Here is a 54988-nt window from a genome sequence, read left to right on the forward strand (position 1 = left end):
ATTCTGGGATGCAATCAATGATCCAATCGTCGGGGGACTTACAGATAAAACAAAATCGAGATGGGGACGGTACCGTCCATGGCTGTTAGTAGCGGCACCAATCACAGCGATTCTTCTTGTTATGACATTCTGGGCAAGACCCGACTGGCCGCAGAATGGAAAGATCATTTATATGGTAATTACATATTGTCTGCTGGTTTTGGGGTATACCTGTGTGAATATTCCATATGGAACCTTGTGTGGTGCTATGACACAGGATATTGATGAACGTGCAAAAATAAATACATCCCGTTCGGTTGCAGCGATGATTGCAATTGGTGTGATAAATATTATCACAGTTCCACTGCTCAGCAAATTCGGCAGTCATAGTGCAAAGACAGGATATCTGACGGTTGCGGTCATATATGGATGTATTTTTACAGCCTGTCATTTCTTCTGCTTTGCGAAGACGAAAGAGGCAGTGCTTACTCCGGAAAAAGAAAAAATTTCTGTAAAGATACAATTGAAAGCAGTCATGCAGAACAGACCATATCTTCTTGCATTGGCAGGACAGATATTATTTGGATTTACACTGTATGGTAGAAACGCAGATATTCTGTATTACTTTACATATGTGGAAGGGAATGCCTCCTACTACACAACTTATTCGATGTGTATCATTATTCCTTCTATCATCGGGGCAGCCTGTTTTCAACCATTATTCCGCAAGTTAAATAACAAAGGAAGAACAGCATCTCTCTTTGCTTTATTTACAGGAATTTTCATGTTGACTATGTTTTTCTTCAATGCCAAAGAATCACCGGCTATTTTTTATGCATTATCTGGTCTCACACAGTTTTTTTTCTCTGGATTTAATACCGCAATCTATGCAATTATTCCAGACTGTGTGGAATATGGGGAGTGGAAAACCGGACTTAGAAATGATGGTTTTCAGTATGCATTTATTTCACTTGGAAATAAAGTCGGAATGGCAGTTGGAACAGCACTTTTAGCAGGATTACTTGGAAAATATGGTTATATTGCAAATCAGAAACAAAATGCAATTGTACTTTCAATTATGAAACATGCATTTACGACGATTCCAGGTGCACTGTGGATTGTGACTGCGGTTGTATTATTTTTCTACCGGTTAAATAAAAAACGTTATAACGAGATTGTGGAAGAACTGAAAAATGGAAGAAAAAGTTGATATCGTGGCATTGGGAGAATTGCTGATTGATTTTACGGAAGCAGGACACAGTCAGGATGGGAGAAAATTGTTCGAACAGAATCCCGGCGGTGCTCCGGCAAATCTTCTAACCGTTGCAAGCCACTTTGGGTATCGCACATCTTTTTCAATCAGATCTAAGATATTTCCTATTGTTTGAAATAGCTTTTTGTAATAATCTACTTCCATTCCATGCATTAAACATATGGGCTAATTTTCTCTGGTTGGATGGCTTGGAATAGTAAGCGGATATTTTAGGACTGATTTTAGTCTGACCAGTCATCCAGCGGCAAACCAGACCATTATCCATAGAAAAATCCTGATTTGCCGGATCATCCATAAAATCTTCAAATAATTCGTATAAAAAATCAGGCTGACTCATTTGATTACTTTCGCTGATATGGTTTTTTAAACAAGTGCTAATAGAAGAAAAATCGCATTGATTCAATAGAAATTCCCCTTTCGTAGTTAAGATTGAGTATATCTATCATAACACGAACATATATTCGATTCAAGAAAATGCGGATATTTTTAAAGTGATTGTGTCAATTTACAATCAATTTCTATTCAATGTGGTTTTCCAGCAGGTTCTGTAAAATAAGCTCAGATCAAAACAATGACGGGAGGAGCTTATGCAACAGAATATTGAATTTGAGCGGTGCATTGATTTTCTGGTACGGATGATCGATAAATACGGTAATGAAGTCCTCCGGGACACTTCAAGGGATATTTCAAGGTATGCCGTTTGCCGTTATTACATTGACGGAAAAAAGACGCAGAGGTATAATAAAAAGGAGTTTACGGTCTTTTCACTATTAAAGTGGAGAGAGCGCATGAAATATAAAAGGATGAGGAAAAAATGAAAACCAAATACGAATTCAGAGACATTCTTCCAGAGGAGTTAGATCAGGTGATTCAGATCGAGCAGATCTGTTTTCCGCCAAATGAGGCCTGCTCTGCCAAGAGTATGAGAGAACGAGTGGCAAATGCAACCGAGACATTTATGGTTGCAGTGGATAAAGAAACAGGTAAAGTTGCCGGCTTTCTCAATGGGGTGGCAACAGACGAAGCAGTCTTTCGTGATGAATTTTTTACGGATAGTACTCTTCACAACCCGGAAGGAAAGAACGTTATGCTCCTTGGGCTTGATGTTCTTCCGGAGTATCGCCACCAGGGGCTTGCCCGTGAAATCATGACACAATATGTGGAAAGAGAACAAAAAAGAGGACGCGAATGCCTGTACCTGACCTGTCTGGATAACAAAGTAGAGATGTACAAAAAAATGGACTACACCGACAACGGAATTTCCGGTTCCGCTTGGGGCGGGGAAGAATGGCATGATATGAGCAGGAAAATCAGATGATCCGGCTTCAGGATATTGCGGATATGGCGGGAGTGAGCAGGACTACCGTATCAAATGTAATAAATGGCAATACGAAAAGAGTTTCCCAGAAAACCATTGATAAAATAACGGCAATCCTGAAAGAACAGAATTATGTTCCGCATATGGGTTCCGTTATGCTGTCCGGACATGGTTCCAGGATCATAGGCGTGGTACTTGGTTTTGCCCAGGCTCATGGAATGTACTCCCTGCAGGACTCCTTTGTAGGAGAACTGGTAGGAACCATTCAGATGGAAGCTGAAATGAAAGGATACTATGTCATGCTGATCGGAGGGGAGAATATCCAGAACGTGGTGGATATTGCTTCCAGATGGAATGTAGAAGGACTGATCATTCTGGGATATAATGATGAAAAATATCGGAAATTGTCCAGAAAGCTGAATAAGAAAATGGTTCTCATAGATGCCTATCCCGCAGGAGAATATTTTTTCCAGAATGTGGGAGTGGATGATTATTCAGGCGGCTATCAGATTGGAAGTTACCTCTGTTCCTGCGGTTTTGACAAAGCTTTGTTTCTTGCAGAAACAGATATTGACAGTGATTACAGCCGTTGGATGGGCTTTAAGCAGGCTATGGAAAAAGAAGGAAAATTCTGTAGCCGCACTCGTCTGATCGTGATCCCGGGGGAAAGAAACCGCCGTATCCAGAAATATAAAGAACTTCTTCCGCGTTTTCTGCAGGTAAAAGCAGTGGCATTTTCCTCAGATTATGCAGCAATTGAGGCCATGAACTTTTTGTCAGATCATGGAATTAAGGTTCCGGAACAGGTATCTGTTACCGGCTTCGACGACAGTATCTATGCCAGAATGGTCCGTCCAAGACTTACAACAGTTCATCAGGATGTAGGTCAGAAGGCACATTTGGCGTTCAGCCGCCTGCTTCGGATGGTTGCCGGGGAGCAGTTAAAAGAGTTTAATATAAAAAGTCCGGTGTACCTTGTAAAAAGAGATTCTGTGAAAATATGAACAGATCGTTCAAAAGAATTTGAAGAGAAGACAGTCAGGCTATAGAGCCTGTTTGAAAAATCATTCCCGCAATCTGCACGCCCCACTTTGCGGGAGATTTCACCCGAATTCGGTTGCCGTAGCCCGCTACGGTGCCCTCATCCGGGCGAAATCTCCCACAAATTGTGACGCACATCTTGCAGAAAGCCTTTTTCAAACACGCTCTGGAGCCTGACTGTTTTTTTCGTAACAGAAGCTTACGTTTGGATTCCCTGTTACATAAAGAAAACAATTTGCATGAAATCCCTGCTATCAGGGGAAATTATAAGACAGGGGGGACAATCTAAGAACTCATGAATCTTCATGATATAAAACTATACAATATGCACAAAATACAAAATAAAAGTTTGTCTACAATTTAAGTTTCTCGAGAAACCTGTTGATTTTGCTGGAAAGTTACGATATTATGAAGCCACCGAAAGGAAAGCAGGACAGACGTGTCCGGAAAAGCTTTCAAATAAACAAGTGCTGCGCAGCCTTCATTGAGTAAAATAATGGAGGAAAGAAAGATGAACAAGAAACTTATTTGCACATTAATGGCAGGTACATTGCTGGTTGGTACAGTTACCGGCTGCGGCAGTTCCTCTGAGGGAGATTCTTCTGCAAAAGGAACGGAACTGGAGCTTTTTTCCAGCAAGGCAGAAAACAAGGATATTCTTCAGAAGCTGGTAGACAAATTTAATGAGACACATGAGGACGTGACAATCAAGATCACAGCTCCGGCAGATGCAGGAACTGTATTAAAGACCAGAATGGCGAAGAATGATATGCCGGATATCGTTGCAATGGGCGGTGACAATAACTACACAGAGGTAGAAAGTGCCGGAATGCTGGTGGACTTAAGCAGCGAGGATTACATTTCCAATATTCAGGAATCCTACCTTCAGATGGTATATGATGTAAATAAGGATAAAGAAGAGAAAGCATATGGCGTTCCGTATGCAACAAACGCTTCCGGTGTCATTTATAACGTTGACAAATTCAAAGAATATGGCATTGAGATTCCAAAAACATGGGACGAATTCATTGATGTACTCGAGAAACTTCAGGATGCAGGTGAACAGCCACTTCTTATGACATACAAAGATGCATGGACAAGTAACTGCCCATGGAACAGTATTGCATCTGACCTTGCTCCGGAGAGCTTCAATGATGACCGTAAAGCCGGCAAGACCACATTCGTTGGAACACACGAGGAAATTGCAGAAAAATATATGAAGCTTCTTGACTATGCTCAGGATGATTTTATGGGACTTACCTATGATGATGGAAATAAAGCTTTTGCAAATGGCGAAGCAGCCATGATCATCAATGGAAACTGGGCAATCAACCAGTACAAAAATGCAAATGCAGATATCAATGTGGATATGTTTGCACTCCCGGCTTCCAATGAGAAATCCCAGAACTATGTAACCTCTGGTGTAGATGTACTTCTTGGTGTATGCAAAGACAGTGCAAATGAAGAAGTGGCAAAAGAATTTGTATCCTTTATGCTTGAGCCGGAAAATGCAAAAATGTACATTGATGATCAGTTTGCTTTCTCAGCTGTAAAAGGTGTAGAGCAGGAGAATGAGACAGTGGCAGGTGTGAAAGAAGATATTGCAGCTGGAAAGGTTGCAAACTTCCCAGATCATTACTATCCATCCGGATTTGATATGTCCGCACTTCTGACCGAAATGTGCCTGAACTACATAAACGGAATGGACAACGAGGAGAACATAAATCAGTTCCTTGCACAGTGCGATGAGAAATATGACATTGCAAATGTAGACTGATCTATGTGACTGATGGAAAATACAGGCGAAAGGTGAAGAACGTGAACTGTCACCTTTTGATCCGTATGAATTGTAAGGCTGCTGGCCACTGAGTGAACAGCAGCCTTGTAAGAAAATAAGGGAGGATTCCATGAAGAATAAAGCCCCACGGAAAAAACCTGCTGTTAACCGGGTTTACTACATTTATGTAGGAATTCTTGCAGTTCTGTTTTTCACTTTCCACACCATTCCATTCTTAAAAGGTGTTATGTACAGTTTTACAGACTGGAGAGGATATGGAGAGTGGAATTTTGTAGGACTTCGAAATTATATCCATATGTTTTCTGATGTGGATACAGGAAATGCATATTTGTTTACATTCAAATTTGCGGTGATCACTACTATTCTGGTAAACGTGATCAGTCTGATCCTGGCCTGTGCATTAAATGCAAAGATCAAGTTTAAAAACACAATCAAAGCTTTTTATTTCCTTCCATATATGCTGGGAAGTCTGATCGTAGGATTTATTTTCAACTATATTTTTGCGAACCTGATTCCACAGCTGGGAAAAGGCCTTGGAATCAAAGCTTTAAGTGTAAATATTCTTGGAACCAATCATGCTATCTGGGGAATTGTTGCGGTATCCTTATGGATCGGATGCGCTTTTAACACCTTGATCTACATTGCAGGACTTCAGTCCATTGACACAGATGTATATGAGGCTGCTGACCTGGATGGAGCGACCGGCTTAAAAAGATTCAGCAAAATCACGTTCCCTCTGCTGGCACCATCTTTTACCATCAATATGGTACTTTCCGCAAAGGGTTATCTGATGGTTTACGATCAGATCATGGCTATGACAGATGGCGGTCCTGGAACCAGCACAACATCTATTGCAGTATTGATCTACAAAAAGGGCTTCGGAGGCGGACAGTTCGCTTATCAGTCAGCCAATGCGGTTATGCTTTTTGTTGTAGTAGTACTGATTTCCGTATTCCAGCTGCGTGTACTTGAGAAGAGGGAGGAAAAATTAGGATGAAACAGAATACAGTGAAAGTAAAAGAGCGTTACAACTGGCCTGTTACGATCCTTCTGATCATTGGAATCGTACTTGTCATCCTGCTGCCTCTTTATATGGCACTGATGATTGCCATCAAGGATCCAACAGATATGAACAACATTCTGGCACTGCCAAGAAAAATCAGACTTCAGAACTTTGCAGATGCCTGGGTAATGACAAATTTTCCAAGAAAGTTTCTTAATACAGCATTTATCACAGTGGTGAATCTGATTTTTACACTGATCACAAACTCTTTTGCCGCTTATGCCATCACAAGAAACCGTAAAAAGAGCAAATTCTTTTCCCTCATGTATTATTACTTTATCAGTGCCATGTTTATACCGTTCCAGGTAATCATGCTTCCGCTGGTTGTGCAGGCAAATGCTTTTCACCTGGATAATATTTTCGGAATTACATTCCTGTACATTATTTTCGGTCTTCCTATGAATACGTTCCTTTATACAGGGGCAGTAAAGGCAATCCCGGAGGCACTTGACGAAGCAGCCATGATTGACGGGGCAAATCCGATTCAGATTTTTTCCAGGATCATTTTCCCGGTTCTGAAGCCTACCACAGCTACAGTAGCAATTCTTTCCTTCATGTGGACCTGGAATGACTTTACCATGCCATTGGTACTGTTAAGTGATGAAAGCCAACAGACACTGCAGCTTGCCCAGTATGTATTTAAAAAACAGTTTTCTGTTGATTATAATCTGGCATTTGCTTCTTATCTGCTTGTTCTGCTTCCAGTGCTGATCGTGTATATTTTCTGTCAGAAATGGATCATGAATGGTGTAGTAGCCGGTGCAGTAAAATAGAGAAAACAAATACGCGCCATGGGAATATTTCACTGCGGTCATGTACCGGGCAAGAATATTCTGTGGGAAAATAAATATAGAATATCAGGAGGACAGCCAGGAAATGAAGAAGAACTGGTGGAAAGAAAGTATTGTATACCAAATCTATCCAAAAAGCTTCAATGACAGCAATGGGGATGGAATTGGTGATATCAGAGGAATTATAGAGAAACTTGATTATCTGAAGGAACTTGGGGTAAATGTTCTGTGGATCTCACCTATGCTGGAGTCCCCACAGGATGACAATGGCTATGATATTTCAGATTATCGCAGAATTTACAAAGATTACGGAACCATGCAGGATTACGAGGAACTGCTTTTTCAGGCGCATGAGCGTGGAATCAAGGTGCTGATGGACCTGGTTGTAAATCATACTTCAGACGAACATCAGTGGTTCCTGGAGAGCAAAAAGTCCAAGGATAATCCGTACCGTGACTATTATATCTGGAAAAATCCGGTAAACGGAAAAGAGCCAAATAACTGGGGCGGTGCATTCGGCGGTTCTGCATGGGAATACGACAATGAGACACAGATGTATTACCTGCACCTGTTTTCCAAAAAACAGCCGGATCTGAACTGGGAAAATGAGAAAGTGCGCCAGGAAGTTTACGATATGATGAAATTCTGGTGTGACAAGGGAATCGACGGCTTCCGTATGGATGTGATCAGTATGATTTCAAAGGATCAGGCTTTCCCGGATGGAGAAGTGAAAAGCGGCCTGTATGGAGATTTCGGTCCATACAGCGTTCACGGTCCGCGGGTCCATGAATTTTTACAGGAAATGAACCGTGAGGTATTGTCCAAATATGATATCATGACAGTTGGGGAAACTTCTGGTGTTACCATTGAAGAGGCACAGAAATATGCCGGGGAAGACAGTGGCGAGCTGAATATGGTGTTCCAGTTTGAACATGTAGAAGATGCTTCTCCGCATGCGGAGTTTGGCAAATGGACCACTGACAGATATGACTTTAAGGCTTTCAAAAAGACGATGATCAAATGGCAGGAGGAACTTCAGGGAAAAGCATGGAACAGTCTTTTCCTGGGAAATCATGATCAGCCAAGAAGCGTTTCCAGATTTGGAAATGACAATCCGGCATACCGAGAGACTTCTGCAAAAATGCTGGCAACCTGTCTTCATATGATGCAGGGAACCCCTTATGTATACCAGGGAGAAGAGCTTGGCATGACAAACGCATATTTCCATAAGCTGGAAGATTATAAGGATATTGAGAGCATTCAGTATTATACAGAGCTGACAGATGCAGGGCTGATGGAGCCGGATTACATGATGAAATGTCTGATGCTCAGAAGCCGTGATAATGCAAGAACACCTATGCAGTGGGACGGTTCAGAAAAAGCAGGTTTTACAGATGGGGAGCCGTGGATTAAAATAAATCCGAACTGTAAAGAAATCAATGCAGCCAGTCAGTTGGATGATCCGGATTCCATTTTCCATTATTATCAGAAACTGATCGCTCTTCGCAAGGAGAAAGATATTATTGTGTACGGTGAGTTTGAACCTCTTTGCCGTGAGGATGATCAGATTTTCGCATATACAAGAAAGCTGGATGAGGAAAGACTTCTTACAGTCTGCAATTTCAGTGAGCAGTCTGCAGAATTTGAAGTTCCTGCAGAATTTGAAGGTTCCCGGTGCCTGATTACAAACCTTGACCGAAAAGTATTTGCGGGTAAGGTCGTGCTGAAACCTTATGAGGCATTTGTGTTATATAAATAAACAGGTTACTGGACGCGAAGCAGACAGCAGCAAAAACAGACTGAAAGGGGCAAAATTTCTTGCCCCTTTTTATGAAAGACGAGGAAGAATGTTATGATCAGAAAGTTCAGATACGGCGCTCCTTTTAATACGGAGGCGCTGACAGAGGAGATTGAGACAGCGGATGGTGCTTTTCCGTATGGGAAGATCAGCCTGGAGAGTGGCTTTGATTTTACCTATGTGATGGATGAGGAGGATATTGTCTACGGGCTTGGAGAGGCCAACCGTGGAATCAACAAAAGAGGTTACTGCTACATCAGCAATTGTACCGATGATCCAAACCACACGGAGGACAAACGCTCCCTGTATGGTGCCCACAACCTTATTATCGTAAGTGGAAAGACAACCTTCGGTCTATTTTTCGATTATCCGTCTGAACTGACCTTTGACATTGGGTACACCAGAATGGATACCCTGAAGGTGACATGTGCAGATGCAGATCTGGATGTGTATGTGATCGGGGGTGAGTCTGCTTATGACATTGTAAAGCAGTTCCGCCATGTGATCGGACGTAGCTATATTCCCCCGAAATTTGCATTTGGTTTCGGACAGAGCAGATGGGGATATACCACCAAGGAGGATTTTCGCAAGGTGGCAGCAGGATACCGTGAGAATCACATTCCCCTGGACATGATCTACATGGATATTGATTATATGGATTCCTACAAGGACTTTACGTTGAATCCGGAGAATTTCCCTGATTTCCCGGATTTTGTAAAAGAGATGAAAGACCAGGAGCTACGCCTGATCCCTATTATTGATGCTGGTGTAAAAGTGGAAAGCGGCTATGAGGTTTACGAGGAAGGTGTGGAAAAAAGATACTTCTGCCAGCGGGAGGACGGAAGTGATTTTGTGGCAGCCGTATGGCCGGGGGATACTCATTTCCCGGATTTTCTGAACAAGGATGCCAGAAAGTGGTTTGGAGACAAATACAGCTTCCTTATTAGACAGGGGATTGAAGGCTTCTGGAACGATATGAATGAGCCTGCTATTTTCTATTCCTCAGAGGGAATGGAAGAGGCGAAGAAACTTGCCGGAGAGTTTTCCCAGGATAAAGACGGTAAGATCCACATTTGGAAAATGCAGGGCGAGCTAAACGGACTCGCAAACAACCCAGAAGATTACCGCAGATTTTATCATAATGTGGATGGCAAAAAGATCCGTCACGACAAGGTACATAACCTGTTTGGCTACAATATGACAAGAGCAGCAGGCGAAGCATTCGACCGCATTGATCCGGAGAAGCGTTTCCTGATGTTTTCCCGTTCCTCCTATATTGGAATGCACCGTTACGGCGGAATCTGGATGGGAGACAATAAATCCTGGTGGTCACACATTCTTCTGAACCTGAAAATGCTGCCGTCTCTGAATATGTGCGGATTCCTTTACACAGGAGCAGATCTTGGCGGATTTGGCGCGGATGCAACAAGAGACCTGGTGCTTCGCCATATGGCACTTGGGGTATTTACTCCGCTTATGCGTAACCATTCCGCAATCGGAACAAGAGAGCAAGAGTGCTATCAGTTTGAGAATGTTGAGGATTTCCGAAATGTGGTAAATACGAGATACCGCCTTGTTCCGTATCTGTACAGCGAATACATGAAGGCCGCTTTAAACGATGATATGTATTTCAAACCACTTGGCTTTGTTTATCCGGATGATAAGATGGCAATCCGGGTGGAAGACCAGCTGATCCTTGGAAATGAGATTATGATCGCACCGGTTTACGAGCAGAACGCAAGAGGGCGTTATGTTTACCTTCCGGAAGAAATGAGGTTTGTGAAATTTCTGACAGACGGAAGTATTTCTGAGGAGATTCTGGAAAAGGGCGTTCATTATGTGGAGGTTGCCTTAAATGAAGTGCCTCTGTTTATCCGGAGTGGTAAGTGTATTCCGGTTGCAGAGGCTGCGGAGTGTGTGAAGGATATTGATACTTCCAAACTCACTATGCTGGGATATGAAGGCAGCAGTTATACTTTGTACGAGGATGATGGCGTGCATAAGGAGTACGATAAGGCTGAGAATTATAGAAAATTAGAAAAATAACAGAATGAAAAGATCCCTTGAAAGTCTTTGGAAATTTCACGACGAGGTTTAAAAGATTTTTTAAACAGGATCCAGAAGACAGAAAATCGGAGCTGGCCATCAATTTCCAGCTCCGATTTTTTCAGATACCATATCGATAAACCACACCAACAGAATCAATCCCAGCATGATTGCACCAGCTTTTTCCCAGGCATATTGATTCATGGAAAAAATAAGGGGCGCTCCGATTCCGCCTGCGCCTACCAGACCGAGAACGGAAGCTTCACGGATGTTTACATCAAACCGGTAGAGGATGATAGAGGTGAAAACAGGCTTCAGCTGCGGCAGGACACTGTGGCAGATGGCGGGAAGAGGACGGACCCCCATGGCCAGCAGCGCATGATAGGGACGAGGGTCCAGGGCATCTAGTGCTTCTGTAAATCTTTTGGTGAGAAGTCCGATACTGCATACGGCCAATGTCAGCACTCCTGTGAAAGCTCCTGGCCCGGATACCCGGATGAAAATCAGTCCATACACCAGAAAAGGCACCGAACGGATTACCATGATCACCAGGTTAAAAAGAAAGGACACAGGAGCAGGTACGAAACGTTTGGTATTTAGAAAAGCCAGCGGTGCAGATACAATGGCTCCGATTACCGTTCCAATAAAAGCAATGCACACTGTTTCCAGTAAAAGATACCCAAGCCCATCTTTTTCAGCCGAGAAAAAGAAGCTCCAGTCTGGCTGCAGAAAGCCAGCAAACATATTTCGCAAAGTCTGTGGACTGGTTCTGGAAAAATCCGGCAGGGAAAGGGTAAACGTGCAGATCAGAAACAGGGCAGCCAGAAACAGAAGCAGCAGTCTGGCCTGCTCTTTTTTTATTGTGCGCTCTTTTCGTATCAAGGCGGCCAGATACCGACTGAAATATTCAATCACACACACTGTTAGAAACAGCATCAGCAGAATGGTCCCCACTTTGTCATACTCCAACCAGGAAATCTTCTCATTGAGAAGCAGTCCGATACCGCCAGCTCCCACATATCCTAAAATGGAGCTGTGCCGTACATTGGTTTCCAACAGGTAAAGTGCATTGGTGAGAAATCCAGGAATGATCTCTGGTAGAATTCCATGGATATAAGCTACATACTTTGAAACACCCATAGCCCGAAGTGCCTGGTAAGCTTTTACATCGGCGGCACTTGCATCCTCGTAGGTAAGTTTTGTCATAATGGCAAAGGTGTACAATGTAATGGCAAAAGTACCTGCAAAAGTTCCAAGCCCGAAAAGAAAGGTAGCAGTAAGCGCCAGAATCAAGGCTGGAAAAGAACGGAGAATCTGGATTACAATTCTAAGTATCCGTCGTATTACAGCTGGAAATCCTAAGTTTGCAGCGCCAAAAGGCGAGAGTACAAGGGCAAAAAAGATGCCAAGTACCGTTCCGGTAACAGACATCTGAATGGTGTAAAAAAGCGGTAGCAGGATCTTCTGAATATAGGAAAAATCTGGCGGGATCATATCCACGACCAAGTCGGTGAGGTGGCTCCTTCGTTTCCAGAAAGTTACAAGGTCACAGTCTGTGAAATTTGCTGCAAGGAAAAACAAAATCAGAAAAGAAATTGGAACAGCAAATTTTGCCACAATGGAATTTTTGCTTATTTTGTTATCATTCATAAGCGACACCTCGCTTATTCTCTATCTGAGTATCATTTTTGTTATAAATTTGTGTAGTGATAGAATCAGTCAGATCAGCAGTCTTACCGTCAAATACAACCTTGCCATCTTTCAGACCAATAAGTCGGTCGGAGAACTCCTGGGAGAATTCCAGATTATGGCTGTTCATTAAAATGGTGACACCATCAGTCGCATGAATACTCTTCAGCAACCCTAGAATCTGTCTCCCGGTAACTGGATCAAGAGACGCCACCGGTTCATCTGCCAGCAGGATCGCCGGGTGCCGCATAAGTGCTCTTGCAATTGCCACCCTTTGCTTTTGTCCGCCAGACAGATTCTTAATCGGTTCCTCTGCCTTTTCCAGAAGTCCAACCCGATCCAGCAGTTTCAGAGCTTCTTCTTTACGTGTTTTTCCATAAAGTCCAAACACGCCCTGGAAAAATCCCATATCCGGAAGTCCGGCAGTCAGCACATTCTTCAGACAGGTAGAATTCTCCACCAGACAAAAGTCCTGATAAATGGTTGCGATGGATTTTTGCAGTTCACGTTTTTTCCTTCCTTTTAGAGAATCAAAGCGCTTATCATCCAGAAGCACCTGTCCGCCAGTGCACTCCATCATTCCATTGAGAATGCGAAAGAGCGTTGTCTTCCCCGCCCCCGAAGGCCCGATCACCGAGACAAATTCCCCCTGTGAGACGGAGAAATCCACATCTGCCAGGGCTTTTGTGCCATTATGAAATTTTTTTGCGATATGCTGAATCTGTAAATTCATAGATAATCCTGCCTTAAATATGATTTCGTTGCTATTTAGTTGATTAAAAGTTCTTCAATGCGGACGCATTTGGACAATGTGTATTACTCACTCGCCGGCGCAACGCTGCAGCGAACTAATCGCTAACTGCGACTAATGCGTTCGGGAGAGCCCTCACGCATAAGTCTCCGTAAGCGCTGGATTTCGCCTACGCTAAGAGCGCGCCTAAAATGGCTCGCTGGAGTAATACACATTTCCCAAATGCTGTGTACGGGCTGGGGCTTGCTGGGTGACAAGAACTTTTAACGAAGGGGGAGGGGGAGTGACTGGCTTCCCTATACTTTCTTGGCAACGATAGATTGGCAAAAAAACAATAAAGCTGCGGGATACCAATTACTTCACCCTCCCCCCGTTGTTGTCGTTACTGTTTCTTTCTTCCCTTTCCAGTAACCAGCGATTTTGCAATGTATATTCGCAAGCCGCGCATTTCAGGAGCGGTTTTAGTGGAGGCAAGATCCATGACTTACGGAGACTTAGGCGCGAAGGCTTTCCTGAGCGTCTTAGTCGTAGTTAGTCATTAGCTTGCCAGAACGCCTGGACGCGCGGCGGTGAATATACATTGTGAAATCGCGTCCGGGATAACGACCAACACATTAAATTGCAATTGCCGGGACCAAAAAGCCCCGGCAACATTTTATTCCATAGATTTCAAGAGCTCCTGCGCCTCGCGCTCGCCATCGTAATTGGAGTCATCACCCCATTCATATCCAACCTGGCTGAACACACTGATAATATCTTTTCCTTCGTCCGTATTCGCAATCTCAATAAAGGAATCTCCAAGCGCCTGGCGGAAATCTTCATCCTGCATAACTTCAGAAGTCTTGCTGTAGGCAATCATATCATTGTAAATCTTATCTGTAACTCCGATCACACCAGTCTGATTTACCATATCATCTGTACCTCCGAAGGTCTCTTTCCATTCCGGTGCGTATTTGGTACGGATGTGGCCATAAGAAACCATCACATCAGCCTGTTCGGAAGCCAGACGTGCAAGAGAAGTGGTATAAGAATCAGACTCCACCGCATTTGCCAGATCGCTGATTCCCTTGCCATATTTCTCGTTCAGCCATAAGCTTGGATAAATATAACCGGAAGCAGAAGTCGGTCCCATAACAGCCCAGGTAGCATCGTTCAGATCATCCCAGGTAAGCTCTTCGCCGTTATTTACCTTTTCCAGTAAAGCCTGTCCCTTTTCGCTTGGACCTGCCAGAATAATAGAACGGTAATAGGTAGACATCTCATCGGTGTTTTCTTCGATTGTACCATCATTCCAATCTTTCGGATCATCAGAATCTTTGTTGATTCCATAGCGAAGGGCGGTAAGAAGAACGTCACAGTCATCAGAGAAAAGTACGTAATTTCCGCCTGAAATAAATCCGATATCTGCGCTTCCAGCACTTAAAGCCTGGCCAACAGCGGTGTAGCTTGTACCTACTGTCATGTCCACGTTCTCCACGTCATACCCCTTGGTGAGCAATGTTTCCTTCAGTAAATCTTCCAGCGGCTCGGTAGCAGTGGTGATGGTGTCGGAATCTGCATATGGGGAAAATGCAATCTTCAGAGAATCAATGGTTTTGGTGTCCTCTGCAAAAACAGTGACAGTGCTCCCAACGGTAAGTCCCAGGCATAATGCCAGGGAAAGTGCGGATACAATGTGTTTCTTCATAGTGAAATACCTCCATGCTTTTGTTTGATCATATAATGTGTTACTGTGCATTTGAAATGTTACGCAAAGCGAATCGCTGCGAATAAAATGGGCAGTAACTTTATTTCTGCTGGAAGTCGGTTATAACGAGAAAATTGCCCAATTTCTTACTATAGAATGTTTGAAAAAATTTTTCTGCAAAGCTGGGAATAGAGATTACAGCAATGGACTCTCAAATATGCCATGGTGAGAAGGGCTCATTATTCATGTAAATAAAAATACATGCCTCCCAGCATGTATCGAAAATGACTTTCGAGCAGATGCTGACAATCCACCTGCAAAAAAACAGGTGAACAGGTTTCGGTCGATCCTAACGGGATCCTCTCAACCCGGACCTACGGGCTCCCTCGCAATCTGGTTTTCGTCATCACAAATTCTGACCGCAGCACAAGGGCGCTCCCCCTGGTGCTGCATTCCGTTAACCGGATAAATTGTATCATACCTGCCCTGGAATTACAATAAAAAATTCTGGCATAGCATTTGTAAAAATGGAGATGGAGATGGAGAAGTTATTGCTTATTCGAAGTTCAATAATATGGAAAAAAAACATGGCAGTTCTCCATCGAAAATAATTGACGTGGTATATGCTTTAGTGAGGGAAAGAAAAATCCCCGTAACAGATCAAATTTAAGGTCTGTTATGGGGATTTATGTGTAGGAATAGTTATAAAAAAGTGTAAAACTCTATAATTTCAATCCGTTATTGTGGAAAGCCTGCAATTATTTAATTGCATCCAACGCATTGGAAATATCCGCGATCAGATCCTCTTTATCCTCAAGACCAAGGCTGATACGGATCAGCTCTGCCGGTACGCCAGCTTCGATAAGCTGCTCGTCTGTCATCTGTCTGTGGGTAGAGGTGGCAGGGTTCAGGCAGCAGGTTCTTGCATCTGCTACGTGAGTCTCAATTGCGCCAAGCTTTAAGTTCTGCATAAAAGTGGAAGCTGCTTCACGGCCGCCCTTCAGACCGAAGGAAACAACACCGCAGCCGCCGTTTGGCAGATATTTCTTCGCTCTGTCATAGTATTTATTAGATGGAAGTCCAGGGTAATTTACGTAAGCTACCTTCGGATGGCTTTCCAGAAATTCTGCTACAGCCTGTCCGTTCTCCACATGCTTCGGCATGCGTACATGCAAGGACTCCAGTCCAAGATTCAGGATGAAAGCACTGTTCGGGGACTGCATGGAACCGAAATCACGCATAAGCTGAGCGGTACATTTCGTGATGAATGCGCCTTCTTTTCCAAATTTCTCAGCATATGTAATTCCGTGATAGCTTTCATCTGGGGTGCAAAGTCCCGGATATCGGTCTTTGTGCGCCATCCAGTCAAAGTGACCGCCATCAATTATAGCACCGCCTAATGCTGCACCATGTCCATCCATGTATTTGGTGGTGGAGTGAGTAACAATGTCAGCCCCCCATTCGATGGGGCGGCAGTTCACTGGTGTAGGAAAGGTATTATCTACTACAAGGGGAACCCCATGTTCGTGAGCAACTTTTGCAAAAAGTTCAATATCCAGGACGGTAAGTGCCGGATTCGCAATGGTTTCGCCGAACATAACCTTGGTATTTGGCTTGAAAGCTGCGTTTAATTCTTCTTCTGTAGCATCAGGGGAAACGAAGGTTGCGGTGATTCCCATTTTGGCCATGGTAACAGAGATCAGGTTGAAGGTTCCGCCGTAAATGGAGGAAGAAGCTACAATATGGTCTCCACACTCGCAGATATTGAATAGTGCCATGAAATTAGCTGCCTGTCCGGAAGAAGTAAGCATAGCTGCGGTTCCACCTTCCATTGATGCAAGCTTGGCTGCTACATGGTCGCAGGTGGGATTCTGAAGACGGGAGTAAAAATAGCCCTCAGCCTCAAGGTCGAAAAGCTTTCCCATATCCTCGCTGGTGTCGTATTTGAATGTTGTTGACTGAATAATCGGGATCTGTCTTGGTTCACCATTGCCAGGTTTATATCCAGCCTGAACACATTTTGTTCCCATTCTGTAATTGTTCATGATGTGCCTCCTCATCTGGTAAAATAAGCTCCCTGTGGAGAAGTGTTCACAGAGAGCGTTCACATAGAGATATAGTATCATTTTTTTATAAAAATAGCAACGGCTTGGTGGAAATTGTGACGAACATCCTGCAGAAAGGGTTACTGTTCACTCCGTTCACAGTAACGCGCTTCGCGATGCACAGAAATCAAGCATTCGCATGATTTCGCGTCGCACTTCTCGGGTTTTCTGTGAACTTTGTTCACAAAAAACATCTCGCGGAACGTTACCAGTGAACAGTAATAGAACGGGTTACTGTGAGCGGTCACTTCTTATTTCGCGAAATATCTTCAATGATCGTGGTATTTATGTCATCTTCATACAGACGCATCTGCACTTGCATAGGTGTGGGATCGTTGGTGAGTTTCATTCTTCCGAAGTGGTTAAAGAAGAACAGGATGCCGAGACCGATACCGATGGAATAGGAGATTTCCAGAACAGTATTGCCGGTTGTGGGCTGTCCGGTGACTTGGGTGTAGATCTGCTCAAATAGAGCGGGGATGTCTACGTCATTGTTAAAGGTCATAATGGAAAAGCCTGCACCGAAAAAGGTGGCGAGGCAGACAAATATGACTTTGCACCATCTTATAACAATATTGACAGTTCCTTCCTTCTGATAGGTGATGATGAAGTTTGGTTCGCCAATATGCGTAATATCAAGATCAGGCTCTTTGAGCTGGATATCATTTATAAGATCCATAACAGAAATCACATACCGGCCTGTCTTGTCCGGATCCAGGTTTGCTACCGGGAGAACCCTTAGGTGATTTAAAATTTTGGAATTGGTGCAGGATAGCTTGGCAATGTCCTGAAGATAGACATGGGGGTGATGAACCTCCACGTTTTCTTCGGTTTGGATGTATAGTGTGTCACTCATGAAATTCACTCCCATTGTAAAAATGTTGGTTTCAGGCAAGGATAAAGTACGTTGTTATTCTTTCATTTTCGGTTTAAAAAACCAGCTTGCCAGATAAGAAAAAATCAGGGCTGCAGAGACACCAGCTGCGCAGGCGGTGAAGCCTCCTGTGAAAAGCCCGATGACACCATCTGTGTCGATGGCTTCTTTCAGACCTTTCCATAGTGTATTCCCGAAACCAAGTAATGGCACAGCAGCACCGGCACCGGCGAAATCAATCAGAGGCTGATAAATGCCTATGGCGCCAAGAATAGAGCCGGTGCATACCAGAAGAACCATGACACGTCCAGGCATAAGTTTGGTTTTATCAAGTAAAATCTGGACAAGGGCGCAGATCAGGCCACCTACCCAGAATGCATTAAAATAGTCCATGAAATCATCTCCTCATAGATACAGAAAAAGATAGTTGGTAGAGACAGATTATAATTAATACAGTACGGCTTATAGGACTGCAATTATACAGGAAGTACGCACAATTATTTAGTTTACTGCTTTTTATCTTTTTTTGAAACATGCTCTAATACTACAGCATGTGCAATCCCCGGAATGGAATCTCCCTCATTAAAACTTGTTTTGGAAAGCAATGCTCCTGTAGGAACAAAGAGCACCTTTTTCCAGGTTCCTTTTGCCAGTTCCGGCAGAATATAAGCAGCCAGCACAGATGCACTGCATCCACAACCACTTCCACCAGAATGAGTATCCTGTGTTTCACCATCAAAGATTAAAAGTCCACAGTCCTGATAAATGGACTCTATATCATATCCTTTTTCTTTTAACAGATCCAGCAGGATCCGTTTTCCAACAGCTCCCAGGTCTCCGGTGAAGATTGCATCATAATCATCAGGTGTTCGGTCAAAGTCACAAAAATTCCGGTAAATGGTATCGCAGGCGGCAGGTGCCATGCATCCACCCATGTTCAGAGAATCCTTAAGTCCAAAGTCAATCAGCTTTCCAGTGGTGAGTCCTGTTATTTGGACACATCCTTCTGCTGAAATTAGCGGATCAGTCTTTTCCGGAATTTCCGGAACAGGCAAAGTTCCGGAGAGAACACAGGCACCGCTCCCGGTAACCGTCCACGTGGCTGAGAGAGGACGCTGGTTTCCGTAAGCCAGAGGAAATCGGAATTCTTTTTCTGCGCTGGCAAAATGGCTGGAAGTGGCACAGAGAATATGTTCTCCGTATCCGGCTGCAACAGACATGGCGCCAAGAGAGAGGGATTCCCCTATGGTGGAGCATGCACCGAAAAGTCCGTAAAATGGGATTCCCATTCCGGCAATTCCAAAGGAAGAGGCGGTAGTCTGAGCCAGAAGATCACCTGCGAAGGTCATGCGGATATCCCCTGGAGTAAGTCCGGCTTTTCCAAGGGCCAATGCGGCTGCTTCTTTTTGCATGGTGCTTTCCGCAGCTTCCCAGGTAGCCTCTCCAAACATAGGTTCTTCGCAGACCAGATCAAATTTGCTTCCAAGAGGTCCTTCCCCTTCCTTTTTTCCAACTACAGAAGCACAGCTTACAACGTAAACCGGATTCTGAAAGCTCATACTGGCAGAACCGGTAAGTCTGGCTGGTGTCTGTGGATTCATGAAATCACCTCCATTATTTTCAGAAGATAGTAGATCACTCCGGCAATCCAGGAACTCATGATTCCGTAAAGGATTACAGGACCTGCAATGGTGAAAATCTTGCAGCCAATTCCAAAGACCTGACCCTCCGTTTTATATTCAATGGCAGGGGCGGCTACGGAATTAGCAAAACCGGTGATTGGAACCAGACTTCCCGCTCCGCCAAATTTTCCAATCTTTGGATAAATATTAAATCCAGTAAGAATAACACTGATGAAAACCAGGGTAACAGAACACCAGGTACCGGCCATATCCTGGTCTAATCCTCTGGATTTTGCAAAATTTGTTATAATCTGCCCAATGACACAGATTACACCGCCTGTGAGAAAAGCCTTTGCCATGTTCATGGGAAGACTGTGGGTAGGGGTGATCTGTTTTACATAGTCGGCGTATTGTTTCTGCTTTGCTTTTGGTATGGAACTGTTCATAAATGCCTCCTGTAGCTATGATGAATGGAATTGCTTGCTTAGAGTACAGTAACCTTTTGGTTTCTATTATTATGTGAAAAAATATGTAAAATATACTTTCTTTTTAGCTGAATTTATACTATCATGATAGTATTGTTATAGTTATTACGGAAGATGATGCTATTGCTCATAAACAGAATGACAGTAGCCTCATATTATAAACCGAAGAAGAGAGGTACCTTATGGGAAAATATTTTATAGGGAAGGGAGTACAGCTCCTTACAGAGGAAACTGAGAATAAGATCAGAATCTATAAGCTGGGACTGCTTCAGCCGGAATTTGGACATATGCCATGCATCAGTGGGAATGCATTCACTTTTCTATTGGCAGAAGAAGGAGAAATACAGTGTCAGATAAATCAGGAAAAAGTAGATCTGGAAGCTGGCGAGGCGTTATTTATCAATGCAGGACAGTCCTATCGTCTGGTCAGAAGTGAGAAGGAAAGCAGCAGTTTTTATATAATTGAGGTGGCTGGAGAGTATCTGGCAGCTGGAGATGAGAGCCTTCAGAATAAATATATTTCACCGGTTGCAGAAGCAGAATCCTTCGCTTATTGCAGGTTTATGCCGTCAGCTGAGGAAGATACAGATGAAGACATTCTTCTTCAGGCACTTCTCGCCGCTGCGCAGACAGCAGAAGGCAGGGATATGGCCTATGAACTGGATATGAAGAGCTGGCTGTTCACTGCATGGGGAAGTCTTTATAAGAAATTTGCCCAGCCGCGTCCGGAATGTAAGAATGCAGTGATCAGAGAACGGGTGAAACTGAATCGTATGACAGGATATCTCACTGAGCATTGTAACGAGAAACTGACTCTTTCTGCTATGGCAGAAGCATGTCAGGTAAGCACTGGTGATTTTTGCCGTTTCTTTAAGAAACATATGGAGATGACTCCATTCGAATATTTGCAGAAATGCAGAATTTGGAACAGTATGGATGCAGTTCTGGAGAAGACAGCTTCCATGGGAGATATTGCAGTGGAAAATGGTTTTGCAGGAGCAAGCTATTTTTCAGAGACTTTCCGAAAAGAGATGGGCTGTTCTCCTGCAGATTATCGGAAATGGTACCGTGACCTGTCAGATGAATGTCCGATAATCACCGGAGAAAATAAAGAAGAAAGCGCCAAGGTGTCAAAGAAGGATAAAAAAGGAAAGTCTGGTAAAAACGTTCCTTCTTATTTATTATAGAAAATTAGCTGCGTTGATTTTTTTACGCAATTCAGGGAAACCACCGTTTATAAAAATAATACAAAGATCCCAAAGCTTTTCCGAAGGCCACTGCGATCACGACCCATCGGATTCCATTGGTCAGTTTGATCCTTCTGGAAAAGATGGGGAAAACATCTGCCATCTCAGCAAGTGCCATGATCCATCCGCCCAGGAAGATACCGGAAAAAAGTCCATAAAGGAGCAGAGTAAAGGTTCCGCCTGGAATGTGCCAGCCATAGAGGAAAAAAAGATTACCACATACAATGCCAAGAAGCGTAATATCTTCATATAACAATATATGTTTTCCTGTATGAGTGATACCGGCATAGCGGGGAACGATGGAAAGACCGATAAGCAGGCCAACTACACCGCCTGCGATGATGATTCCAGAGCAGAAGCCAACTATGGATAGGAAAATTTGCTGGAGCATGGGTGAGATCTCCTTTCACGAAACGAACCTGTCGCTGAGAAAAGTTTGTTGTTTTGCAACTGTCATAACAACATTTAGTATGGAAAGAATCTTGGAAAATATGCGTTTTTTCTGTACATTTGTGAAGTTAAATAGTATAATAAAACGATGCGGCAATGGAAAGAATAGGATTGGCGCAGATATCATTTGATAGAAAAGTTGAGTATAGAAAGATAGAGGATGTAAATCTGTGAATGTAAATTTAAAACAGCGGTTCCAGGAAATTCTGGAAGATAACCGGATACTGGAAGCGGAGCTTATGAGCAGGCATACTACATTCCGAATTGGCGGTCCGGCAGATTTCTTTCTGGTACCGGAGAATGCTGATGAGATTAAGAAAATCATAGCTGTTTGTAAGGAAAAAAATGTTCCGTATTTTATTCTTGGAAATGGAAGCAATCTTCTTGTAAGCGACAAGGGCTATCAGGGAGTAGTAGTGCAGCTGTATAGAAACTTTGGACAGATCAGAGTTGAAGACAGCAGGATCCATGCCCAGGCAGGAGCTCTTTTATCTGGAATTGCTGCAGCTGCAAGAGAGGCATCGCTGACTGGCTTTGAGTTTGCAGGGGGAATTCCGGGAACCTTAGGCGGCGCTGTGGTGATGAATGCAGGAGCGTATGGCGGAGAAATGAAGGATGTTCTGAAAGAAGTCACGGTTCTTACTCCAGAGGGCGGAGTCCTGACCTTGCAGGCAGATGAACTTCACATGGGTTATCGAACCAGTGTGATAAAAGAAGCAGGCTATATTGTTCTGGAAGCTGTCATTTCTCTTGAAAAGGGTGATCAGGAGGAAATTCGCAGCCGTATGCAGGAGCTAGCAGGGATGCGAACCAGCAAGCAGCCACTTTCTTATCCAAGTGCAGGAAGCACTTTCAAACGGCCAGAGGGCTATTTTGCAGGCAAACTGATCATGGACAGCGGATTGCGAGGCTATCAGGTAGGCGGTGCCCAGGTTTCTGAGAAGCATTGCGGTTTCGTGATCAATACAGGAAATGCCACAGCGAAAGATGTTACCACGTTGATGTCTGATGTTCAAAGAATTGTTATGGAGAAATTTGGTGTGAAGCTTGAACCAGAGGTGAAGTTTCTGGGAGAATTCTAGAGCCATGAAGAATCCTTTGGAATGGATTTAAGACACATAAGAGGCAGAAGAGTCCGTTTTACTGCTACTGGTCAGGCCGTGAGCAGTGACACTGTTTTGCCCGGCAGGAGATAAATTATGCGATTTGTAATTGTTACAGGCGTTTCCGGCGCAGGTAAGTCTACTGTGCTGAAAATGCTGGAGGATGCCCACTATTTTTGTGTGGACAATCTTCCTATTCCATTGGTGGAGAAATTTGCTTCCCTGATGCTGGAAGTACATGAAGAAGGAGTCCAGAATGCGGCTCTTGGTATTGATGCCAGAAGCGGTCACTCTCTGGAAGAACTGGCACAGGTTCTGGATCATATGAAAGAAGCTGGATATGATTTTGAGATTCTTTTTATGGATGCAGAAGATTCCGTGCTGGTAAAGCGTTATAAGGAAACCAGACGCAGCCATCCGCTTGCCAGTAACGGCAGGGTAGATGACGGAATCCGTCTGGAACGCCAGAAAATGGATTTTCTTCGTAAGAGAGCTGATTATATTATTGATACCAGTCACCTTCTTACAAGGGAGCTGCGCCAGGAAATTGAGAAGATTTTTGTAAATAATGAAAAATTCTGTAATATGATGGTCACGGTTCTGTCTTTTGGATTTAAGTATGGAATTCCGGCAGATGCAGACCTGGTATTCGATGTGCGTTTTCTTCCGAATCCATATTATGAGGATGAATTACGTCCCCTTACCGGTATGGATGAGAGCGTGTTTAATTATGTAATGGATAATGAGACCGCAAGGATTTTTGCAAATAAACTGGAAGATATGGTGGAGTTCCTGATTCCTAAGTATGCACAGGAAGGTAAAACAAGCCTTGTAATTGCAGTTGGCTGCACAGGGGGCAAGCACCGTTCTGTTACCATTGCAAGGGAGTTGTACAGCCGGATTGCCAGAAATGGTGAATATGGTTTTCGATTGGAGCACAGAGATGTGGATAAAGATCGCCTATTGAAAAAATAGAAAGAGGAGATCGTGGAATGTCTTTTTCAGGGATGGTGAAAGAAGAACTTTCCAGGCATATCGGCTCCGGAAGACACTGCAGGATTGCGGAACTGGCTGCAATCTTTACTTTCTGCGGCAGCCTGGAGGCTGGAACTGATGGGAGAAAATCCCTGCGTATCCAGACAGAAAATGAGGCACTTTCAAGAAAAGGCTTTACATTATTGCAAAAAACATTTAATATAGAGACAGATGTATCAAATTCCCGGATTGACCGTTTCAGAAAGGGAAATCTTTATTGTATTTCCATTATTGATCAGTTTTTAGTAAAGGAAATACTGGATTCTGCCAAGCTGGAATTTTCGGGAGTGAGCGGAGGGATGCCACTTGTATCCAATTCTATTGTATATCAGAGGGATTGCTGCAAAAGGGCGTTTGTACGCGGTGCTTTTCTCTCGGCAGGTTCGATCAGTGATCCTCAGAAGGGATACCATTTCGAAATTGTATGTCCCAGCCAGGAGATCAGCGGGCAGCTGCAGGAAATTATTCACAGCTTTCATATAGATGCTAAGATGGTTCTGCGTAAGAAGTCTTATGTACTCTATGTGAAGGAAGGGGCGCAGATTGTAGACATGCTTGCTATTATGGAAGCAAATGTAGCTCTTATGGATCTGGAGAATATCCGTATCCTGAAAGAGATGCGCAATTCTGTGAATCGGAAGGTAAACTGTGAGACTGCTAATATAAATAAGACGGTTAATGCAGCAGTGAAGCAGATCGAGGATATCAGACTTCTTGAGGAAAAGGTGGGCCTGGAGAGTCTGAATGAAGGACTTGAAGCGATTGCCAGATTGCGGCTGCAGTATCCGGAAGCAACACTTAAAGAACTAGGATTGATGTTGAACCCACAGGTTGGAAAGTCTGGAGTAAATCACCGGCTTCGTAAATTAAGCCTGCTTGCAGATGACCTGAGGGAAAACAAGGAGGAGTTATTATGATTAAAAAACCAATCACCATTCACCTGTCCACAGGGCTTGAAGCCAGACCCGTTGCACAGCTGGTACAGGTGGCAAGTCAGTTCAACAGTGAAATCTACGTAGAAGTAGGTAAGAAGAAAGTAAATGCCAAGAGTATTATGGGTATGATGACACTGGGACTTGACGCCGGTGAGGAGATTACACTTTCTGCTAATGGTGAAGATGAAGAAGCTGCGATGAGCAGTATTGAACAGTATCTGAGCAACCAGTAAAGGCTGCCGTAAAAAGTGAGGATGGTTACCAATGTCTAAGTTTTTAAAATTTATAGTACATTTTGTTGTAATATGTACCATACTTTGTGTGGTTGCATTAGCGGTTCCTCCATTCTTTGGAGTGACGACTGAAATCAGAGACGACTCCACAGTCAAGTCAAATCTGGCAATGGGATCTGTTACATATGCAATTCCGGTTAAAACCGAAGAAGCAGCTCTGGGTACACCGATCCTTGTAAATGATGAGAATGCAGTGTATCGTTATACACTGGCCAGCGCTGATGTCGCAAATGGTACAGGTACTGCTATGGATCCAACTGTTTCTCAGGGACAGCCGATTAATGTGGCAATTGGAAGCTACCTTCCGAAAATTGTTGTAACAATTCCGTTTATCGGATATCTGATGGCAGCTACCAAGAGTATTGAGGGGCTGATTGTTCTTGGACTTACCGTTCTGTTTCTGATTATTCTTTATGTAATCGCAGAACTCTGGAAAAAAGATCAGGATGATTATGACGACTATCCGGAGGATACAGAACCAGGATACGTGAAGAGCCGTAAAGAGCTGAAGAAAGAAGAGAAGCGTAAAGAGCGTGAGTACCGTGATGAAGAGCGTGAGATCAAAGCACAGGGCAAGCGCAGCAAGAAAGAGAAGCGTAAGATCCGTACCGGTGGCTTTGTGGATGAAATCGATGAAGACGATTTTGATGTAGAGGAAGAGGAAGCGCCACAAAGAGCTGTACAGAGTGCTACAAGTGAAGCACATGAACTTCTGAAGAAAGAAGTAGCAGCAGCTACCGCAAAGGACTCCAAACCAGTCAGGAAGTCTGCTAAGCCTGCAACACAGACTAAGAAGGCAGCACCGAAGAAGAAAGCAGCTCCGGAGATTCATGAGGAAGAAGATGATAAACCAGTTGAGATCAAGAAACTGGCAATCCCAAGATATTCACCGGCGCAGCTTGCTGCGAAAGCAAAGAAAGAAGGAGATGCTCCTGACATTGTGAAGGATGAGATAACAAAGGTTACTTTGTTTGATTATTCTGATATCTTTGCTGACGAAGATGAGGACGAAGATGAATACTATGATGATGAAGATTGATTCATTATTATAATAGGAAAGAAGAGGCATTCGATGATGATGCCTCTTCTCTTTTTTTATTAAGGAAAAGACAATGACTTCGCGAGGCTTTAGAACCACTGTATTAAATAATGAAAGCTGATTGTCAGTTGCCAGCAGGAGTATAACGGACAACTATTAGAAGCACTATATAATAGGAAGAAAGAAAAAACTGGAATATACACACTCACATCTTGCAGAAAGCCTTTTTCAGATACACCCTAGATTGTATTTAAAATAATACAAAAAAACATCTGGATTTTTTGAAAAAAACACTTGCAATTTTTAAAACCTTTGTGTATACTAATAACTGCTGTGACATGATAGCAATGAAGCGCGAGGTTGCCGCCGAGTAAGGCGGGTTTTCCGTGGAGCGAATGTCAAGTTAGGAAACTGACGACAAGTCACTGTACAAGTTCAATAGCCATCTTGGGATGGGACGTGTGAGAGAATGTCCGTAGCAGGAAGATGTTTTAGGACACACACGGAGATGTGTACAGTCGCCGCTTGTCGTACTGATAGTGAGTACGAATAGGAGGAGACTTTTTTTATGGCAAATCAGGTAATGAGAATCACATTAAAAGCTTACGATCATCAGTTAGTAGATGCATCTGCTGCAAAGATCATCGACACTGTTAAGAAGAATGGTGCAACAGTTAGCGGACCGGTTCCGCTTCCAACTAAGAAGGAAGTTGTTACAATCTTAAGAGCTGTTCACAAATATAAAGATTCCAGAGAACAGTTTGAGCAGAGAACACATAAGAGACTGATTGATATCATTGCTCCGACCCAGAAGACAGTTGATGCACTGTCCAGACTGGAAATGCCTGCTGGTGTTCATATCGACATCAAGATGAAGGCAAAATAATTAATCTTGTAAATGCATAAGCATTTAGCTATTTATTATATGATTACCCGAAAGGGCAATCCGCTATAGGAGGAAGAAAGATGAAGAAAGCTATTTTAGCTACCAAAGTCGGAATGACTCAGATCTTCAACGAAGATGGAATGTTAATTCCGGTAACCGTTTTACAGGCTGGTCCATGTGTCGTAACTCAGGTTAAAACAGATGAGAACGACGGATATACAGCAGTTCAGGTTGGCTTCGGCGACATCAGAGAGAAACTGGTGAACAAACCGGAAACAGGCCACTTTGCAAAAGCAGGCGTTGCAGTTAAGAGATTCGTTAAAGAATTCCGTTTTGAGAACGCTGCTGAATATGAGGTAGGACAGGAAATTAAAGCTGATATCTTTGCAGCTGGAGATCACATCGATGCAACAGCAGTTTCAAAAGGTAAAGGCTTCCAGGGCGCAATCAAGAGACATGGACAGTCCAGAGGACCTATGGCTCACGGCTCCAAATATCATCGTCATGCAGGTTCCAATGGTGCTTGTTCTGATCCGAGCAAGGTATTCAAAGGAAAACACATGCCAGGTCATATGGGAAGCGAGCAGGTAACTGTTCAGAATCTTGAGATCGTACGCGTAGATACAGAGAATAACTTACTGTTAGTTAAAGGTGCTGTTCCAGGACCTAAGAAATCCTTGGTTACAATCAAAGAGACAGTAAAGTCCTTATAATAAGAAAGGAGGAGCACACAAATGGCAAACGTAACTGTTTATAATATGGAAGGCAATGAAGTTGGAACAATGGAGCTGAACGATGCAGTATTTGGCGTTGAAGTCAATGAGCATCTTGTTCACCTTGCTGTTGTTCGTCAGCTTGCAAATAAACGCCAGGGTACTCAGAAAGCGAAAACTCGTTCTGAAGTAAGCGGTGGCGGAAGAAAACCTTGGAGACAGAAAGGAACCGGTCATGCTAGACAGGGATCTATCCGTGCTGCACAGTGGACAGGCGGCGGAATTATTTTCGCACCAACTCCAAGAGATTATGAAGTAAAAATGAACAAAAAAGAAAGAAGAGCAGCTCTTAAATCCGCTCTGACTTCCAAAGTTCAGGACAATAAATTCGTAGTTGTTGATAGCCTTGCACTTGCTGATGCAAAGACAAAAGAAATGCAGAAGGTCCTTACAAACCTGAAAGCAGAGAAAGCTCTTATTGTAACAGCACAGGAAGACAAGAACGTAATCCTTTCTGCAAGAAATATCGAGAACGTACAGACTGTAGCTGCTAACGGCATCAACGTATATGATGTTATGAGCCACGGTACTGTAGTAGTAACTAAAGACGCTGTAGCATCCATCGAGGAGGTATACGCATAATGGCAGATATTAAATATTACGACGTGATCAAAAGACCAGTGATCACTGAAAAATCCATGGCTGCTATGGGTGAGAAGAAATATACTTTCCTTGTTCATCCGGAAGCAAACAAAGCTCAGATCAAAGAAGCAGTTGAGAAAATGTTCGATGGAACAAAAGTTAAAAGCGTAAATACCATGAATCTTGATGGTAAGAAAAAACGCCGTGGAATGGTAGTTGGAAAAACTGCTAAATCCAAAAAAGCTATCGTAGCCCTTACAGAGGACAGCAAAGACATCGAGATCTTCGAGGGTCTTTAATTAACAGATAGCAGTTTATACGCATTCAAAAGCGTGAGAACAAATTTGAAAGGAGAAAAGAAATGGGAATCAAAAGTTATAACCCATATACCCCGTCTAGAAGACATATGACTGGTTCCGACTTCTCTGAGATTACGAAAGCAACACCAGAGAAATCCCTTACCGTGTCTTTAAAGAAAAACGCTGGACGTAACAACCAGGGTAAGATCACTGTAAGACATCAGGGAGGCGGAAGCCGTAGAAAATATAGAATCATCGACTTCAAGAGAAGAAAAGATGGAATCCCGGCAGTAGTTAAATCTGTTGAGTATGATCCGAACAGAACAGCAAACATCGCACTTATCTGCTATGCAGATGGCGAGAAAGCATACATTCTTGCTCCGGAAGGACTTAAAGTTGGACAGAAAGTTATGAACGGACCGGAAGCTGAAATCCGTGTAGGTAACTGCTTACCGTTAGAGCTTATCCCGGTTGGTACTATGGTTCATAACATTGAGCTTCACCCAGGAAAGGGCGGACAGATGGTTCGTTCCGCTGGTAATGGTGCTCAGCTTATGGCTAAAGAAGGCAAATACGCTACACTTCGTCTCCCATCTGGTGAGATGAGAATGGTTCCGATCATCTGCCGTGCTACAGTAGGTATTATCGGAAATGGTGATCACAACCTGATCAACATCGGTAAAGCTGGTCGTAAGCGTCACATGGGAATCAGACCTACAGTTCGCGGTTCTGTTATGAACCCGAATGACCATCCACATGGTGGTGGAGAGGGCCGCGCTCCGGTTGGACGTCCAGGTCCGTGTACACCTTGGGGCAAACCTGCTCTTGGTCTGAAGACAAGAAAGAAAAACAAAGCGTCCAACAAGCTCATCGTAAGAAGACGCGATGGAAAAGCTTTAAGCAAATAATAAGGAGGATTAAGAATGTCTCGTTCACTGAAAAAAGGACCTTTTGCAGATCAGAGCTTACTTAAAAAAGTAGATGCATTAAACGCTGCAAATGATAAATCCGTAATCAAAACTTGGTCACGCCGTTCCACAATCTTCCCGTCTTTTGTTGGACATACAATCGCTGTCCATGACGGAAGAAAACATGTGCCGGTATATATTACTGAGGATATGGTTGGTCACAAACTTGGTGAGTTTGTTGCTACCAGAACCTACAGAGGACACGGAAAAGACGAAAAGAAATCCGGTGTTCGCTAGTTAGTACTTTTCACCAGGCTGCCTGATCGCAAGAAGCGGTCCGGGCAACCCAGGTGTTTACCTGAATATTGAATATGACGAAAGGAGGCACTTTAAAATGGCAAAAGGACATAGAAGCCAGATTAAGAGAGCCAGAAATGAGAATAATAGAGAGACAAGACCGTCTGCAAAATTATCTTATGCAAGAATTTCTGTTCAGAAAGCCTGCTACGTTTTAGATGCAATCCGTGGCAAAGATGTGCAGACAGCACTTGGTATCCTGACATACAACCCAAGATACGCTTCCAGCGTAATCAAAAAGTTACTGGAATCAGCTATTGCTAACGCTGAGAACAATAACGGAATGAACGCAGACAATCTCGTCGTTGCAGCCTGCTATGCAAATAAAGGACCTACAATGAAGAGAATCCAGCCAAGAGCACAGGGTAGAGCTTACAGAATCGAGAAGAGAACAAGCCATATTACCATCGTGCTGGATGAGAAATAAGGAGGATAGACATGGGACAGAAAGTTAACCCACATGGCCTTAGAGTCGGTGTTATCAAGGATTGGGATTCAAGATGGTATGCAGAGAGCGATTTCGCAGACTATCTGGTAGAGGACTACAACATCAGAACATTCCTCAAAAAGAAATTATACAGCGCAGGTGTTTCCAAGATCGAGATCGAGAGAGCATCTGACAGAGTCAAAGTTATCATTTACACAGCTAAACCTGGTATCGTAATCGGTAAAGGCGGCGCTGAGATCGAGAAAGTTAAAGCTGAACTTGCTAAATACACAGACAAGAAGCTTATCGTTGATATCAAAGAAGTTAAGAGACCAGACAGAGACGCTCAGCTCGTTGCAGAGAACATCGCTCTTCAGCTGGAGAACCGTATCTCCTTCAGACGTGCTATGAAATCTACAATGCAGCGTACCATGAAATCTGGAGCAAAGGGAATCAAAACATCCGTATCCGGACGTCTTGGTGGAGCTGATATGGCTCGTACAGAGTTCTACAGCGATGGAACTATTCCGCTTCAGACACTTCGTGCAGACATCGATTATGGTTTCGCAGAAGCAGACACCACATATGGCAAAGTTGGTGTAAAGGCATGGATCTACAATGGTGAGATTCTTCCAACTAAAGGAACTAAGGAAGGGAGCGATAAATAATGTTAATGCCAAAAAGAGTTAAACGTCGTAAACAATTCCGTGGCTCCATGAGAGGAAAAGCCCTTAGAGGTAATCAGATCAATTATGGTGAATTCGGTCTTGTTGCTACCGAGCCTTGCTGGATCAGATCTAATCAGATCGAGGCAGCCCGTGTTGCTATGACCCGTTATATCAAACGTGGTGGTAAGGTTTGGATCAAGATTTTCCCAGATAAACCAGTAACAGCAAAACCAGCAGAAACTCGTATGGGTTCCGGAAAAGGTGCCCTGGAATACTGGGTAGCAGTTGTTAAACCAGGACGTGTTATGTTTGAGATCGCAGGCGTTTCTGAAGAAATCGCTCGTGAGGCATTACGTCTTGCAATGCACAAGTTACCATGTAAATGCAAAATAGTTTCTCGTGCAGAGTTAGAAGGCGGTGATAACAGTGAAAATTAATAAATTCGTAGAAGATTTACAGGCAAAATCAGCTGCAGAATTAAACGAAGAATTAGTAGCTGCTAAGAAAGAACTTTTCAATCTGAGATTTCAGAATGCAACCAATCAATTAGACAATACAGGACGAATCAAAGAGGTTCGCAGAAATATTGCCAGAATCCAGACAGTGATCACTGCGAAAGCTAACGCTTCCAAATAGTGAATTTAGGAGGACATAATCGTGGAAAGAAATCTGAGAAAAACCCGCGTGGGTAAGGTTGTCAGCAATAAGATGGATAAGACCATCGTAGTTGCAATTGAAGACCATGTAAAACATCCTCTTTACAAGAAAATCGTGAAGAGAACATATAAATTAAAAGCTCATGACGAAAACAATGAGTGCAACATCGGTGATACCGTAAAAGTTATGGAGACCAGACCGCTGTCCAAAGACAAGAGATGGAGACTGGTTGAAGTAGTAGAGAGAGTTAAATAAGGAGGATAACCAGTATGATTCAGCAGGAAACAAGACTGAAAGTTGCCGACAACACTGGTGCAAAAGAAATCCTTTGTATCCGTGTTATGGGTGGCTCTACAAGAAGATATGCAAACATCGGCGATACAATCGTTGCTACTGTTAAAGATGCAACACCAGGCGGCGTTGTTAAAAAAGGTGACGTAGTAAAGGCTGTTGTAGTTAGATCCAAAAAAGGCGCTCGTCGTAAAGACGGATCCTATATCCGTTTCGATGAAAATGCTGCCGTAATCATTAAAGACGACTTAACTCCGAGAGGAACACGTATCTTTGGACCAGTTGCCAGAGAGCTTCGTGAGAAAAAATTCATGAAGATCGTTTCCTTAGCTCCGGAAGTATTATAGGAGGGTGCCTAATGTCAGCTATGAAGATTAAAAAAGGTGATACTGTTACAGTAATCGCTGGTAAAGATAAAGGCAAAGAAGGCAAAGTCCTTGCCGTTAACGTAAAAGACAATACCGTATTAGTAGAGAACGTTAATATGGTTACAAAACACACCAAACCATCAGCTGCAAACCAGAATGGTGGAATCATCACAAAAGAAGCTCCGCTTCACATCTCCAACGTAATGCTTATGGCAGATGGAAAAGCAACAAGAGTTGGCTTTAAGATGGATGGTGACAAAAAAGTCCGCGTTGCCAAAGCAACAGGTAAGGTTATCGATTAATTGAGAGAGGAGGCAGACATAAGTGAGTAGATTAAAAGAACTTTATACTAATGAGATCATGGATGCCATGACCAAAAAATTCGGATATAAAAACGTTATGCAAGTGCCAAAACTCGACAAGATCGTAATTAACATGGGTGTTGGTGAAGCAAAAGAGAACGCTAAGCTTCTTGATGCAGCTATTGCAGATATGGAGCTGATCACAGGACAGAAAGCTATCGCAACAAAAGCTAAAAAATCTGTTGCTAACTTCAAAATCAGAGAGGGAATGCCGATCGGATGTAAAGTAACATTAAGAGGCGAGAAGATGTATGAGTTCGCTGATCGTCTGATCAACCTGGCACTTCCACGTGTACGTGACTTCCGTGGCGTTAATCCTAACGCATTCGATGGAAGAGGAAACTACGCTCTTGGTATCAAAGAGCAGCTTATCTTCCCAGAAGTTGAGTACGATAAAGTTGACAAAGTAAGAGGTATGGACATTATCTTCGTTACAACAGCAAATACTGATGAGGAAGCTCGTGAGTTACTGAAGCTGTTCAACATGCCTTTTGCGAAATAAGTAGAGGAACATTCCAAAGTTGACCGCCGGCTCCTTGCCGGGGTCAGCAGATCTGATATAGGAGGAACGATTCATGGCTAAGACAGCAATGAAAATCAAACAGCAGCGTCCAGCTAAATTTTCTACAAGAGAATATAGCCGTTGCAGAATTTGTGGACGTCCACATGCATATTTAAGAAAATACGGAATCTGCAGAATCTGCTTCCGTGAGTTAGCTTACAAAGGACAGATCCCGGGAGTTAAGAAAGCTTCCTGGTAAGCCGAAGCTGAAAGTCGCTTAATGAATGTAAGCCGTAAGGCGAACATGAATTTCGTGCAAAGTCCATCCCGAACCTTAACGAGTGCAAGCCGCAAGGTGCAGTACCAGTTCAGCACGGGATGATGTTACACAGGTAACACGTAAATTTATATAAATATACTATGACATGTAAAGTCTGAATATGAGGAGGAAACTAACATGACAATGAGCGATCCAATCGCAGACATGCTTACAAGAATTCGTAATGCAAACACTGCAAAACACGACACAGTAGATGTACCAGCATCCAAGATGAAAATTGCAATTGCAAACATCCTTGTTGATGAGGGATACATTGCAAAATACGATTTAGTTGAAGATGGTGTTGCTAAAAACATCCATATCACACTGAAATATGGCGAAGACAAAAACGAGAAGATCATCACAGGTTTAAAGAGAATCTCTAAACCGGGTCTTCGTGTTTATGCTGGTAAGGAAGAGCTTCCGAAGGTTCTTGGAGGACTTGGAATCGCAATCCTTTCCACTAATAAAGGTGTTATCACCGATAAAGAAGCTCGTAAACTTCAGGTAGGCGGCGAGGTTCTTGCATTTGTATGGTAAGCTTCGGCTCCATTCATTCAAGAAGTAGACGAAACACTGAAAACAGAGAGGTTGCGAAAACCTCTCCGATAATCTAAGTAAGGAGGACACATAGTATGTCACGTATCGGTAGACTTCCGGTTGCTATTCCGGCAGGAGTTGAAGTATCTGTTGCAGAAGGAAACGTAGTAACCGTAAAAGGACCAAAAGGAACACTTGAGAGAGCGCTTCCAACAGAGATGGAAATCAAAGTTGAAGATGGTCATGTAGTTGTTGCAAGACCAAACGACTTAAAGAAAATGAAATCCCTTCACGGCTTAACAAGAAGCCTTATCCACAACATGGTTGTTGGTGTAAGCGAAGGATACACCAAGACTCTTGAAGTTAACGGTGTTGGTTACAGAGCCGCTAAGCAGGGCAAGAAGCTTACTTTAAACCTTGGATATTCTCACCCGGTAGAAATGGAAGATCCGGAAGGTATTGAGACCAAAGTAGACGGTAACAAGATTATCGTTTCCGGTATCAGCAAGGAAAAAGTTGGACAGTTTGCAGCTGAGATCAGAGATAAGAGAAGACCTGAGCCATATAAGGGTAAAGGTATTAAGTATGATACTGAGGTTATCAGACGCAAAGTTGGTAAGACTGGTAAGAAATAATTAAGGAGAGTGAGAAAATGGTTAATAAAGCATCTAGAGCGGAAATTCGCGAGAAAAAGCATAGAAGATTACGTCATCATTTAAATGGCACTGCAACAACTCCGCGTCTTGCAGTATTTCGTTCCAATAAACACATGTATGCACAGATTATCGATGACACCGTTGGAAAGACTTTAGTATCTGCTTCTACTCTTCAGAAAGACGTAAAAGCACAGCTTGAGAACACCGACGATGTTGCAGCAGCAGCATATCTTGGCACTGTAATCGGTAAGAAGGCAGTGGAAGCCGGCATCGAGGAAGTTGTTTTTGACAGAGGTGGATACATTTACCACGGTAAAGTAAAAGCACTGGCAGACGCAGCAAGAGAAGCTGGACTGAAATTCTAATAAGGAGGAGCGAAACACATGAAACGTAATCTTATTGATGCTAGTCAGTTAGAGTTAGAAGATAAAGTAGTATCAATCAAGCGTGTTACCAAGGTTGTTAAAGGTGGTCGTAACTTCCGTTTCACAGCTTTAGTTGTTGTAGGTGACGGCAATGGACACGTTGGTGCAGGACTTGGAAAGGCAGCCGAGATTCCGGAAGCAATCCGCAAAGGAAAAGAGGATGCTATTAAGAAATTAGTAACCGTAGCAAGAGATGAGAATGGTTCCATTACACATGACTTCGTAGGTTCTTACGGAAGCGCTTCCATGCTTCTTAAGAGAGCTCCGGAAGGTACTGGAGTTATCGCCGGCGGCCCGGCTCGTGCCGTTATCGAGTTAGCTGGTATCAAAAACATCCGTACAAAATGTATGGGATCCAGAAATAAGCAGAATGTTGTTCTTGCAACCATCGAAGGCTTAAGACAGTTAAAAACTCCGGAAGAAGTTGCAAAACTTCGTGGAAAATCTGTTGATGAGATTCTGGCTTAAGGAGGAATATTAAAATGGCAAATACATTAAAAGTTACTTTAGTAAAATCTCCGATTGGCGCAGTTCCGAAGCACAAACTTACTGTTAAAGCAATGGGTCTTACCAAAATGCACAAAACAGTTGAGATGCCAGACAATGCGGCAACAAGAGGAATGATTCAGCAGGTACAGCACCTGGTAAAAGTAGAAGAAGCATAATTACAAAAAGGAGGTGCCATAATGGAATTATCAAACTTAAGACCAGCTGAGGGTTCTAAGCACAGCGATAACTTCAGAAGAGGCCGTGGACATGGTTCTGGAAACGGCAAAACAGCCGGTAAAGGCCATAAAGGACAGTTAGCACGTTCCGGACACAAGAAACCGGGATTTGAAGGTGGACAGATGCCTTTATACAGACGTCTGCCTAAGAGAGGATTCACAAACAGAAACTCTAAAGAGATCATTGCAATCAACGTTGATGTTCTGAACCGTTTTGAGGATGGTGCAGAGGTTACAGTTGAGAGCTTACTTGCAAGCAGTGCAATTTCCAAAGCTGGTGACGGCGTTAAAATCCTTGGAAACGGCGAGCTTACCAAGAAGCTTACAGTTAAAGTAAATGCTGTAAGTGAGACTGCAAAGTCTAAAATCGAAGCTGCAGGTGGTACAGTAGAGCTGATCTAATAGAGGTGATCAAATGTTTGAAACTCTCAAAAACGTTTTCAGAGTAAAAGAGATGAGACGTAAACTCCTCTATGTATTATGGATGATTCTTGTCATCCGTATCGGATCACAGCTTCCTGTTCCGGGAGTAGATAGCGATTTCTTTAAAGAGTGGTTTGCTAAAAACACTGGTGACGCATTCAATTTCTTTGATGCGTTCACTGGTGGCTCATTTACCCAGATGTCAATCTTTGCATTGAACATCACGCCATACATTACATCATCCATTATCATGCAGCTTCTCACAATTGCTATTCCGGCTCTGGAGGAGATGCAGAGAGATGGAGAAGAGGGCAGAAAGAAAATTACTGCCATTACCCGTTATGTAACTGTTGGTCTTGCGTTGTTTGAGTCTGTGGCAATGGCAATCGGTTTTGGTCGCCAGGGTCTGATCCCGAACATGAACTTCTTTAAAGGCTTAACTGTAGTTGCTTGCCTCACAGCTGGTTCTGCCATGCTGATGTGGATCGGTGAGCGTATTACTGAGAAGGGTGTTGGAAATGGTATTTCCATCGTCCTGACCATTAACATCGTTTCCCGTGTTCCAAGTGACTTATCTCTTCTTTATGAGAACTTCATCAAAGGAAAAACAATTGCAAAAGGACTGCTTGCAGGGGTTATCATTGTTGCAATAATCGTTGTCATGGTGGTATTTGTACTGATCCTTAACGGTGCAGAGAGAAGAATTCCTGTTCAGTATTCCAGAAAAATGGTCGGCAGAAAGCTGATGGGTGGTCAGACTACCAATATACCGCTGAAAGTTAACACCGCTGGTGTTATTCCGGTTATCTTTGCTTCCTCAATTATGTCTTTCCCAGGCGTAATCGCACAGCTTGCAGGAAAAGCTAATGGAACCGGCATCGGCAGTGAGATTATTCGAGGATTATCATCCAATAACTGGTGTAATCCAAGTCAGCCAAAGTATAGCTGGGGACTGCTTCTGTATATTGTACTTTGCGTATTCTTTGCATATTTCTACACTTCCATCACATTCAACCCGCTGGAAGTTGCAGACAATATCAAAAAGCAGGGTGGTTTCATTCCTGGTATCCGTCCAGGAAAACCAACGTCAGACTATTTGACTAAAATCTTAAATTATATTATATTTATAGGTGCAGTAGGCCTGATTATCGTTGCGGTTATTCCGTTCTTCTTCAATGGAGTATTCGGTGCAAACGTATCCTTCGGTGGTACTTCCATCATCATTATTGTTGGAGTTATCCTGGAGACTGTGAAACAGATTGAATCACAGATGCTTGTCCGCAATTACAAAGGCTTCCTGAACAACTAAAAGAATAAAGGTTGTGGTGCTTATATGCGTCACAGCCTTAATTCGTAGTATGAGAAAATGGAGGGCTTTTTATGAGAATTATCATGTTAGGTGCACCAGGTGCAGGAAAAGGAACCCAGGCTAAGAAAATTGCTGAGAAATATGGTATTCCCCATATCTCTACAGGCGATATTTTCCGTGCCAATATCAAAAATGGCACAGAACTTGGGAAAAAAGCAAAAACTTATATGGACCAGGGACTGCTTGTACCGGATGAACTTACCTGCGACCTTGTTGTGGACAGAATCCAGCAGCCGGATGCCAAGAACGGCTATGTTCTGGACGGTTTTCCAAGAACAATCCCACAGGCTGAATGCCTTACCGATGCTTTAAGCAAGCTGGGAAGCAAGATTGATTATGCTATTGATGTTGATGTTCCGGATGAGAATATCGTGAACCGTATGGGTGGAAGACGCGCATGCGTAAAATGTGGTGCAACCTACCACGTTGTATTTGCAGCTCCGAAGACAGAGGGGGTTTGCGATACATGCGGTGAGGATCTTGTGCTTCGTGACGATGACAAGCCGGAGACTGTACAGAAGCGTCTGAATGTATATCATGAGCAGACTCAGCCGCTTATCGACTACTATACTGGTCAGGGCGTACTGAAAACTGTAGATGGCACCAAGAACCTGGATGAGGTATTTGGTGATATTGTGAAGATCCTTGGCGAATAGAATAGAGGATAAGAAGTAATGTCAGTTTCAATAAAAACAGCACAAGAAATTGAACTTATGAGGGAATCCGGACATCTTCTGGAAAAAGTCCATGACGGGCTGATCCCTTATATTAAACCAGGAATGAGTACCAAGGAGATCGACCGTATCGGCGAAGATATGATCCGTTCCATGGGATGCATTCCCAATTTTCTGAATTATGGAGGCTTTCCTGGCTCCTTCTGCATCAGCCTGAATGATGAAGTGGTCCACGGAATTCCTTCGGAGGACAAAATTATCCAGGATGGTGATCTGGTAAAGATTGATGCAGGACTGATCTATAAAGGATATCATTCTGATGCGGCCCGTACTTATGCAGTCGGAGAAGTTTCCAAAGAAGCCAAGCAGCTTATGGATGTAACCAGGCAGTGCTTCTTTGAAGGAATAAAATTCGCGAAAGCAGGAAATCATCTCAATGATATTTCCAAGGCAATCGGAGCGTATGCGGCGAAATACCGTTATGGTATTGTACGAGATCTTGTGGGACATGGGATTGGTACTCATCTTCACGAAGATCCGCAGATTCCCAACTTCCCTCAGAAACGCAGGGGAGTGAAATTACTTCCAGGCATGACACTTGCCATAGAGCCCATGATCAATATGGGCAGAGCAGATGTATGCTGGCTGGATGACGAATGGACAGTGGTGACCATGGATGGTTCCCTTTCCGCACATTATGAGAACACCATACTGATTACAGATGGCGAACCGGAGATTCTGACACTCACAGAGTATTAATCATTATCATTAAGGCGATACAGGAGGTATAAAATGTCAAAAGTAGATGTACTTGAAGTAGAAGGCACTGTTTTAGAGAAGCTGCCAAACGCAATGTTTAAAGTGGAACTTGAAAACAAACATGTTGTACTTGCTCATATCAGCGGCAAGCTGCGCATGAACTTTATCCGTATTCTTCCAGGAGACAAAGTAACAATGGAGCTTTCCCCATATGATCTTTCCAAGGGAAGAATCATCTGGCGAGATAAGTAATTCAGATTCGTTAATAGCAAATTCGGATTAATGAATATAAAACTCCTGTGCCTGAGAAAATGCTTCTATGGTACAGGAGTTTCTTCTATTATAGAAGAAACTGAACACAGAAAAAAATGTTTCAAACTTCAGGAAACTAAAAAAATTAGAAAAATGTAAAAAAAATTTAAAAAACTGCTTGCATTTTGTAGACCATAATGCTACAATACAATGCGGACGCGCTTGTACGTGTGTATAACTGCGCCCTAAACTGCAGATTTTAATGCTATATTTTACGGAAGGAGGATTTCCAGTGAAAGTAAGATCATCTGTAAAACCGATCTGCGAGAAATGCAAGGTCATTAAGAGAAAAGGTTCTATCAGAATTATCTGTGAGAATCCAAAGCACAAACAGCGTCAGGGTTGATTGATCCATTGTTTGTGAATGCGGCTGCAGGTGAAACACCCGGATGGGTTGTATCATCTGACATATAATGAACTAAGCATGTATTGCCTAATACCGGAGGCAACGTTGGCCCGTTGGCCGCAAATTTCGGAAAGGCTGCGAATCGCCAAAAGCAGCTGGGTGTTATACCGAGGCACCCCAATTAGGAACTAAGAATTAAGAAAGAGTGCGTATGGATGCATCCCATTTCACCTTGTATCTGATACAAGTGATGTACGAAGACGCAGAACTTTCAGTAAAGAAAATGGAGGAAACAGTACATGGCTCGTATAGCTGGTGTAGACTTACCAAGAGAGAAAAGAATCGAAATCGGTCTTACCTATATTTATGGTATCGGAAGACCAAGTGCAGACAAAATCCTTGCTCAGGCAAATGTAAATCCTGACACACGTGTCAGAGACCTGACTGATGATGAAGTTAAAAGACTTCAGGCTGTCATTGATGAGACAATGATGGTAGAAGGTGATCTTCGTAGAGAAATCGCCCTGAACATTAAGAGACTGCAGGAAATCGGATGCTACAGAGGAATCCGTCATCGTAAAGGACTTCCGGTTCGTGGTCAGAAGACCAAGACCAATGCTAGAACACGCAAGGGTCCGAAGAGAACAGTAGCAAATAAGAAGAAATAATTCAGTACCCTAACTATAAATTTTGATTGATTAAGGAAAGCGTAGGTTAGTTTTAAAATGGCAAAAACAACTAAAAAAACGACAACAAAACGTCGTGTCAAGAAAAACGTTGAACACGGACAGGCACATATCCAGTCTTCTTTTAACAACACAATTGTTACTCTGACTGACAACGAAGGAAACGCTCTTTCATGGGCAAGTGCCGGCGGTCTGGGATTTAGAGGTTCAAGGAAATCTACTCCTTATGCAGCACAGATGGCAGCTGAGACTGCAACAAAGGCTGCTTTAATTCATGGATTAAAAACAGTAGACGTAATGGTTAAAGGACCAGGATCAGGTCGTGAGGCTGCTATCCGTGCCCTTCAGGCATGCGGTCTTGAAGTAACAAGTATCCGTGACGTAACTCCGGTTCCGCACAACGGATGCCGTCCACCAAAACGTAGAAGAGTCTAATTGAATTAGGAGGTAAGCCAAGATGGCAGTAGATAGAACACCGGTCCTGAAAAGATGTAGATCCCTTGGAATGGATCCAATTTATTTAGGAATTGATAAAAAATCCACAAGACAGTTAAAACGTGCAAACCGTAAAGTATCTGAGTACGGTCTTCAGTTAAAAGAAAAACAGAAAGCAAAATTCATTTATGGCGTTCTGGAGAAACCTTTCCGTAACTACTACAAGAAAGCCGACAGAATGAAAGGTCAGACTGGTGAGAACCTGATGATCATGCTTGAGACAAGACTTGACAATGTTCTTTTCCGTATGGGATTTGCAAGAACAAGAAAAGAAGCTCGTCAGATCGTTGACCACAAGCACGTTCTTGTAAACGGAAAATGCGTTAACATTCCTTCTTATCTCGTAAAAGCTGGCGACAGCATCGAGATCAAAGAGAAATGCAAAGGTTCTGAGAGATACAAAGGAATCCTTGAGGTAACAGGCGGAAGACTTGTTCCGAACTGGCTTGAGGCTGACCAGGAGAATCTTAAGGGCGTTGTAAAAGAGCTTCCTACAAGAGAAGAAATTGACGTTCCTGTAAACGAGATGCTTATCGTCGAGTTGTACTCCAAATAATGAGCCCTGATAATACCCTCAATTGCATACAACCCAGAAGGAGGGAAATTTATAGTGTTTGATTTTAATAAACCAAAAATCGAAATTACCGAGATATCTGAAGATAAAAAATTTGGAAGATTCGTTGTAGAACCTCTTGAAAGAGGTTACGGTACTACACTTGGCAATTCTCTTAGAAGAATTATGCTGTCCTCCCTGCCGGGAGCTGCAGTAAGTCAGGTTAAGATCGATGGTGTTCTTCATGAATTCAGCTCCATCCCTGGAGTAAAAGAAGACGTGACAGAGATCATCATGAATCTTAAGAGTCTTGCAATCAAGAATAACAGTGCTGACAATGAGCCGAAGACCGCATACATTGAGTGTGAGGGCAAAGGTGTTGTGACAGCTGCTGATATTCAGGCAGATCAGGATATCGAGATCATGAATCCGGATCAGGTAATCGCTACCTTAAACGGTGGTAAGGATTGCAGACTTGCAATGGAACTTACCATTACAAAAGGCCGCGGATATGTGAGTGCGGATAAGGGCAAATCAGATGACATGCCAATCGGTGTAATTGCAGTTGATGCAATCTACAGCCCGGTTGAGAGAGTCAATATGGTTGTGCAGAATACACGTGTGGGTCAGGTTACAGACTTTGATAAACTGACACTTGATGTATACACAAATGGCACGCTGGATCCTGATGAGGCAGTAAGCCTTGCAGCAAAGGTATTAAGCGAGCATTTAAGCCTTTTCATTGACCTTTCCGAGAATGCAAAGACCGCTGAGGTTATGATCGAGAAAGAAGACAATGAGAAAGAGAAAGTTCTTGAAATGAGCATTGATGAGCTTGAGCTTTCAGTTCGTTCTTACAACTGTCTGAAGAGAGCAGGCATCAATACTGTTGAGGAGCTTTGCAATAAGACTTCTGACGACATGATGAAAGTACGTAACCTTGGACGTAAGTCTTTAGAGGAAGTACTTGCCAAGTTGAAAGAGCTGGGCTTACAGCTTCAGCCAACAGAAGAGTAAGATAACCATAAAGGTATCGCGTAAGATTATTACAGTGGGGATTTGCTAAGCAGCAGCCCAGTAAGACCGAACAAGCGTGGACTGCTGTCCCACAGATGGAGGAAAATTAAATGGCAAAATATAGAAAATTAAGCAGAACAGCTGACCAGAGAAAAGCTCTGTTAAGAAACCAGGTTACAAATCTGTTATACAATGGAAAAATTGTTACAACAGAAGCTAAAGCTAAAGAGATCCGTAAGATCGCTGAAGGCCTTGTAGCTATGGCTGTTCGCGAGAAAGACAACTTTGAGACTGTTACTGTAACAGCTAAAGTTGCAAGAAAAGACGCTGAAGGCAAGAGAGTGAAAGAAGTTGTAGACGGTAAGAAGAAAACTGTTTACGATGAAGTTGAGAAGCAGATCACAAAAGATGCTCCATCCAGACTTCACGCTCGTCGTCAGATGATGAAAGTGTTCTACCCGGTTAAAGAAGTTCCGGCTAAGGGCGCTGGCAAGAAGAAAAACACCAAAGATGTAGATATGGTTAAGAAGATGTTCGAGGAAATCGCACCAAAATACGCTAACCGTAACGGTGGATACACCAGAATCGTTAAGATCGGACAGCGTAAAGGTGATGGCGCTATGGAAGTGCTCATCGAGCTGGTTTAATCCGAAACAGAATTACTGATCATAAGAAAAGAGATATTTACGTTTCGTAGATATCTCTTTTTTCTTAATTTAGGGATACCAATGTGAGAAAGTTACTTTTATTAATAGAAATTTGTTTGTTAGCCTGGCTTTTGACAGGCTCCGTCCGGTACGAAGCGAAAAAAGAAATTCCAGTGAATACACCGGAATTTGACTGGGAAAATTACAATATTATAACGCATGCTCTGGGTGGGATTGACGGTCTCACATACTTAAATTCCAGAGAAAGCTTTATCAATTATTATGATAAAGGCTGCCGCCTGTTTGAGGTGGATCTGACGCAGACCAGTGATGGAGTATGGGTGTGCCGCCATAACTGGAAAGAGTCTCTTGGACAATGGGAAGGAGAAGAACGAAAAGTTCTATCCTCAGAAGAATTTTTAAATACGCCTATATATGGGAAATACACCCCTATGACCTTTGAAGACCTTCTGAAACTGCTGGACGAATATCCGGATGCATTTGTAATGATAGATTCCAAACAATATTCTGTCCGCAATTACCAGCGTACTCTTGAGGATTATGCACAGTACAGGGAAATCTCTATAAAAGCTGGCATCGAGCATACGCTTAAACAGATCATCCCGGAAATATACAATTCAGCCATGTATCCTGGAACAGCACTTTTGTATAAATTTCCTGCATATATCTATTCTCTGTGGCAGGAATATACCACAGAAGAATTGAACGATATTGCAGAATTCTGTCAAACCAATAAAATCATGGCTGTAACCATTTATCGTGACTACTGGTCCGAAGAAGTGCAGAAAATTTTTGACGAACGGGACATTTTGGTATATATTTATACCATAAATGACAAAGAGGAAGCCAGAAGATATCTGGCGAATGGGGCGCAAGGTGTCTGTACAGATGTACTGATCACAGATAACCTGAATTAAGCTGCACTGTCTAATTATATAACATACGAAAATAATACTTGAAAAGGACTGCCATTCATTGGCTCATTCATAATTGCTTTTTGAGCTTTACCCTGTGAATAGTAGTGAAAAAGGATTAAATACACATGAGAATCAGAACAATGGCTGCTGTTTTTGCAGCGAAATCTGCAGGCTTTATCTGCAGGAAAATGGGACGCCAGGGAGTGACCTGGGCGGGCAAGATCGCATTAAAGATCAATCCTGATATCCTGGAAGATCTTTCTTCTCAGGTGCGGAAGAAAATATTTGTAACCTGTGGAACCAACGGTAAGACAACCACCAACAACATGCTCTGCGCAGCCCTTGAAAATGAAGGGCAGAAAGTAGTCTGCAATCACACCGGTTCTAACATGTTAAACGGCGTTGTAGCAGCCTTTGTGCTGGCTGCCGGACCTACAGGCAGGCTGGATGCAGATTACGCCTGCATTGAGGTAGACGAGGCTTCTACCCGCCATGTATTTCCAGGCCTGAAGCCGGACTACATGCTTCTGACTAATTTGTTCCGCGACCAGCTGGACCGCTACGGTGAAATTGATATTACCATGAACATTCTGGAAGAGATGATCCGCACAGTACCGAAAATGCAGGTAATCGTAAATGCGGATGATGCGCTTTCGGCGTATCTTGCTATGGACAGCGGCAATCCGTATATCACATACGGAATCAGTAAGCCTGTCCAGAAGAGTGCGGCAAACGAGATACGGGAAGGACGTTTTTGTAAAAAGTGTGGTGCCAGGCTGGAATACAGTTTTTACCACTATAGTCAGCTGGGGGATTACAAGTGCCCATCCTGTGGCTTTGCAAGACCGGAAATCAAATATGATGCCCATGATGTAAAGGTTGGTGATCAACTGTCCTTTCAGGTGGAGGATAAGCACCTTACAGCCAATTACAAAGGCTTTTATAATGTATATAATATTCTGGCTGCTTATGCCGGGCTGCGTACAGCTGGATTTTCCGGAGAGCATTTCCAGAATATGCTTCAGAAATTTAATCCGGAAAATGGTCGTATGGAACAGTTCCGTATTAAAGGCACTGGTGTTATGCTGAACCTTGCAAAGAATCCTGCCGGTTTTAACCAGAATATTTCCGCAGTTATGCAGGATAAAACACAGAAAGATATTATTATCACCATCAACGACAATGCACAGGATGGAACAGATATTTCCTGGCTCTGGGATGTGGATTTTGACCTTCTGGGCGATGCAAGCATTCATTCCATTACAGTCAGCGGTATCCGCTGCCAGGATATGCGCCTCCGGATGAAATATGTGGACATTCCGGTTATGCTTGAGGAAAATGTGGAAACAGCGATCCGAAAAAGAATTGAAGACGGCGTAGGCAATCTCTACGTTCTGGTAAACTACACTGCATTATTCAGCACTCATAATATTCTTAAGAAAATGGAGGGAGAAAAGGAATGAAACTGACAATCGGACATTTATATCCTGATCTCCTGAACCTGTATGGAGACAGAGGAAATATCCAGTGCCTTATGAGACGCTGCCAGTGGCGTGGAATTGAGGCAGAGACCATTGCTTTTGAACTGGGTGACAAGATTGATTTTTCCAGACTGGATATTGTGCTACTGGGCGGTGGTTCCGACAGGGAGCAGATGCTGGTTTGTGAGAAACTGAAGGAAATTCAGCCGGATTTTAAGAAATATGTGGAAGATGGAGGCGTAGTTATCGCTATCTGCGGTGGTTACCAGCTTCTTGGAAAATATTATAAGACAGATCAGGGAACCATTACAGGGCTTGACCTGGTAGATCTTTACACCGAACAGGGAGAGGGACGTCTGATCAGCAATATTGTGCTGAAAAGCGACCTTTTTGATATGCCTGTGGTTGGATTTGAGAACCATGGAGGAAGAACCTGTATTAATAACTGCAAGCCTCTGGGAAAAGTACTCTATGGATCTGGAAATGATGGAAAAACAGGCTATGAGGGTGTGGTTTACAAGAATGTGATCGGAACGTACCTTCACGGTCCGCTTCTTCCCAAGAACCCGCAGCTGGCAGACTGGCTGATCGCACATGCTCTTGAGCAGAAATATGGAAAGGAAGTCCAGCTTGCGCCGCTGGATGATACAGAAGAGAAGGCAGCAAATGATTACGTATATCATCGCTTTGTAAAAGAGAACTGATACAAACAAGCTCCAAAGCCTGTTTGAAAATCATTCCTGCCTTGCAGAGAGCCTTTTTCAAACATGCTCTGATATGTACAGATAAAAATAAGGGGAACGATATGGCAAAAGGAATCAATCAAAAAGGGAAAATCCTTTATCTTGAAAAAATATTGAGAGAGACCAGTGAAACACATCCGTGCACTATGCAGGAAATTATCGGAAGACTTCAGGAAAACGGAGTCAGTGCTGAGCGAAAAAGTATTTATGACGATATGGAAGTGCTGAGAAGCTTTGGCATGGACATTAAGTTTAAAAGAGGAAAGTATACCGGATATTATGTTGCCGGAGAAGCTGCCGCAGAGAGCGTAAATACATCCACTACAGAAATGAATGGTGCAAATCCGGAAGACTCTGCAAAAAACAGGGCTGGAGCAGAGAATGAAGGCAATGCATTTTCCAATGAGGCTCACAAAAAAGCGAAAAATTCCTGGCTGCTTCCACCGTCAGATTCTGAGGAGGATAAACCGGTGAAGCTTCTTTGCAGAAATAAGAAAAAGAAAGAAGTCATGGCAGCACTTGGAAATTATGCCCAGTACAAGGAGAAAGAAGAGGATACTTTCGTTGCTGCAGTGCAGGTGGATGAGACCTCTGAGTTTTACGGATGGCTTACAGGCATGGGGAAAGATGTAATCCTTATGAAGCCTAAGAAGTCAGTTCAGGCTTACCGTGATTATCTGAAGGGAATCCTGAAAGAATATAAGTAAGAATACTATTTGAAAAAGCTTGAAAATAGAGAATGATATGAAGTTACATAGAAAGGAATTTTTATGAAAAAGCAAATTGCAGGACTTCTTACCGGACTTCTGGTGTGCAGTGCTTTTCTCACAGGCTGTGGTAAAAATGAAGCCACCGAGGCTGTAAAAGAGAGCGTTGAGGACGAAAATGAGGGCACTGGAGACACGAAGGACGCTGACAGCAAAAAGGATACGAATAAAAAGTCCGATAAACAGGACAGTGATAAAAGTGATGAAAATTCAGAAGAAAGTGAGACAACTGAAGCACCGGAGGAAAATCTTGATAAGGTGGGGGTTCTGCTTCCGGAAGAGGGAGAGGATATCAACAGCAGTCTGGAGCGTACAGAACTGAAATCACGTCTGGAAGAGGCAGGTTATGAAGCTGCTATGTATTTTGCCGGGGACGATTCTGACACCCAGGCAGAACAGATCAGGGAGCTTCTTCAGGATGAGAAACTGAAAGCACTGGTAATTTCACCTGTTGATCCATATGGTCTTACAGATGTACTGGAAGAGGCTTCTGAGCTCTCAATTCCGGTGATTGACTATGACAATCTGATCATGGATACGCCCAACGTGAAATATTTTGTCACTTTTAATATGCGTGCAATTGGAAAAGAGATTGCCAAAAATATTGTAGAGAAAGAAGAACTGGATAAAGTCCGGGAAGACAGAGGTGCCCGTACCATAGAGTTTCTTATGGGCTCTCCGGATGATGACGCCTCGTTATTCCTGTTTAACGGAATAATGGAGGTTCTGCAGGAGTATATTGACGATGGTACCCTGATCTGCCGTTCCGGCCGTGTGACTTTTGATGAAACCAGCATTATGGATCAGAATACAGATACTGCGAAGAAGCAGCTGAAATCTGAGATAGACGAATTTTATTCTCTGGAGAAAACTCCGGATATTATCTGCACTGCTTCTGATGATTTTGCTCTGGCAGCTCTGGAGCTTCTGGAAAAAGAGCAGCTCCAGCCTGGTGATGAGAACTGGCCTCTGATCACAGGTGTAAATGCAGATGCAGATGCTGTTAAAAGTGTGGCAGAAGAAAAAATCGGTTTTACAGTCATGCTGGATCGCCGGGATCTGGCAGAAGCACTGACGAAGCTGGTGGAAACCTACCTGAATGGGGATGACGTTGATATCAATAATTATTCCCAGTATGATAATGGTGTGAAGATCATTGGAACGGTTACCTGTGATGGAAAGCTGATCGATAAGGATAATTATCAGATTCTTGTGGATAATGGATTCTATCTGGCAGAAATGATCGCGCCGGAAGCCTCTCCTACGCCTGTTCCCGAGGAAGTAAGTCCGACACCGGAAGTGACAGTGACGCCGGAGGCGAGTCTTACACCGGAAGGTGGTGAGCCTGAGAAAAAGAGCCAGGTAATTCCAAAGGATGAGCCTGAAGTGAGCACAGAAGAAGTTCCGGCTGTAAAGGATGGAGAAAACCAGGAGAGCAATAGCAAGCTGCAGAGTAGTGGAAAAGCATAAAACGGAAGTAAAATGAAAATACGTAAGTAAAATGAAAATACCAGTAATCGTTTGGTGATTACTGGTATTTTTGCTCCTAAAAATTAATCGCGGAAGGTTAGGGAATCATCTGTCATGGAATCAATGATAGCCAGAGATTCCAGACGGACACCCATATCGCGGATCTGTTGTCCGCCGTGCTGGAAGCCCTTCTCAATTACGATTCCGGCACCTTCAAGAGTAGCTCCGGATTTCTTTACAATATCGATCAGTCCGAGAAGAGCACAGCCATTTGCAAGGAAATCATCAATAAGAAGTACGTGATCCTCCGGACTAAGGAACTTCTTGGAAATAATAACATCATAAACTTTCTTATGGGTAAAGGATTCAATCTTGGTGCAGTACATCTCGCCGTCCAGGTTTACACTCTGGGATTTCTTGGCAAATACTACAGGAACATGAAAATACTGTGCTGCAATACAGGCAATGCCAATACCGGAAGCTTCAATAGTGAGGATCTTGGTGATGGGGCAGTCTGAGAAACGCGCCTTAAACTCCTTACCAATCTCATTGATCAGGTCAATGTCCATCTGGTGGTTCAGGAAACTGTCTACCTTTAATATATTGCCTGGTTTCACAACGCCATCTTTCAGAATACGTTCTTTTAAAAGCTGCATGGCTATATCTCCTTTTCGCTTCATGTCGTTTCGATTTTAGTATTTCTATGATACGACATTCTCTGAAGAAGTTCAATTATTTTTGACAAAAAAGTACAAAATATCTATAATAAAATTAATTTATGGAAAAAGGATTAGCTTTATTGTGAAAAACATCTGCAGTCAGCCGGATAAACAGTAATGCAAATGCGGGAGATGACAAAGGAGCAGATAGTTTTACAAAAAAGAGCAGGTGAGAATATGAAAGAGTATGAAGTAATCTGGGAAATTTTCAACAAATGCCCCAGGAATCAGATGCGGGATGTGTTTGTAGATGAGGTGGAGATAGAAGACCCGGAAGAATATGTAAAGAATAAATTTAAGGGAAAAGAAGTAACCTATGAGAAGACGGTTCTGGAAGATGGCACCATCATATTTGACATCCAGACCTCCCAGATCAAACAGAGATGTTCCTTTACGGAAATATAAGCTGCAGGTCACGAAGCGGATTTTAAGCTACTGCTTACAACAACGACCTTAGAGCATGTTTGAAAAAGACTTTCCGCAAGATGTGCGTCACAATTTGTGGGAGATTTTGTCCGGATGAGGGCGCCGTAGCGGGCTACGGCAACCGAATTCAGACAAAATATACCGCAAAGTGGGGCGTGCAGATTGCGGGAATGATTTTTCAAACAGGCTCTAAGGCATATTTTTTAATACAATCATCAGAAATAGTGCATATTTAAGGGAAGTATGTTATAATAAACGGACGTGCTTCAAAAGAATTACACCAGTCAGAAACCATCCACAGAACACTGTTGGATATGCGAAATGGTTGGCAAATACAGGAGGATGACATGATAGAAGAACATTTAGAGAACCACCTGCATGAAGGCGAGGAAGAGCATATGCATACCCATGTTCTGGAAGATGGCACCACTGTCATGCATTCCCATGGAGAACACGGACATCACCACAGTCATGCACAGACCAAGGCTGTACTGAACCGGCTTTCCCGTGCAATCGGGCACCTGGAATCCATCAAACGTATGGTGGAAGACGGCCGGGACTGCAGCGAAGTGCTGATCCAGCTTTCCGCAGTGAAATCTGCTATTAATAATACAGGCAAGATTATTTTACAGGATCACATTGAACACTGTATTGTGGATGCGGTAGAGCATGGAGACAAGGACGCCATCAAGGAACTGGAACGTGCAATTGACAGGTTTATGAAATAAATAAGGAAAAAGGAGATAGATAAAAATGGCAAAAGAATGTGACAGCAAGACTTGCGACAAATCAAGCTGTGAAGGCTGTGCCAGCAAGAAAAATCCGCAGAGCATGCAGGCTGCAATGAATGCAATGTCCAATGTAAAGCATGTGATCGGTATTGTAAGTGGTAAAGGCGGCGTTGGAAAATCCTTCGTGACAGCATCTCTTGCAAACAGAATGGCAAAGAAAGGCTATAAAGTAGGAATCCTTGACGCAGACATTACCGGACCATCCATCCCGAAAATGTATGGCCTGAAAGGCGCTGCCCAGGCAAACGACAGCGGTATTTTCCCTATGGAGACCAAAAACGGAATCAAGGTTATGTCCATTAACCTGCTTCTTCCAACTGAGGACACTCCGGTAATCTGGCGGGGACCGATCCTTGGCAACATGGTAAAACAGTTCTGGACAGATGTTATCTGGGGTGATGTAGATTACCTGTTCGTAGATATGCCACCAGGAACAGGAGACGTTCCGCTGACTGTATTCCAGTCCCTTCCGATTCAGGGAATCGTGATCGTAACCTCTCCACAGGATCTTGTAAGCATGATCGTGAAGAAGGCATACAATATGGCTGGAATGATGAAGGTGCCGGTTCTGGGCCTTGTAGAGAACTACAGCTATGTGAAATGTCCAGACTGCGGCAAAGAACTGAAAGTATTTGGCGAAAGCCACATTGACGAGATTGCCGCATCCCTAAATGTTCCGGTTCTTGGCAAAATGCCAATCGACCCGGCCTATGCAGCCAAGGTTGACGAGGGCGCCTTTGATGAGATCGATAATCCGTATATTGAAGCAGCAGATGGAGTTCTGCCACAGTAAGAGGCTGAGAGCACTATAGAAAATCACACAAATTGTGGCGAACATTTTGCAAAAAAAGATTCTGTGTAAAAACAAGATTGTAACATCCTGTTTTTACCAGAATCTTTTTCTTTTCTTTATTTCTTACTGCGGTAAGCCTCTGCTTCCCAATGGGTAATGAAATAAGTGATCTCATCTGTCATCTGAAGCGGACCGCCGAAGCTTTCTGCATAGACAGCAAGCTTGATGGCATCCTTAGCAAGAAGCTGAGCCTTGGCAGCTTTCCCCTTGTCATCTTCCATAATAAATGCACCAACGCCCTGAACCAGGATCAGTCTTGGTTCTTTATCATTTTCAGCCATAAATGCATCCAGTGCTTCTTTTGCCTGATCAATGTTTTCAACAAATAACGGATATGGACCGCAATATACAATGTGATCAGGGGTGAATGGTTTCAGAAGCGGTGCGGCAGCTTCTTTATTTTTTACAAAATTATCTGCTTCAGCAGCCGGTACAACCTCTACAGCATGTCCGAGCAGCTGGGAAAGCTTCTGTGCAGCAGCCTCTTTTTCAGGGGTAACAGCATCACTGACGTCAGCTGTTCGTTTTACCTGTTTTTCAAGGGTGGAGATCACGCCATCAAATAAAACACCAATCTCTTCTACGGTATTTGCAGCTACGAAAATACCGTGATTCTGAAGCAGAAGAACCTGAACATCTTTTCCAAATTCTTCTTTATAAGCGTTCATTTTCTCATAACAGATACGTGCAAGTGTGTATCCTGGTTTACAGATGTCGATCCAGAGAACCTCTTTACCAAGGAGCTGCTCGGAAAGTGCCTTTGCGCCATTGCCGCATGTCAGACCATTTACAAGAGTAGGATGAACATGCAGTACATAGGTATATGCAAATAAATTGTGAAGTAATGCTTCCACGCTTGGACGCTTGGTCTTATCTGCATCGGTCACTGCAGCCATTACATCTGCAAGATAGGCAGCTTCACGCTCAGTGTCATTTCCCGGATATTCTGTTTTCATGATCTCATTGAGACGGGCGCGGCTCATCTCAACGAATTCCTCTGCCTTAATGGTGGCAAGCTGTGTACCGGAGCCCTTTACATACAGTGTGGTTTCATCTTTGACAGAAGTATTTCCACCGCCTGCAAGAACGTAAGCAGGATTGCTTCCGTAAGTGTTTGACATTTTTACCAAAGTTGAAAGATCCATAAAATTTAATACCTCCCATTGTTTTTTTCATACATCTACATTGTACATGATATGATAATATTTAGCTATCAAAATATGCTAAAAAGAAGTGGTTTTTGTGCTTTTTGATGAAAAATAGTCAAAAAACTTCTGGGCAGCCTGGGATAAAGGAAGGCTTTCGTGATATACAAGGGCTAATTGTCTGGGTGGAAGCTGCTGCTTCAGGCTGACCTCTATCAGAGCGGTTTCCTGTCCACGTAAAGAAGCCAGCATGTAATCCGGAACACAGGCAATTCCAAGACCAATGCGTGCCAGATCAATAAGCAGATCATTGCTGTTAAGCTCAACCTCCGGAATCAGATTCTGTCTGTGGGATGCAAAAAACTGATGAAGATATTCACTTGTTGTGCTTTTGGACGAAAGGGTGAGAAGAGGATATTCCATCAGCTTCTTTATTTCCAGGGCTTTTCCTTCAAGTGGAAAAAAGTCCGGATTGGCAACAAAAATATCCCGAAATTCTTTTACCACCTGTACTTTTGTGTGTGCGGTAAGCCGGGAATTGGGAAGATTGCTTACGATCAGGTCCACCTGCCGGTTTTCCAGAAGCTCCACGCAGCCCATGGAGGTGCTGTTTGTGACCTTGATCCGCACTCCAGGATAATCCTGATGAAAGCGCTTCAGGTAGTCAATCAGAAAGTACCGGCAGATGGTATCGCTTGCCCCGATCCGCAGCTGCCCCTGAAGTCTGTCTTCCTCAAGAAGCTGTGCCTCCCCCTGGGAAAGCATTTCCAGGGCCGGTTTGACATGCTGGAAAAGTATTTCTCCCTCAGGGGTAAGGGAAACCTTCTTGGTGCTTCGGAAAAACAGTTCCCGTCCCAGCTTTTTTTCCAGAGTCTTGATTCCCTGGCTTACTGCAGACTGGGAAATGAACAGCTGGCGGGAGGCTTCAGAGAAGCTTAAGGTGGTGGCAACGTAGTAAAAGCATTTGTATAATTCAAGATTGATATCCATATATAAATCCTCCAAAATCAAACTCGTTACTGTCCACTCCGTGACCAGTAACACGCTTCGCGATGCACAGAAAGACGAACCTTCTTGTGACAAGCACAAGAAGTAGCGTTTGCTGCGCAAACTTAATTCTCGGGTTTTCTGTGAACTTTGTTCACAAAAAACACCTCGCGGAATATTGTCAGTGAACAGTAACTCAAACTCTGCTATGACTGATGAGCCATGTTTATTTACATATAGAAGTAATAGTAATAAAAAATATAAGATATATTAATTTTACTTATGATAAAACCTATGATACTATAATAAACGAAAATGTGCAAGAATGGATGCAGTTTTGCGCAGTCATCCAATTTTTTCAAAATGAAAAAGCACACCACACTACGATTTCACATTCACGAAAGGAGTTTTCCAATGAGTAACGTAAGACGAGTATACGTAGAAAAGAAACCATCCTTTGCCGTAAAAGCCAAAGAACTGAAGCATGAGATCAGCTCTTATCTGGGCATTCAGACTGTAACAAACGTGCGGGAACTGATCCGCTATGACGTAGAGAATATTTCTGATGATGTATTTGAAAAAGCATGCCATACCGTGTTTGCCGAGCCTCCGGTAGATGACCTTTACCTGGAGAAATTCGAGGCAGCAGATGGCGCACATATTTTTTCTGTAGAATTCCTTCCTGGCCAGTTTGACCAGAGAGCCGATTCCGCTGTACAGTGCGTACAGTTCCTGGACGAAAATGCACAGCCAATTATCCGTTCAGCAACTACTTATGTGATCGAAGGTGACATTACAGAGGAAGAATTCGAGGCAATCAAGAATCACTGCATTAACCCTGTAGATTCCCGTGAGACAGGCCTTCAGAAGCCGGAGACACTGGTTACAGAGTTCAAGGATCCGGAAGATGTTAAGATCTTTGATGGCTTCCGTGATATGGAGGAAGCACCATTAAAAGAGCTTTACAGTTCCCTGAACCTTGCTATGACATTTAAGGATTTCCTTCATATTCAGAACTATTTTAAGAACGAGGAGAAACGTGATCCATCCATGACCGAGATCCGTGTTCTGGATACATACTGGTCTGATCATTGCCGTCATACCACATTCTCCACTGAGCTTACACAGGTGAAATTTGACGAAGGTGATTATAAAACTCCTATCGTTGATACCTATAACAGATATCTTTCCGACAGAGAAGTCCTTTATAAGGGACGGGA

General features: G+C 43.2%; 69 protein-coding genes and 3 pseudogenes (2 of these 72 only partly in view). 57 read left to right on the forward strand and 15 right to left on the reverse strand.

What is annotated here, in order from left to right:
* A protein-coding gene (locus ABHC48_RS05695; protein ID WP_195699055.1) for an MFS transporter crosses the window boundary here: on the forward strand, positions 1 to 1189 show its 3' portion. The gene continues 176 nt to the left of window position 1, outside the view; the window shows 1189 of its 1365 coding nt (coding positions 177-1365); the start codon falls outside the window, past its left edge; it ends in the stop codon at positions 1187 to 1189.
* Positions 1173 to 1334: pseudogene (locus ABHC48_RS05700) on the forward strand (carbohydrate kinase); the annotation flags it as partial. The gene ABHC48_RS05695 and the pseudogene ABHC48_RS05700, both read left to right, overlap by 17 nt.
* On the opposite strand, the gene ABHC48_RS05705 reads toward ABHC48_RS05700, so the two are convergent.
* On the reverse strand, positions 1335 to 1655 hold the full coding sequence (locus ABHC48_RS05705; RefSeq protein WP_173735065.1) for a hypothetical protein: 321 nt from the start codon (positions 1653 to 1655) through the stop codon (positions 1335 to 1337).
* 411 nt (positions 1656 to 2066) lie between these two features.
* Here ABHC48_RS05705 and ABHC48_RS05710 point away from each other — a divergent pair, with 411 nt between their 5' ends.
* On the forward strand, positions 2067 to 2570 hold the full coding sequence (locus ABHC48_RS05710; protein WP_195699054.1) for a GNAT family N-acetyltransferase: 504 nt from the start codon (positions 2067 to 2069) through the stop codon (positions 2568 to 2570).
* On the forward strand, positions 2567 to 3574 hold the full coding sequence (locus ABHC48_RS05715; RefSeq protein WP_173771802.1) for a LacI family DNA-binding transcriptional regulator: 1008 nt from the start codon (positions 2567 to 2569) through the stop codon (positions 3572 to 3574). The genes ABHC48_RS05710 and ABHC48_RS05715 overlap by 4 nt, the downstream gene beginning before the upstream one ends.
* A 34-nt stretch (positions 3575 to 3608) precedes the next feature.
* Here ABHC48_RS05715 and ABHC48_RS05720 read toward each other — a convergent pair.
* Positions 3609 to 3710 (reverse strand): annotated as a pseudogene (locus ABHC48_RS05720) (DUF6783 domain-containing protein); the annotation flags it as partial.
* Between ABHC48_RS05720 and ABHC48_RS05725 the strand changes: the two are divergent.
* From ABHC48_RS05725 to ABHC48_RS05750, 6 genes and pseudogenes are all read left to right on the forward strand, one after another.
* Positions 3687 to 3788: pseudogene (locus ABHC48_RS05725) on the forward strand (DUF6783 domain-containing protein); the annotation flags it as partial. The pseudogenes ABHC48_RS05720 and ABHC48_RS05725 sit on opposite strands and share 24 nt — an antisense overlap.
* A gap of 334 nt (positions 3789 to 4122) precedes the next feature.
* A complete protein-coding gene (locus ABHC48_RS05730) occupies positions 4123 to 5388 on the forward strand; it encodes an extracellular solute-binding protein (RefSeq protein ID WP_195699053.1) in 1266 nt (421 codons plus the stop codon).
* Between the two features lie 130 nt (positions 5389 to 5518).
* Complete coding sequence (locus tag ABHC48_RS05735) at positions 5519 to 6406, forward strand: sugar ABC transporter permease (RefSeq protein WP_118581263.1); 888 nt, start codon at positions 5519 to 5521, stop codon at positions 6404 to 6406.
* A complete protein-coding gene (locus ABHC48_RS05740; RefSeq protein ID WP_173769318.1) occupies positions 6403 to 7245 on the forward strand; it encodes a carbohydrate ABC transporter permease in 843 nt (280 codons plus the stop codon). Before ABHC48_RS05735 ends, ABHC48_RS05740 begins: the two co-directional genes overlap by 4 nt.
* Positions 7246 to 7348: 103 nt before the next feature.
* Positions 7349 to 9022, forward strand: coding sequence for an alpha-glucosidase (locus ABHC48_RS05745; protein ID WP_195699052.1), 1674 nt, complete (start codon positions 7349 to 7351; stop codon positions 9020 to 9022).
* 93 nt (positions 9023 to 9115) lie between these two features.
* The gene (locus ABHC48_RS05750) at positions 9116 to 11107 is read left to right on the forward strand and encodes a TIM-barrel domain-containing protein (RefSeq protein ID WP_195699051.1); all 1992 of its coding nucleotides are present in this window, start codon (positions 9116 to 9118) and stop codon (positions 11105 to 11107) included.
* Between the two features lie 99 nt (positions 11108 to 11206).
* Here the strand turns inward: ABHC48_RS05750 and phnE are convergent, their stop codons facing one another.
* The 8 genes from phnE to ABHC48_RS05790 form a co-directional block, all read right to left on the reverse strand.
* Positions 11207 to 12757: a phosphonate ABC transporter, permease protein PhnE gene (gene phnE, locus ABHC48_RS05755; RefSeq protein WP_195699050.1), complete on the reverse strand. Its 1551-nt coding sequence runs from the start codon at positions 12755 to 12757 to the stop codon at positions 11207 to 11209.
* A complete protein-coding gene (phnC, locus tag ABHC48_RS05760; RefSeq protein WP_195699049.1) occupies positions 12750 to 13529 on the reverse strand; it encodes a phosphonate ABC transporter ATP-binding protein in 780 nt (259 codons plus the stop codon). The genes phnE and phnC overlap by 8 nt, the downstream gene beginning before the upstream one ends.
* A gap of 673 nt (positions 13530 to 14202) precedes the next feature.
* Positions 14203 to 15234 (reverse strand): PhnD/SsuA/transferrin family substrate-binding protein, encoded by a 1032-nt coding sequence (locus ABHC48_RS05765; RefSeq protein ID WP_195699048.1) that lies wholly within the window; start codon positions 15232 to 15234, stop codon positions 14203 to 14205.
* 758 nt (positions 15235 to 15992) lie between these two features.
* Positions 15993 to 17279: an O-acetylhomoserine aminocarboxypropyltransferase/cysteine synthase family protein gene (locus tag ABHC48_RS05770; protein ID WP_118581246.1), complete on the reverse strand. Its 1287-nt coding sequence runs from the start codon at positions 17277 to 17279 to the stop codon at positions 15993 to 15995.
* Positions 17280 to 17583: 304 nt separating this feature from the next.
* Positions 17584 to 18195: a stage V sporulation protein AA gene (locus ABHC48_RS05775; protein ID WP_118581243.1), complete on the reverse strand. Its 612-nt coding sequence runs from the start codon at positions 18193 to 18195 to the stop codon at positions 17584 to 17586.
* Positions 18196 to 18249: 54 nt separating this feature from the next.
* On the reverse strand, positions 18250 to 18606 hold the full coding sequence (locus ABHC48_RS05780) for a SpoVA/SpoVAEb family sporulation membrane protein (protein ID WP_118581240.1): 357 nt from the start codon (positions 18604 to 18606) through the stop codon (positions 18250 to 18252).
* 113 nt (positions 18607 to 18719) lie between these two features.
* Entirely contained in the window at positions 18720 to 19814 is a 1095-nt protein-coding gene (locus ABHC48_RS05785) for a stage V sporulation protein AD (RefSeq protein WP_195699047.1), read from the reverse strand.
* Complete coding sequence (locus ABHC48_RS05790) at positions 19811 to 20281, reverse strand: SpoVA/SpoVAEb family sporulation membrane protein (RefSeq protein WP_195699046.1); 471 nt, start codon at positions 20279 to 20281, stop codon at positions 19811 to 19813. Before ABHC48_RS05790 ends, ABHC48_RS05785 begins: the two co-directional genes overlap by 4 nt.
* A gap of 221 nt (positions 20282 to 20502) precedes the next feature.
* Here ABHC48_RS05790 and ABHC48_RS05795 point away from each other — a divergent pair, with 221 nt between their 5' ends.
* Complete coding sequence (locus ABHC48_RS05795; protein ID WP_118581232.1) at positions 20503 to 21507, forward strand: AraC family transcriptional regulator; 1005 nt, start codon at positions 20503 to 20505, stop codon at positions 21505 to 21507.
* A gap of 31 nt (positions 21508 to 21538) precedes the next feature.
* Here the strand turns inward: ABHC48_RS05795 and ABHC48_RS05800 are convergent, their stop codons facing one another.
* Complete coding sequence (locus tag ABHC48_RS05800; RefSeq protein WP_173716322.1) at positions 21539 to 21958, reverse strand: stage V sporulation protein AB; 420 nt, start codon at positions 21956 to 21958, stop codon at positions 21539 to 21541.
* 229 nt (positions 21959 to 22187) lie between these two features.
* Here ABHC48_RS05800 and murB point away from each other — a divergent pair, with 229 nt between their 5' ends.
* The 41 genes from murB (at position 22188) to ABHC48_RS06005 (ending at position 48847) form a co-directional block, all read left to right on the forward strand.
* A complete protein-coding gene (gene murB / locus ABHC48_RS05805; protein WP_118581229.1) occupies positions 22188 to 23099 on the forward strand; it encodes a UDP-N-acetylmuramate dehydrogenase in 912 nt (303 codons plus the stop codon).
* A 117-nt stretch (positions 23100 to 23216) separates the two neighbouring features.
* Entirely contained in the window at positions 23217 to 24095 is an 879-nt protein-coding gene (gene rapZ, locus ABHC48_RS05810; RefSeq protein WP_118581226.1) for an RNase adapter RapZ, read from the forward strand.
* A 17-nt stretch (positions 24096 to 24112) separates the two neighbouring features.
* Positions 24113 to 25072 (forward strand): DNA-binding protein WhiA, encoded by a 960-nt coding sequence (gene whiA, locus ABHC48_RS05815; RefSeq protein ID WP_195699045.1) that lies wholly within the window; start codon positions 24113 to 24115, stop codon positions 25070 to 25072.
* A complete protein-coding gene (locus ABHC48_RS05820) occupies positions 25069 to 25323 on the forward strand; it encodes an HPr family phosphocarrier protein (RefSeq protein WP_118581220.1) in 255 nt (84 codons plus the stop codon). The genes whiA and ABHC48_RS05820 overlap by 4 nt, the downstream gene beginning before the upstream one ends.
* Before the next feature lie 31 nt (positions 25324 to 25354).
* Positions 25355 to 26422 (forward strand): hypothetical protein, encoded by a 1068-nt coding sequence (locus tag ABHC48_RS05825; RefSeq protein ID WP_195699044.1) that lies wholly within the window; start codon positions 25355 to 25357, stop codon positions 26420 to 26422.
* Between the two features lie 568 nt (positions 26423 to 26990).
* A complete protein-coding gene (gene rpsJ, locus ABHC48_RS05830) occupies positions 26991 to 27308 on the forward strand; it encodes a 30S ribosomal protein S10 (protein ID WP_117852518.1) in 318 nt (105 codons plus the stop codon).
* 80 nt (positions 27309 to 27388) lie between these two features.
* Positions 27389 to 28021 (forward strand): 50S ribosomal protein L3, encoded by a 633-nt coding sequence (rplC, locus tag ABHC48_RS05835; protein WP_117852520.1) that lies wholly within the window; start codon positions 27389 to 27391, stop codon positions 28019 to 28021.
* 21 nt (positions 28022 to 28042) lie between these two features.
* Complete coding sequence (gene rplD / locus ABHC48_RS05840) at positions 28043 to 28663, forward strand: 50S ribosomal protein L4 (RefSeq protein ID WP_118581214.1); 621 nt, start codon at positions 28043 to 28045, stop codon at positions 28661 to 28663.
* On the forward strand, positions 28663 to 28962 hold the full coding sequence (gene rplW / locus ABHC48_RS05845) for a 50S ribosomal protein L23 (protein ID WP_117852524.1): 300 nt from the start codon (positions 28663 to 28665) through the stop codon (positions 28960 to 28962). The genes rplD and rplW overlap by 1 nt, the downstream gene beginning before the upstream one ends.
* Positions 28963 to 29024: 62 nt before the next feature.
* Complete coding sequence (gene rplB / locus ABHC48_RS05850; RefSeq protein WP_118581211.1) at positions 29025 to 29870, forward strand: 50S ribosomal protein L2; 846 nt, start codon at positions 29025 to 29027, stop codon at positions 29868 to 29870.
* 15 nt (positions 29871 to 29885) lie between these two features.
* On the forward strand, positions 29886 to 30167 hold the full coding sequence (rpsS, locus tag ABHC48_RS05855; protein WP_015526921.1) for a 30S ribosomal protein S19: 282 nt from the start codon (positions 29886 to 29888) through the stop codon (positions 30165 to 30167).
* A gap of 97 nt (positions 30168 to 30264) precedes the next feature.
* Complete coding sequence (gene rplV / locus ABHC48_RS05860) at positions 30265 to 30654, forward strand: 50S ribosomal protein L22 (protein WP_117852663.1); 390 nt, start codon at positions 30265 to 30267, stop codon at positions 30652 to 30654.
* A gap of 11 nt (positions 30655 to 30665) precedes the next feature.
* Positions 30666 to 31322, forward strand: coding sequence for a 30S ribosomal protein S3 (gene rpsC, locus ABHC48_RS05865; protein WP_117852529.1), 657 nt, complete (start codon positions 30666 to 30668; stop codon positions 31320 to 31322).
* A complete protein-coding gene (gene rplP, locus ABHC48_RS05870; RefSeq protein WP_117852531.1) occupies positions 31322 to 31759 on the forward strand; it encodes a 50S ribosomal protein L16 in 438 nt (145 codons plus the stop codon). Before rpsC ends, rplP begins: the two co-directional genes overlap by 1 nt.
* Positions 31749 to 31958 carry a 50S ribosomal protein L29 gene (gene rpmC / locus ABHC48_RS05875; RefSeq protein ID WP_118581208.1) on the forward strand — a complete coding sequence of 70 codons (210 nt, stop codon included), beginning with the start codon at positions 31749 to 31751 and terminating at the stop codon, positions 31956 to 31958. The genes rplP and rpmC overlap by 11 nt, the downstream gene beginning before the upstream one ends.
* An 18-nt stretch (positions 31959 to 31976) precedes the next feature.
* The gene (gene rpsQ, locus ABHC48_RS05880) at positions 31977 to 32234 is read left to right on the forward strand and encodes a 30S ribosomal protein S17 (protein WP_117852536.1); all 258 of its coding nucleotides are present in this window, start codon (positions 31977 to 31979) and stop codon (positions 32232 to 32234) included.
* Positions 32235 to 32248: 14 nt separating this feature from the next.
* Positions 32249 to 32617: a 50S ribosomal protein L14 gene (rplN, locus tag ABHC48_RS05885; RefSeq protein ID WP_022067326.1), complete on the forward strand. Its 369-nt coding sequence runs from the start codon at positions 32249 to 32251 to the stop codon at positions 32615 to 32617.
* 11 nt (positions 32618 to 32628) lie between these two features.
* A complete protein-coding gene (rplX, locus tag ABHC48_RS05890; RefSeq protein ID WP_118581205.1) occupies positions 32629 to 32940 on the forward strand; it encodes a 50S ribosomal protein L24 in 312 nt (103 codons plus the stop codon).
* 22 nt (positions 32941 to 32962) lie between these two features.
* The gene (rplE, locus tag ABHC48_RS05895; protein WP_118581202.1) at positions 32963 to 33502 is read left to right on the forward strand and encodes a 50S ribosomal protein L5; all 540 of its coding nucleotides are present in this window, start codon (positions 32963 to 32965) and stop codon (positions 33500 to 33502) included.
* Between the two features lie 73 nt (positions 33503 to 33575).
* Positions 33576 to 33761 carry a type Z 30S ribosomal protein S14 gene (locus tag ABHC48_RS05900; protein WP_117852543.1) on the forward strand — a complete coding sequence of 62 codons (186 nt, stop codon included), beginning with the start codon at positions 33576 to 33578 and terminating at the stop codon, positions 33759 to 33761.
* A gap of 198 nt (positions 33762 to 33959) precedes the next feature.
* On the forward strand, positions 33960 to 34361 hold the full coding sequence (rpsH, locus tag ABHC48_RS05905) for a 30S ribosomal protein S8 (RefSeq protein WP_118581199.1): 402 nt from the start codon (positions 33960 to 33962) through the stop codon (positions 34359 to 34361).
* A 95-nt stretch (positions 34362 to 34456) separates the two neighbouring features.
* Positions 34457 to 34996, forward strand: a complete 540-nt coding sequence (rplF, locus tag ABHC48_RS05910) for a 50S ribosomal protein L6 (protein WP_118581196.1) — start codon at positions 34457 to 34459, stop codon at positions 34994 to 34996.
* A 17-nt stretch (positions 34997 to 35013) separates the two neighbouring features.
* Complete coding sequence (gene rplR, locus ABHC48_RS05915) at positions 35014 to 35382, forward strand: 50S ribosomal protein L18 (protein ID WP_118581193.1); 369 nt, start codon at positions 35014 to 35016, stop codon at positions 35380 to 35382.
* A gap of 18 nt (positions 35383 to 35400) precedes the next feature.
* Positions 35401 to 35910, forward strand: a complete 510-nt coding sequence (gene rpsE / locus ABHC48_RS05920) for a 30S ribosomal protein S5 (RefSeq protein WP_117852552.1) — start codon at positions 35401 to 35403, stop codon at positions 35908 to 35910.
* A 14-nt stretch (positions 35911 to 35924) separates the two neighbouring features.
* A complete protein-coding gene (gene rpmD, locus ABHC48_RS05925) occupies positions 35925 to 36107 on the forward strand; it encodes a 50S ribosomal protein L30 (RefSeq protein WP_117852555.1) in 183 nt (60 codons plus the stop codon).
* 21 nt (positions 36108 to 36128) lie between these two features.
* Positions 36129 to 36569 (forward strand): 50S ribosomal protein L15, encoded by a 441-nt coding sequence (gene rplO, locus ABHC48_RS05930; RefSeq protein ID WP_118581190.1) that lies wholly within the window; start codon positions 36129 to 36131, stop codon positions 36567 to 36569.
* Positions 36570 to 36582: 13 nt separating this feature from the next.
* Positions 36583 to 37899 carry a preprotein translocase subunit SecY gene (gene secY, locus ABHC48_RS05935; protein WP_195699043.1) on the forward strand — a complete coding sequence of 439 codons (1317 nt, stop codon included), beginning with the start codon at positions 36583 to 36585 and terminating at the stop codon, positions 37897 to 37899.
* 71 nt (positions 37900 to 37970) lie between these two features.
* Positions 37971 to 38615, forward strand: coding sequence for an adenylate kinase (locus ABHC48_RS05940; RefSeq protein ID WP_118581187.1), 645 nt, complete (start codon positions 37971 to 37973; stop codon positions 38613 to 38615).
* Between the two features lie 18 nt (positions 38616 to 38633).
* The gene (map, locus tag ABHC48_RS05945) at positions 38634 to 39392 is read left to right on the forward strand and encodes a type I methionyl aminopeptidase (RefSeq protein WP_118581184.1); all 759 of its coding nucleotides are present in this window, start codon (positions 38634 to 38636) and stop codon (positions 39390 to 39392) included.
* Positions 39393 to 39425: 33 nt separating this feature from the next.
* Positions 39426 to 39644, forward strand: a complete 219-nt coding sequence (gene infA, locus ABHC48_RS05950; protein ID WP_117852566.1) for a translation initiation factor IF-1 — start codon at positions 39426 to 39428, stop codon at positions 39642 to 39644.
* A gap of 292 nt (positions 39645 to 39936) precedes the next feature.
* Entirely contained in the window at positions 39937 to 40050 is a 114-nt protein-coding gene (gene rpmJ / locus ABHC48_RS05955) for a 50S ribosomal protein L36 (RefSeq protein WP_003022746.1), read from the forward strand.
* Between the two features lie 299 nt (positions 40051 to 40349).
* Complete coding sequence (rpsM, locus tag ABHC48_RS05960; protein WP_117852568.1) at positions 40350 to 40718, forward strand: 30S ribosomal protein S13; 369 nt, start codon at positions 40350 to 40352, stop codon at positions 40716 to 40718.
* A gap of 57 nt (positions 40719 to 40775) precedes the next feature.
* A complete protein-coding gene (rpsK, locus tag ABHC48_RS05965) occupies positions 40776 to 41171 on the forward strand; it encodes a 30S ribosomal protein S11 (RefSeq protein ID WP_148461639.1) in 396 nt (131 codons plus the stop codon).
* 22 nt (positions 41172 to 41193) lie between these two features.
* The gene (gene rpsD, locus ABHC48_RS05970; RefSeq protein ID WP_118581181.1) at positions 41194 to 41787 is read left to right on the forward strand and encodes a 30S ribosomal protein S4; all 594 of its coding nucleotides are present in this window, start codon (positions 41194 to 41196) and stop codon (positions 41785 to 41787) included.
* A gap of 54 nt (positions 41788 to 41841) precedes the next feature.
* Positions 41842 to 42801, forward strand: coding sequence for a DNA-directed RNA polymerase subunit alpha (locus tag ABHC48_RS05975; RefSeq protein WP_118581178.1), 960 nt, complete (start codon positions 41842 to 41844; stop codon positions 42799 to 42801).
* 110 nt (positions 42802 to 42911) lie between these two features.
* On the forward strand, positions 42912 to 43448 hold the full coding sequence (locus ABHC48_RS05980; protein ID WP_118581175.1) for a bL17 family ribosomal protein: 537 nt from the start codon (positions 42912 to 42914) through the stop codon (positions 43446 to 43448).
* A gap of 83 nt (positions 43449 to 43531) precedes the next feature.
* Positions 43532 to 44386 (forward strand): phosphatidylinositol-specific phospholipase C/glycerophosphodiester phosphodiesterase family protein, encoded by an 855-nt coding sequence (locus tag ABHC48_RS05985; protein WP_173718239.1) that lies wholly within the window; start codon positions 43532 to 43534, stop codon positions 44384 to 44386.
* A gap of 125 nt (positions 44387 to 44511) precedes the next feature.
* Positions 44512 to 45849 (forward strand): Mur ligase family protein, encoded by a 1338-nt coding sequence (locus tag ABHC48_RS05990; RefSeq protein ID WP_195699042.1) that lies wholly within the window; start codon positions 44512 to 44514, stop codon positions 45847 to 45849.
* Positions 45846 to 46571 (forward strand): glutamine amidotransferase, encoded by a 726-nt coding sequence (locus ABHC48_RS05995; RefSeq protein ID WP_118581166.1) that lies wholly within the window; start codon positions 45846 to 45848, stop codon positions 46569 to 46571. The genes ABHC48_RS05990 and ABHC48_RS05995 overlap by 4 nt, the downstream gene beginning before the upstream one ends.
* 101 nt (positions 46572 to 46672) lie before the next feature.
* On the forward strand, positions 46673 to 47317 hold the full coding sequence (locus ABHC48_RS06000; protein ID WP_195699041.1) for a WYL domain-containing protein: 645 nt from the start codon (positions 46673 to 46675) through the stop codon (positions 47315 to 47317).
* A 63-nt stretch (positions 47318 to 47380) separates the two neighbouring features.
* Complete coding sequence (locus tag ABHC48_RS06005; protein ID WP_195699040.1) at positions 47381 to 48847, forward strand: substrate-binding domain-containing protein; 1467 nt, start codon at positions 47381 to 47383, stop codon at positions 48845 to 48847.
* An 83-nt stretch (positions 48848 to 48930) separates the two neighbouring features.
* On the opposite strand, the gene ABHC48_RS06010 is transcribed toward ABHC48_RS06005, so the two are convergent.
* Entirely contained in the window at positions 48931 to 49503 is a 573-nt protein-coding gene (locus ABHC48_RS06010) for a xanthine phosphoribosyltransferase (RefSeq protein ID WP_118581157.1), read from the reverse strand.
* A gap of 240 nt (positions 49504 to 49743) precedes the next feature.
* Here ABHC48_RS06010 and ABHC48_RS06015 point away from each other — a divergent pair, with 240 nt between their 5' ends.
* Entirely contained in the window at positions 49744 to 49971 is a 228-nt protein-coding gene (locus ABHC48_RS06015) for a hypothetical protein (protein ID WP_118581326.1), read from the forward strand.
* 8 nt (positions 49972 to 49979) lie between these two features.
* Here the strand turns inward: ABHC48_RS06015 and ABHC48_RS06020 are convergent, their stop codons facing one another.
* The gene (locus ABHC48_RS06020) at positions 49980 to 50132 is read right to left on the reverse strand and encodes a DUF6783 domain-containing protein (protein WP_308768418.1); all 153 of its coding nucleotides are present in this window, start codon (positions 50130 to 50132) and stop codon (positions 49980 to 49982) included.
* Between ABHC48_RS06020 and ABHC48_RS06025 the strand changes: the two genes are divergently transcribed.
* The 3 genes from ABHC48_RS06025 (at position 50064) to ABHC48_RS06035 (ending at position 51576) form a co-directional block, all read left to right on the forward strand.
* Positions 50064 to 50228, forward strand: a complete 165-nt coding sequence (locus ABHC48_RS06025) for a DUF6783 domain-containing protein (protein ID WP_308768419.1) — start codon at positions 50064 to 50066, stop codon at positions 50226 to 50228. The genes ABHC48_RS06020 and ABHC48_RS06025 overlap by 69 nt on opposite strands.
* A 162-nt stretch (positions 50229 to 50390) precedes the next feature.
* The gene (locus ABHC48_RS06030; protein ID WP_118581323.1) at positions 50391 to 50720 is read left to right on the forward strand and encodes a metal-sensing transcriptional repressor; all 330 of its coding nucleotides are present in this window, start codon (positions 50391 to 50393) and stop codon (positions 50718 to 50720) included.
* 25 nt (positions 50721 to 50745) lie between these two features.
* The gene (locus tag ABHC48_RS06035; RefSeq protein WP_118581151.1) at positions 50746 to 51576 is read left to right on the forward strand and encodes an Mrp/NBP35 family ATP-binding protein; all 831 of its coding nucleotides are present in this window, start codon (positions 50746 to 50748) and stop codon (positions 51574 to 51576) included.
* Positions 51577 to 51692: 116 nt separating this feature from the next.
* Here the strand turns inward: ABHC48_RS06035 and ABHC48_RS06040 are convergent, their stop codons facing one another.
* On the reverse strand, positions 51693 to 52781 hold the full coding sequence (locus ABHC48_RS06040; protein ID WP_173771781.1) for a class II aldolase/adducin family protein: 1089 nt from the start codon (positions 52779 to 52781) through the stop codon (positions 51693 to 51695).
* A gap of 78 nt (positions 52782 to 52859) precedes the next feature.
* Positions 52860 to 53771 carry a LysR family transcriptional regulator gene (locus ABHC48_RS06045; protein ID WP_187565486.1) on the reverse strand — a complete coding sequence of 304 codons (912 nt, stop codon included), beginning with the start codon at positions 53769 to 53771 and terminating at the stop codon, positions 52860 to 52862.
* Between the two features lie 411 nt (positions 53772 to 54182).
* Here ABHC48_RS06045 and ABHC48_RS06050 point away from each other — a divergent pair, with 411 nt between their 5' ends.
* Positions 54183 to 54988: the 5' end (the start) of a phosphoribosylformylglycinamidine synthase gene (locus tag ABHC48_RS06050; protein ID WP_118581142.1), read on the forward strand. The gene runs 2992 nt beyond the window's last position; only the first 806 of its 3798 coding nucleotides appear in the window; the start codon lies at positions 54183 to 54185; its stop codon lies beyond the right edge, outside the window.

Source organism: Ruminococcus sp. 1001136sp1 (genome assembly GCF_039841815.1).
Classification (GTDB): Bacteria; Bacillota; Clostridia; order Lachnospirales; family Lachnospiraceae; genus Blautia_A; species Blautia_A faecis.

Excerpts from the sequence above, each read along its gene's own strand:
- ABHC48_RS05710 (WP_195699054.1), top strand. The coding sequence starts at position 2,067 with ATGAAAACCAAATACGAATTCAGAGACATTCTTCCAGAGGAGTTAGAT.
- ABHC48_RS05715 (WP_173771802.1), top strand. The coding sequence starts at position 2,567 with ATGATCCGGCTTCAGGATATTGCGGATATGGCGGGAGTGAGCAGGACT.
- ABHC48_RS05730 (WP_195699053.1), top strand. The coding sequence starts at position 4,123 with ATGAACAAGAAACTTATTTGCACATTAATGGCAGGTACATTGCTGGTT.
- ABHC48_RS05735 (WP_118581263.1), top strand. The coding sequence starts at position 5,519 with ATGAAGAATAAAGCCCCACGGAAAAAACCTGCTGTTAACCGGGTTTAC.
- ABHC48_RS05740 (WP_173769318.1), top strand. The coding sequence starts at position 6,403 with ATGAAACAGAATACAGTGAAAGTAAAAGAGCGTTACAACTGGCCTGTT.
- ABHC48_RS05745 (WP_195699052.1), top strand. The coding sequence starts at position 7,349 with ATGAAGAAGAACTGGTGGAAAGAAAGTATTGTATACCAAATCTATCCA.
- ABHC48_RS05750 (WP_195699051.1), top strand. The coding sequence starts at position 9,116 with ATGATCAGAAAGTTCAGATACGGCGCTCCTTTTAATACGGAGGCGCTG.
- phnE (WP_195699050.1), bottom strand. The coding sequence starts at position 12,757 with ATGAATGATAACAAAATAAGCAAAAATTCCATTGTGGCAAAATTTGCT.
- phnC (WP_195699049.1), bottom strand. The coding sequence starts at position 13,529 with ATGAATTTACAGATTCAGCATATCGCAAAAAAATTTCATAATGGCACA.
- ABHC48_RS05765 (WP_195699048.1), bottom strand. The coding sequence starts at position 15,234 with ATGAAGAAACACATTGTATCCGCACTTTCCCTGGCATTATGCCTGGGA.
- ABHC48_RS05770 (WP_118581246.1), bottom strand. The coding sequence starts at position 17,279 with ATGAACAATTACAGAATGGGAACAAAATGTGTTCAGGCTGGATATAAA.
- ABHC48_RS05775 (WP_118581243.1), bottom strand. The coding sequence starts at position 18,195 with ATGAGTGACACACTATACATCCAAACCGAAGAAAACGTGGAGGTTCAT.
- ABHC48_RS05780 (WP_118581240.1), bottom strand. The coding sequence starts at position 18,606 with ATGGACTATTTTAATGCATTCTGGGTAGGTGGCCTGATCTGCGCCCTT.
- ABHC48_RS05785 (WP_195699047.1), bottom strand. The coding sequence starts at position 19,814 with ATGAATCCACAGACACCAGCCAGACTTACCGGTTCTGCCAGTATGAGC.
- ABHC48_RS05790 (WP_195699046.1), bottom strand. The coding sequence starts at position 20,281 with ATGAACAGTTCCATACCAAAAGCAAAGCAGAAACAATACGCCGACTAT.
- ABHC48_RS05795 (WP_118581232.1), top strand. The coding sequence starts at position 20,503 with ATGGGAAAATATTTTATAGGGAAGGGAGTACAGCTCCTTACAGAGGAA.
- ABHC48_RS05800 (WP_173716322.1), bottom strand. The coding sequence starts at position 21,958 with ATGCTCCAGCAAATTTTCCTATCCATAGTTGGCTTCTGCTCTGGAATC.
- rapZ (WP_118581226.1), top strand. The coding sequence starts at position 23,217 with ATGCGATTTGTAATTGTTACAGGCGTTTCCGGCGCAGGTAAGTCTACT.
- whiA (WP_195699045.1), top strand. The coding sequence starts at position 24,113 with ATGTCTTTTTCAGGGATGGTGAAAGAAGAACTTTCCAGGCATATCGGC.
- ABHC48_RS05820 (WP_118581220.1), top strand. The coding sequence starts at position 25,069 with ATGATTAAAAAACCAATCACCATTCACCTGTCCACAGGGCTTGAAGCC.
- ABHC48_RS05825 (WP_195699044.1), top strand. The coding sequence starts at position 25,355 with ATGTCTAAGTTTTTAAAATTTATAGTACATTTTGTTGTAATATGTACC.
- rpsJ (WP_117852518.1), top strand. The coding sequence starts at position 26,991 with ATGGCAAATCAGGTAATGAGAATCACATTAAAAGCTTACGATCATCAG.
- rplC (WP_117852520.1), top strand. The coding sequence starts at position 27,389 with ATGAAGAAAGCTATTTTAGCTACCAAAGTCGGAATGACTCAGATCTTC.
- rplD (WP_118581214.1), top strand. The coding sequence starts at position 28,043 with ATGGCAAACGTAACTGTTTATAATATGGAAGGCAATGAAGTTGGAACA.
- rplW (WP_117852524.1), top strand. The coding sequence starts at position 28,663 with ATGGCAGATATTAAATATTACGACGTGATCAAAAGACCAGTGATCACT.
- rplB (WP_118581211.1), top strand. The coding sequence starts at position 29,025 with ATGGGAATCAAAAGTTATAACCCATATACCCCGTCTAGAAGACATATG.
- rpsS (WP_015526921.1), top strand. The coding sequence starts at position 29,886 with ATGTCTCGTTCACTGAAAAAAGGACCTTTTGCAGATCAGAGCTTACTT.
- rplV (WP_117852663.1), top strand. The coding sequence starts at position 30,265 with ATGGCAAAAGGACATAGAAGCCAGATTAAGAGAGCCAGAAATGAGAAT.
- rpsC (WP_117852529.1), top strand. The coding sequence starts at position 30,666 with ATGGGACAGAAAGTTAACCCACATGGCCTTAGAGTCGGTGTTATCAAG.
- rplP (WP_117852531.1), top strand. The coding sequence starts at position 31,322 with ATGTTAATGCCAAAAAGAGTTAAACGTCGTAAACAATTCCGTGGCTCC.
- rplN (WP_022067326.1), top strand. The coding sequence starts at position 32,249 with ATGATTCAGCAGGAAACAAGACTGAAAGTTGCCGACAACACTGGTGCA.
- rplX (WP_118581205.1), top strand. The coding sequence starts at position 32,629 with ATGTCAGCTATGAAGATTAAAAAAGGTGATACTGTTACAGTAATCGCT.
- ABHC48_RS05900 (WP_117852543.1), top strand. The coding sequence starts at position 33,576 with ATGGCTAAGACAGCAATGAAAATCAAACAGCAGCGTCCAGCTAAATTT.
- rpsH (WP_118581199.1), top strand. The coding sequence starts at position 33,960 with ATGACAATGAGCGATCCAATCGCAGACATGCTTACAAGAATTCGTAAT.
- rplF (WP_118581196.1), top strand. The coding sequence starts at position 34,457 with ATGTCACGTATCGGTAGACTTCCGGTTGCTATTCCGGCAGGAGTTGAA.
- rplR (WP_118581193.1), top strand. The coding sequence starts at position 35,014 with ATGGTTAATAAAGCATCTAGAGCGGAAATTCGCGAGAAAAAGCATAGA.
- rpsE (WP_117852552.1), top strand. The coding sequence starts at position 35,401 with ATGAAACGTAATCTTATTGATGCTAGTCAGTTAGAGTTAGAAGATAAA.
- rpmD (WP_117852555.1), top strand. The coding sequence starts at position 35,925 with ATGGCAAATACATTAAAAGTTACTTTAGTAAAATCTCCGATTGGCGCA.
- rplO (WP_118581190.1), top strand. The coding sequence starts at position 36,129 with ATGGAATTATCAAACTTAAGACCAGCTGAGGGTTCTAAGCACAGCGAT.
- secY (WP_195699043.1), top strand. The coding sequence starts at position 36,583 with ATGTTTGAAACTCTCAAAAACGTTTTCAGAGTAAAAGAGATGAGACGT.
- ABHC48_RS05940 (WP_118581187.1), top strand. The coding sequence starts at position 37,971 with ATGAGAATTATCATGTTAGGTGCACCAGGTGCAGGAAAAGGAACCCAG.
- map (WP_118581184.1), top strand. The coding sequence starts at position 38,634 with ATGTCAGTTTCAATAAAAACAGCACAAGAAATTGAACTTATGAGGGAA.
- infA (WP_117852566.1), top strand. The coding sequence starts at position 39,426 with ATGTCAAAAGTAGATGTACTTGAAGTAGAAGGCACTGTTTTAGAGAAG.
- rpsM (WP_117852568.1), top strand. The coding sequence starts at position 40,350 with ATGGCTCGTATAGCTGGTGTAGACTTACCAAGAGAGAAAAGAATCGAA.
- rpsK (WP_148461639.1), top strand. The coding sequence starts at position 40,776 with ATGGCAAAAACAACTAAAAAAACGACAACAAAACGTCGTGTCAAGAAA.
- rpsD (WP_118581181.1), top strand. The coding sequence starts at position 41,194 with ATGGCAGTAGATAGAACACCGGTCCTGAAAAGATGTAGATCCCTTGGA.
- ABHC48_RS05980 (WP_118581175.1), top strand. The coding sequence starts at position 42,912 with ATGGCAAAATATAGAAAATTAAGCAGAACAGCTGACCAGAGAAAAGCT.
- ABHC48_RS05990 (WP_195699042.1), top strand. The coding sequence starts at position 44,512 with ATGAGAATCAGAACAATGGCTGCTGTTTTTGCAGCGAAATCTGCAGGC.
- ABHC48_RS05995 (WP_118581166.1), top strand. The coding sequence starts at position 45,846 with ATGAAACTGACAATCGGACATTTATATCCTGATCTCCTGAACCTGTAT.
- ABHC48_RS06000 (WP_195699041.1), top strand. The coding sequence starts at position 46,673 with ATGGCAAAAGGAATCAATCAAAAAGGGAAAATCCTTTATCTTGAAAAA.
- ABHC48_RS06005 (WP_195699040.1), top strand. The coding sequence starts at position 47,381 with ATGAAAAAGCAAATTGCAGGACTTCTTACCGGACTTCTGGTGTGCAGT.
- ABHC48_RS06010 (WP_118581157.1), bottom strand. The coding sequence starts at position 49,503 with ATGCAGCTTTTAAAAGAACGTATTCTGAAAGATGGCGTTGTGAAACCA.
- ABHC48_RS06015 (WP_118581326.1), top strand. The coding sequence starts at position 49,744 with ATGAAAGAGTATGAAGTAATCTGGGAAATTTTCAACAAATGCCCCAGG.
- ABHC48_RS06030 (WP_118581323.1), top strand. The coding sequence starts at position 50,391 with ATGCATACCCATGTTCTGGAAGATGGCACCACTGTCATGCATTCCCAT.
- ABHC48_RS06035 (WP_118581151.1), top strand. The coding sequence starts at position 50,746 with ATGGCAAAAGAATGTGACAGCAAGACTTGCGACAAATCAAGCTGTGAA.
- ABHC48_RS06040 (WP_173771781.1), bottom strand. The coding sequence starts at position 52,781 with ATGGATCTTTCAACTTTGGTAAAAATGTCAAACACTTACGGAAGCAAT.
- ABHC48_RS06045 (WP_187565486.1), bottom strand. The coding sequence starts at position 53,771 with ATGGATATCAATCTTGAATTATACAAATGCTTTTACTACGTTGCCACC.